The sequence below is a fragment of the Geothrix campi genome (genome assembly GCF_024609265.1).
GTDB classification, from domain to species: Bacteria; Acidobacteriota; Holophagae; order Holophagales; family Holophagaceae; genus Geothrix; species Geothrix campi.
This window is the reverse complement of the sequence record NZ_JANHMP010000003.1, coordinates 1-54,809: the sequence shown is the minus strand read 5'-3', so window position 1 is coordinate 54,809 and position 54,809 is coordinate 1. Positions and strand designations below refer to the sequence as shown.

Sequence of the window (54,809 nt, the reverse complement as noted above, 5' to 3'; positions counted from 1 at the left end):
ATGTCGCCGAAGCCCGCGGTGACGTGAACGAAGAGGCCCAGGCGCCCCACACTGCTGCGCCCCTCCAGCATGGGCACCATGCCGTGGGTCTCCGTGTACTCCAGCGTGCGTCCCAGGTAGAGGGTCCCAGGCTTCAGCAGCAGGCCCTCGGCAGGGATCTTCAGAAACTCGATGCCGTTGGGCTTGGCCATGTCGAGCTCATGGTCGGTGTAGACGGCCAGATCGTCGCCCAGGCGCAGGTTGTAGCTGTTGGGGTTCAGCTGGACCTCATTCCAGGGATCGATGCGGATCTTCCCCTGGTCCCGGGCTTCGAGGATCTGCTTGCCGGTGAGGATCACCGCTAGCGGTCCACTTTGAGCACTTCAGACTTGGCCAGCATGTCGCTGAGGCTGATGCGCTCATCACCCTTCACGGCGAGGACGATGAGGTTCAGGAAGAGAAAGTTGCCGATCTGGCGGAGGATCGCGGGTCCGAGATCGATGCGGCCCTGGGGGTTTCCTTCGGGCACCACCCGCAGCTTCATGACCTTCTTGCCGATGCTGGCACCGTACTTCGATACGCACCATGGCACGAAGAACCAGTAGTAGCCGAGCTGGGCGGCGATATTGAGCGGCAGCAGGATGCAACCGACGTAGGGCACCGCAGACAGGATCATGAAGACGATCGAGATGAGGATCGCGGGAACGACATCGATGAGAACGGCCACCAGGCGAGTTACCAGATCGCCGCGCTCCCCTGTGGTCAGGGCGTCGTCGGGGATCGGGGGCAGGAGGGAGCCGAGGAAGGACAGTTCCGCGGGCCGGGCCGGGGCGGTTGGCCTAGGTGCCATGAGTGGCGCCACCGGGGGAACCGGGGGGACGACCTTGACCGGGGTGGGGACGGGCCCGGTGGAAGGCTGGTCCGGGGCGGTGGCTTTGGCGTCTCCCGTGAGAGGTTTCCCGGTGTGGATGGCGGCCAGCTGGTCGGCGGACATGCGCACGGTGCCAAGGGGGGGCTGGGGTGCATCTTCGCGGCTCACCGCCACCGTGGCGCCGACCTCGGAGAGCGGATCCTGGAAGGTGAGCTGGATCTGGCCCAGCGTGATGCGGTCACCGTTCCTGAGCGGGGAGGACTGCACCCGGTTGCCATTCACCAGCACCCCGTTGCTGCTCTGGAGATCCTGGATCTCGTAACCGCCACCCACCTTGCGGAGCACGCAGTGATGGCGGCTGATGCTGGGGTCCGGGAGGCGCAGGGTGTTGTCCAGCTCTCGTCCCATGTGGACTTCGTTGTCCACGATCTCGAACTCGCGGATACCCGCGCTTTCGTGCACCAGCAGCTTGGCCATGGAAACCCTCAGGGATGGTGGGATGGCCGGAAGTGTAGCGCATCAGGGGCGGCCTGGGGGATAGTACGCCTATCCCGGTTCTTTCTTGACGGCCTGCCGTAGACCCGCCAATCTTCCCGGGACATCGCGAAGGTGCAGGCATGGTGCTTTTCAATGCGGCCACTAAGGAGCTGACGGCCAAGATCGTCTACTACGGCCCGGGCCTTTGTGGGAAAACGACGAATCTCCAGCACGTCTACGACACGCTGCCCGGCGAAGGGCGGGGCAAGATGCTGTCCCTCGCGACCCAGACGGACCGCACGCTCTTCTTCGATTTCCTGCCCATCGACCTCGGCACCATCCGGGGCATGAAGACCCGCGTCCAGCTCTATACCGTGCCTGGCCAGGTCTTCTATGACGCCACCCGCAAGCTGGTGCTGCGCGGCGCCGACGCGGTGGTGTTCGTGGCGGATTCGCAGGCTCCGGCCCTGGAAAGCAACAAGGAGAGCTTCCAGAACCTCATCGCCAACCTCAAGGAGCAGGGCACGGATCTGTCGAAGATCCCCCACGTGATCCAGTGGAACAAGCGGGACACGCCGAACGCCCTGCCGGTGGGCACCCTCGACAAGGAGATCAACATCTTCCATGTCCCCACCTTCGAGGCCTGCGCCATGCGAGGCGAGGGCGTCAAGGAGACGCTCACGGGTGTGGCCCGGCTGGTGCTGAAGAGCCTTGCCGAGAAGTACGGGGGCGGCGTGGTCGAGGAGCCGCAAACTGTCCTGACGGGAGGGGCGCCCCCCCCGCCTCCGCCCCCGCCCCCCGCCATGACGGAGTCCACCAAGCCCCTGGAGGTCGAAGAACTGTCCGCCGGCGAGTTGCTGGAAGAGATCGACGAGTTCCCCGTGGATTCCGCCTTCTCGGCGACCCACACCTTCTCGCCCACCCACATGCCCCATCGCAGCGTGGTCGAGGTGCCCATCGTCCTGGATCGCAGCCTCTTCAGCGGCGAGGGCCCGATCGAGATCAAGCTCAAGCTTTATATCAAGTAGGACGCACTACGCTGCGCGTTTTGCAGATGCGCGCAGACGGAGTCAGCGCGCTTGGGGCACACTGGGGGTTTGATCAGAGGCCATTCCATGTCCCGCCAGGTCGTCACCCGCTTCGCACCGTCCCCCACCGGCATGCTCCACATTGGCGGGGTGCGCACGGCGCTGTTCTGCTGGCTCTTTGCCCGCAAGCACGGCGGACGCTTCATCCTGCGCGTCGAGGACACGGATCTTTCCCGGAGCACGGACGACAACATCCGCATCATTGAGGAGGGCATGGCCTGGTGCGGCCTGGACTGGGACGAGGGCCCGGTCATGGGCGATCCCACCCGATGGAAGGGACCGCACGGTCCCTACCGCCAGATGCAGCGCATGGACCTCTATCGGACCAAGATCCAGGAGCTGCTGGACAAGGGCCTCGCCTACCGCTGCCGCTGTTCAAGGGAGATCCTGGACGAACGGCGCAAGGCCGTGGAAGCCGCGGGCAAGGTCTTCCAGTACAACCGGGGGCTGGATGCGGGGAAGGGCTGCGCCAGCGCGAACCATGACGCCAGCCAGCCCGCCGCCATCCGTTTCCGCATGCCGGTGGACGGGGACATCGTGGTGCCCGACCTGATCAAGGGCGAAACCCGCTTCCCGGCGGACAGCCTGGACGACTGGATCATCGCCCGCACCGGCGAGGGCCCTGGCGACATCGGCGTACCCACGTACAACTTCTGCGTGGTGGTGGACGACACCCACATGGAGGTGACCCATGTGATCCGGGGGGACGACCACCTGAACAACACCCCCAAGCAGATCCCGCTGTTCGCCGCCTTTGGCTACGACCTGCCCGCCTTCGCCCACGTGCCCATGATCCTGGGGGCCGACGGCGCCAAGCTCAGCAAGCGCCACGGCGCCACCAGCATCACCGAGTACCAGGCCATGGGCCTGCTGCCATCCGCTGTTCGCCTGGCCCTGGCACGCCTCTCCTGGACCCCCAAGATTGATGGCAAGGCCGTGGAGACCGCCGAAGAGGAACTGCTCACGGACGAGCAGATGATCCAGCTCTTCGACCTGGCCGATTGCCAGAAGAGCGCCGCCCGCTTCGACATGGACAAGCTCCAGTGGCTGAACCAGAAGCTCATCCAGCGGGCCTCCTGGCAGGAACTGGAGCCGCACCTGCGGCCCTTCATGCCGGCCGGCTGGACCGGGAAGCCTGAGGGCTGGAAGGCCCAGGCCATCCAGGCCACGCAGAAGGGCAAGTCGCTCACGGACATGGCCGAGGCCCTGCGGTTCGCGTTCGAGCGGCCCGCCGCCTTCGACGACAAGGCGGTGGAGAAGTTCATGACGCCGGCTGTGAAGCCCGCCCTCCAGGAGGTGAGCCAGCTTGCGGACTACACCCACGAAGGGCTGGAGGCCGCGTTCGCCGGCATCCTCGAGCGCCACGACCTCAAGACCAAGGACCTGGCCCAGGCCCTGCGGGTGGCCCTCTGCGGCAAGCCGGTCAGTCCGGGCATCTTCGACACTCTGATGCTCGTGGGACGCGCGGAGGTGGTGGCGCGTCTGGAGCGATGGCTCTGATGGACCTCCAGGAGTTCACCCACATCACCCTCGCGGTGCTGGAGGACCAGGGTGCCGCAGCCTACGCGCCCACGATCATTGCGGGCGAAACCGTGCAGGTGATCCAGGGCATTCCCGAGGGCATGGATCACCGCGAAGCCCTCCAGGAGACCGCGCTACGCCTGGGCCTCGAACAGTCCGAGTTCTTCTTCGGGGTGCGCTCGGGTCCGGGCGAGATCACCACGGGCTTCCACAGCCCCGTGGGCGATACCTTCCAGCTCATCTCCGAGATGCGCCAAGGTTTCGTCGTCTCCGATCTGGAAGACTGCGTCTGGTGGACCCTGGGGCAGGGGCGGGACCAGTAGCTGTTTTCTCCCGCCGGGGGTCTGATCCCGCTATATTGGTCCGCATGATCCTCATTCTGGTCGTCCACCCGCGCCCTAGCACCTTGAGTGCGGGGGGGAGTCGCACGACGAGTTGACCTGGTTCCAGGTCCCGCCATCCACCCCCGCCCTCATCGGCGGGGGTTTTTCGTTCCAGGGAGTCGCCATGAGCCGCCATCCCCAACTCGCCATCCTCGGTTTCGGCACCATGGGCCAGGCCATCAGCGCCGGCCTGGTGGAGGCTTCGGGCTATCCCGCCGACCGCATCCATGCCGCCACGCGGCACCCCGGAGCGGCACGCACCCGGGCCGAGGCCCTGGGCATCGCGCTCTCGAACGATGCCAGCGAGGTGGTACGGCGCGCGAAAGTGGTGCTGCTCTGCGTGAAACCCAAGGAGCTGAAGGGCCTGCTGGCGGGCTTGGCCGCCTCGGGGGCCCTGGACCACCACCCCCTGGTGGTCTCCATCGCCGCGGGCACGACTCTGGAATTCCTGGCGGCCCACACGCCAGAGGGCACGCCCCTGGTGCGGGCCATGCCCAACACGCCCTGCTCCATCCGCCGGGGCATGACGGTGCTGGCCGCGGGGCAGGGGGTTACCGAGGCCCAGCTGGCCCAGGCCCGGGCCCTCTTCGAGCCCCTCGGCCGCGTCATGGACCTGGATGAGCGGCACATGGACGCGGTCACGGGCCTCAGCGCCAGCGGTCCGGCCTTCATGTTCGTCATTCTCGAAGCCCTGGCCGAGGGCGGGGTCCAGTGCGGTCTGCCCCGGGCCGTGGCACTGGAATTGGCAGCCCAGATGACCCTGGGGGCGGCATCCATGGTGCTGGAGACGGGGAGGCACCCCGCCGCCCTCAAGGACGAGGTCACCACTCCCGCCGGTTGCACCATCGCCGGCCTGCTGGCCCTGGAGGACGGCCGCATCCGCTCCGTCGTCGCCCGCGGCATCGAGCGGGCCACCCAGGTGGCGGCGGGCCTGGGGTGATCCAGAAACTGAAACCGCGAAATCCGCGAAAGGGCGCGAAAAGAGGTGTGCAGGGTTTTCAGAACGTCCTTCTTCCTTCGCGTGCCCGAAGGGCTTTCGCGCCTTTCGCGGTTCCCAACGCCTTTTCAACAAGGGCTTGGTATCTTTGAGGTTTGTATCCTGTGAGCCCCGATGTCCGCTGACCTGCCCAATTCAGAATCCAGGCCCGAACCCAGGAGCCTCCACTTCATTGAGGAGATCGTGGAGGCGGACCGCGCCTCGGGGAAGCATGGGGGGCGGGTGCTCACCCGCTTTCCGCCGGAACCCAACGGCTACCTGCACATCGGCCACGCCAAGAGCATCTGCCTGAACTTCGGTCTGGCGAAGGTCTATGGCGGCGCCACGAACCTGCGCTTCGACGACACCAACCCCGTGAAGGAGGATGTCGAATACGTGGATTCCATCCGCGAGGATGTGCGCTGGCTCGGCTTCGACTGGAAGGGCGAGCACTACGCGTCGGACTACTTCCCCTTCCTCTACGACTATGCGGAGTACCTGATCCGGCAGGGCAGGGCCTACGTCTGCGACCTCACCGAGGCGGAAATCCGCGAGTACCGGGGGAACTTCCACAATCCCGGCCGACCCAGCCCTTTCCGCGACCGGAATCCCGAGGAGAACCTGGACCTGTTCCGCCGCATGAAGGCCGGCGAGTTCCCGGACGGGTCGAAGGTCCTGCGCGCGAAGATCGACATGGCGAGCGGCAACATGAACCTGCGGGATCCGCTCATGTACCGCATCCGCCGAGCCCACCACCATCGCACCGGCGACACCTGGTGCATCTACCCCATGTACGACTATGCCCACGGCGTGTCGGACGCCATCGAGACCATCACCCATTCCATCTGCACCCTGGAGTTCGAGGACCACCGGCCCCTCTACGAGTGGTTCCTGGAGCAGGATGTCGACGGGAAGTTCTTCCAGCGTCCGCTGCCGCGCCAGATCGAGTTCGCCCGGCTCAACCTCACCTACACCGTGATGAGCAAGCGTCGCCTTCTCCAGCTGGTGCAGGATGGCGTCGTCTGCGGCTGGGACGATCCCCGCATGCCCACCATCTGCGGTCTGCGGCGCCGCGGCTATACCCCCGAGGCCGTGCGGGCCTTCGCCGAGCGGGTGGGCGTGGCCAAGCGCGACATGGTGGCCGACGTGGGCCTGCTGGAGTTCTGCATCCGCGAGGACCTGGAGAAGCGGGCCCCCCGCCGCATGGGCGTGCTGCGCCCCCTGAAGGTGGTCATCACCAACATGACGGAGGCCGAGGCCTTCGAGGTGGAGGTGGCGAACCACCCGGACGACCCCTCCATGGGCACCCGCAAGCTGCCCTTCACCCGGGAGCTGTTCATCGACCAGGAGGACTTCCGCGAGGAGGCCCCCAAGAAGTGGTTCCGCCTGGCCCCCGGCGCCGAGGTGCGCCTCCGGGGCGCCTGCCTCGTCACCTGTCGTGAGGTGGTCAAGGATGCCGCCGGCCAGGTGGTGGAGTTGCGCTGCGAATGGGACCCCGCCAGCCGGGGCGGCAACGCGCCGGACGGCCGCAAGGTGAAGGGCACCCTCCACTGGGTGAGCGCCGTCCATGCGGTGAAGGCCGAGGTGCGCCTCTACGAACCCCTCTTCACCCAGGAAGACCCCATGGACGTGGCCGACGGCCAGGACTGGAAAACCCTCCTGAACGCTGGCAGCCTCGAGGTTCTGGCCGAGGCCCGCCTGGAGCCCAGCCTGGCGCGGGCGACTCCCGGCGAGCGCTTCCAGTTCGAGCGGACCGGCTACTTCGCGGTGGATCCGGACAGCGTTCCCGGGAAGCCCGTGTTCAACCGGACCGTGGGGTTGAAGGATAGCTGGTCGAAGATCGAGGCCAAGGGCTGAGACATCGCAGTCTGCGGATGCGTTTTCCCCTGGGCGGCACCGCCGATGAAAACAGACCCCGTTTTCCTTTTACCGGGCCAAAGTGCCAGCTTTGGCCCTCGGGTGTGACCCAGGTCGCATCGCCGCCCGGAGAGTTCTTTCCCTCCATGTCGGGAACGCCGCGGCTCTGATAGGCTCGATGGGTTGGGCCTCCCCGCGGGTGGCCCTGCCGGGAAGCCGCCCATGGACAAGCTCGCAAGCCTGCTGCATACCTCGCCTGCCATCGCTTGGATGGTGGCGAAACTCATCATCGTCTTCGGTGGTGTCTTCTCGCTGGCGGCCCTCTGGACCTGGGTGGAGCGTCGGGGCTCGGCCATGATCCAGGACCGCATCGGGCCCAACCGCGCGGCCCTCTTCGGCAAGATCAAGATCCTCGGACTCGTCCAGCCGCTGGCGGACGGCATCAAGTTCTTCTTCAAGGAGGACCTGGTCCCGCACGACGCCAACAAGGCGCTCTTCTGGCTGGCGCCCTTCCTGGCCCTCGTGCCGGCCCTCATGGGCTTCGCCGTGATCCCCTTCGGCCGCAGCTTCGTGAGCGGCGGCCAGGAGTACCACCTGGCGCTGCTGGATCCCGGCAACGGCATGGGGCTGCTCTATCCCCTGGCCATCGGCGGCATGGCCGTCTACGGCGTGCTGGTGGCGGCCTGGTCCAGCAACAACAAGTGGTCGATCCTCGGTGGCATGCGGGCCTCGGCGGCCATGGTGAGCTACGAGATCGGCATGAGCCTGGCCGTGGTCACGATCTTCATGACCACCGGCGGTTACGATCCCTCGGAGGTCATCAGCGCCCAGGGCCACCTCCCCTGGGCCTGGAACATCGTTCGGCAGCCCCTCGGGTTCATTGTGTTCTTCACCTGCATGTTCGCCGAGACGAACCGCCTGCCCTTCGACTTCGCCGAGGGTGAGAGCGAGATCGTGGCCGGCTTCAACACCGAATACGGCAGCATGAAGTTCAGCCTCCTGGCGCTGTCCGAGTACTGCCACTTGATGACCGCTTCGGCCCTCATGGCCACCCTCTACTTCGGGGGCTGGCAGGTGCCCTTCGTGAAAGACCCCACGGTGATGTTGTCCGTGGCCAGCTTCCTGGTGAAGATGCTCTTCTTCGCCTGGGTCTTCGTCTGGATCCGCTGGACCCTGCCGCGGTTCCGCTACGACCAGCTCATGCGCCTCGGATGGAAGGCGATGCTGCCGCTGTCCATGGTCAACCTGATCTTCCACGCCTGGCGAATGAGCCAGGGTCACTGAGGAGTAGGACGATGGGTGTCGTCGTCAAGAAGGTCGAGCTGAGTTGGCTGGACCGCACCTATGTCTGGCCTGTGATGGTGGGCATGGGCATCACGATCCAGCACTTCCTCAAGCAGCTCTTCACGCCCACCGCGAAGCGCTTCACGATCCAGTACCCGGACATGAAGAAGGAGATGCCAGAGGGTTACCGCGGGCTTCACGAGCTGAAGCGGTTCGAGGATGGCGCCATCAAGTGCGTCGCCTGCTTCATGTGCCAGGAGGCCTGCCCGGCCCGCTGCATCAGCATCGAGGCGGAGGAGTTCAGCGACCTCAACATCACGCAGGGCTTCGAGGAGAAGCGGCCGGCCAAGTTCAGCATCGACATGCTGCGCTGCATCTACTGCGGCATGTGCGAGGAGGCCTGCCCCAAGGATGCCATCTGGCTCCGGAAGGACTATGAAGTGGCGGCCTATGACCGACTGTCCATGCAGTTCGGCAAGTGGGACCTGATGAACACCTACACCGAGGTTGATGGCAAGGAAAGCATCTCCCAGGATCCCACCCCCTCCGTGCCGCGCCGCACGATCGCGTTGTAAGGGAGCGGCCATGTTCATCACCTTTGCCCTCATCACCCTCCTGGGCGCCCTGGGGATGCTGCTGCAGAAGAACGTCGTCGTGGCGGGCCTCTGCATGGTGGCCGCCTTCTTCGGCGTGGCGGGCCTCTTCGTGCTGCTGGCCAATCCCGTGGCCGCGGCGCTTCAGATCATCGTCTACACCGGCGCCATCCTGGTGCTCGTCCTCTTCGTGATCATGATGCTGAACAGCCACCAGGAGGAGGAGGCCCAGGCCGCCCGCCCGGTGCAGCGCTGGCTCTCGGTGGCCCTGGTCGCGGGCCTGGCCTTCGGCGCCATGAAGCTGGTGCTGGGCTCTGCAGGCGTGAAGGCCCTGGCGGTCAAGGGGGCGGAGATGCCCCAGGCCATGACGCTGCAGAAGGTGGGCACCACGCTCTTCGCGGATCACCTGCTGGGCTTCGAGGTGGCGGGCCTGGTGCTGCTGGCCGCGATGATCGGCGCCGTGGCGCTGACGAAACGGAACCTGTGAGGAGCCCACGATGACCGGCATGGACGCGATCCTCCACGGCGGGCTCCAGGGGTACCTGGTGGTGGCCCTCCTGCTCTTCTTCCTGGGGCTGGCCACGGTGCTTCTGCGCCGGACCCTCCTGCTGCAGTTCATGGGCGTGGAGCTGATGCTCAACGCCGCCAACGTGGCCCTGTTGGCCTTCGCCCGTTTCCATGGGGGCGATGCCCAGGCCATGGTGTTCTACCTCTTCATCATCGCCGTGGCCGCCTGCGAGGCGGCCATCGGCCTGGCGCTGGTCATCGGCCTCTACCGTCACCGGGACACCACGGACTCGGACCGGGCCACCAGCCTGAAGCAGTGAGGATGTGATGAACAAGTGCTACTGGCTCATTCCGATCCTCCCCCTGCTGGGCGCGGCCTTCAACGGCCTGCTGGGCAAGCGCGCGGGCAAGTCCGTCGTCACGGTCGTGGGCGTGGGCCTGGTGTTCGCCTCGCTGCTCCTGGCCTTCTCAGCCTTCTTCGCCATGAAGGCCCTGCCGGACCATCGCCTGGTGCTGAACTATGGCGAATGGATGGTGACCGGGTCCATGGCCGTCCCCTTCGGCATGGTGATCGATCCCCTCAGCGGCACCATGATGCTGGTGGTCACAGGCATCGGCTTCCTCATCCACCTCTACTCCGTGGGCTACATGCACGCGGAAGAGGGCTACGCACGGTTCTTCAGCTACATGAACCTCTTCGTGTTCTTCATGCTGACGCTGGTGCTGGGGTCGAGCCTGCCGCTGATGTTCGTGGGCTGGGAGGGCGTGGGACTCTGCTCCTACCTGCTCATCGGCTACTACTTCGAGACGGATTTCGCCCCCCAGGCGGGGCTCAAGGCCTTCCTCTTCAACCGCGTGGGCGATCTGGGCGTGTCCATCGGCATGCTGGTGCTCTTCGCCGCCTTCGGCACGCTGACCATCTCCGACATCCTCATCCAGGCCGGCCACCTGGCCCCCGAGGCGAGTTTCGGCGTCCTCACCTTCGCCACGCTGATGCTCTTCGTGGGCGCCACGGGCAAGAGCGCTCAGCTGCCCCTCTACCTGTGGCTGCCGGACGCCATGGCGGGCCCGACTCCCGTCAGCGCCCTCATCCACGCGGCCACCATGGTGACCAGCGGCATCTACATGATCTGCCGCCTGGCGCCGGTCTACACCATGACCCCCATCACCATGACCGTGGTGGCCTGGGTGGGTGCAGGCACGGCCCTCTTCGCCGCGACCATCGGCCTCTTCCAGCGCGACATCAAGAAGGTGCTCGCCTATTCCACCGTCTCCCAGCTGGGCTACATGTTCCTGGGTCTCGGCGCGGCGGGTTTCTCGGCGGGCTTCTTCCATGTCTTCACCCACGCCTGGTTCAAGGCCCTCCTCTTCCTCGGTGCCGGCAGCGCGATCCACGCCATGCACCACGAGCAGGACCTCTTCAAGATGGGTGGCCTGAAGAACAAGACCCGGATCACCTTCCTCACCATGGTGGCCGGCACCATCGCCATCATGGGATTCCCCGGCACCTCCGGCTTCTTCAGCAAGGACGAGATTCTCTACCTGGCCTATCTGAAGTCCCCGGCGTTGTGGGTGGTCGGCGTGGTTGCCGCCTGCTGCACGAGCTTCTACATGTGGCGCCTCATGGCCCTGGCCTTCTGGGGCGAGCCCCGCGACAAGCATGCCTACGAGCACGCGCACGAAAGCCCGCTGTCCATGACGGTGCCGCTGATGGTGCTGGCCGTGGGCTCGCTGCTCTGGGGCTTCTGGGGCGTGCCTGAGGCCTTCGGAGGACACTTCAGCATTGGCGAGTGGCTGAAGCCCGCCCTGACCTTCGGGCAGACCCACGCCGCCCACGGCCACCACGAAGGCCCGGCGATCCTGCTGGCGGTCATCTCCACGACCCTGGGCCTGGTGTTCGGCTTCCTGGGCTGGTCGAAGTACAAGACCGGCCCCGCGTGGGAATTGGCCTTCGCGGAGAAGCATGCCTTCCTCCACCGGGTGCTGGTGAACAAGTACTACGTGGACGAGGGCGTGGAACTCTACCTGCTCCGGCCCATCCGCTGGTTCGGCAACCTCATGTGGAAGCTGTTCGACGTGATCATCATCGATGGCGTGGGCGTGAACCTGCCGGGTGCGCTGGCCCGCGTGTTCGGGGACTTCACCGCCCTCTTCCAGACCGGCCGAGTCCGCAACTATGCGCTCAGCATGGCGCTGGGGGCCGCGATCCTCCTCTATGTCTTCCTGAAGTAGGTGGGGCGATGACCTGGCTGAACCTCCATCCCCTCACTTTCCTGGTCTTCGCGCCGACCCTGCTGGGTTTCGTGCTGATGGCCCTGCCGCATTCGCTCGGCAAGCTGTCGCGGCTGCTCGGTTTCCTGGGTGCCCTGGCCATCTTCATCCTGAGTCTGGCCTGGCTGCTGGGCCATGCTCCCGCCGCGGGCGGCGCGATCCTGGCGGAACGGGCGCCCTGGTTCACCCTCGTGGGTCTGCCGGTGGACTACGCCTTGGCCGTGGACGGCCTGAACCTCTGGCTGGTGCTCCTCACCACCTTCCTCGTGCCGCTCACCATGCTGGGCACCTGGAACAGCCTCAAGGACCGTCTCGGCACCTTCGCGGCCCTGTTCCTCCTGCTGGAGACCGGCATGCTGGGCGCCCTGGTGGCCCAGGACCTGTTCGTGTTCTACCTGTTCTGGGAAGCCATGCTGATCCCGATGTACTTCATGATCGGGATCTGGGGCGGCGATGAGCGTCGCTACGCGGCCAACAAGTTCTTCCTCTACACCCTGAGCGGCTCGCTGCTCTGGCTGGTGGCGCTGCTCTACCTGGCCAACAAGGCCGGCGGCTTCAATCCCGCCGTGATGGCCCAGGCGGCCTCCGCGCTGCCCTTCGGCGTGCAGGGCTGGCTGTTCATCGCCTTCGCCGTGGCCTTCGCCATCAAGGTGCCGCTGTTCCCGCTGCACACCTGGCTGCCGGACGCCCACGTGCAGGCCCCCACGGCGGGCTCCGTCATCCTCGCCGGCGTGCTGCTGAAGCTGGGCGGATACGGATTCATCCGCTTCGCCATCCCCATGTTCCCCCAGGCGGCGATGCACTACGCCAAGCCCATCGCCCTGCTGAGCGTCATCGCCATCGTCTATGGGGCCCTGGTCGCCATGGTCCAGCGCGACATCAAGAAGCTGGTGGCCTACTCCTCCGTGAGCCACATGGGCTTCGTGATGCTGGGCCTCGCCTCCATGACCGTTATCGGCACCCAGGGCGCCATGCTCCAGATGCTCAACCACGGCATCAGCACGGGCGCGCTCTTCCTCCTGGTGGGCATGCTCTACGACCGGGCCCACACCCGGATGATCGCCGACTTCGGCGGCGTCGCCGTGAAGATGCCCATCTTCACCACCTTCTTCATGATCGTCACCCTCAGTTCCATCGGCCTGCCGCTCACCAACGGATTCGTGGGCGAGTTCTGGATCCTCAACGGCACCTTCCTCTCCGGCTTCCCGTGGGGCCGCCTCTACGCCATCCTGGCCACCTCCGGCGTGGTCCTGGGCGCGGTCTACATGCTGTGGATGTTCATGCGCGTGTTCTGGGGCCCCGAGAACAAGGATGAGGACAGCGGCACCCACCACCTGCACAGTGACCTGAATGCCCGCGAGATCGCAGTGATGCTGCCCATCGTGATTCTCATCGTCTGGATGGGCGTCCATCCGAAGACATTCGTGGCGGCCAGCGAGGCCCCCGTGACCGCTCTGCTGCAGGAGATCAAGGCCCCGGCGCCCCAGGTGTTCGTCCTGAAGCCGGCCGTCCACGAGGCTCCTGAAATTCCAGTCTCCGGAAGCCCGGCCCCTGAAGGCCCCGCCGCCCACGAGGTGCACTGATGAGCCTCACCCCCAGCCAGTGGGCGGCCCTGCTGCCGCTGCTCATCCCGGTCTTCGGCGCCTGCGTGGTCATCTTCATGTCCCTCGACAGGGACCAGACCACCACCAAATGGATCCGGGGCGCCATGTACGGCACGGCTCTCCTCGCCGTGGCAGCGAGCTTCTGGTACCTCACGGACCTCTGGAAAGCCGGCAGCCAGCCAGCCTTCTTCCAACTGCACATGGACCGCCTGGCCCAGTTCACGGGCATCTTCGTGATGGTGGCCGCAGCCCTCACCATCCTCCAGAGCTGGGACCACTTCCATCAGGAAGGCTGGGTGAAGGGCGAGACCCTCGCGCTGCTCCTGTTCTCGGCAGTGGGCATGATGCTCTTCGCCTCCACCACCCACTTCGTAGTCCTCTTCCTGGGTCTGGAGCTGTTCAGCATCCCCCTCTATGCCCTGGTGGGAACCGTGCGCGCGCGGCCCGAAAGCGCCGAGGGGGGCATGAAGTACTTCCTCACGGGCGCTGTGGCCTCCAGCAGCTTCCTCATGGGGGGTGTGCTGATCTACGGCATGAGCGGTACCTTCGACCTGGCCGCCGCCGCCGCCACCCTCAAAACCCAGGGCCTGGTCCTGGATCCCCTGGTGCTGGTGGGTGCCGCCCTGATGTTGCTGGGCTTCCTCTTCAAGGTCTCCGCGGTGCCCTTCCACCAGTGGACGCCGGACGCCTATGAGGCGTCGCCCCATCCCATCGCCGGCTTCATGTCGGTGGCCACCAAGGGTGTCGCCTTCATCGCCCTGCTGCGCGTGTTTCCAGGCAGCTTCGCCCCCATGGGCGCCGTGGGTGTGAAGATGCAGGCGGTGGTGGCCGTGCTGGCCGTCGCCACACTGGTGCTCGGCAACCTCACGGCCCTGGTCCAGTCCAACGTGAAGCGCATGCTGGCCTACTCCAGCATCAGCCACGCAGGCTACCTCCTGCTGGGCTTCGTGGCCGGCACGCCGGCGGCCTACACGGGCGTGCTGTTCTACCTGGTCATCTACCTGGCCATGAACATGGGCGCCTTCGGCCTGCTGACCGCCTTCGGGCTGGTGGGCGAGCATACGACTTTCGAGGATCTGCGGGGCCTGGGCTGGAAGCGCCCGGCAATGGGCTTCGCCGCCGCCGTCTTCATGCTGAGCCTGGCGGGCATCCCGCCCCTGGGCGGCTTCTACGGCAAGTACATGATCTTCCGCGAGCTGGTCGGCACCGGCCACGTGGGGCTGGCCATCCTCGGCGTCATCGCGAGCCTGGTGTCCGCCTACTACTACCTGCGCCTCCTGGTGGCCCTCTTCCTCCAGGCCCCCAGCGCCGAGGCTGAGCGCCTGGCCTCCGACCGCCCGGCGGTCCACGCCCCCCTGGCGGGTGCTGCTGTCCTGGTCTGCGCCGCCATCGTTCTGGCCGGCGGTTTCCTCCAGTACGCCCTGGTGGATGGGTTCGCCAAGCGCGCTCTGATCGAAGGGCTGGGCCTGATCCGCTAGATTTTGCTTTTTCCGCCTCAACCGGGAACCTACCCTGGTGGTCCATACATCGTTATGCGAAGGTACAAGGCTGGGCCCTGCCCGGCCCCTTTGAGAAGCGGAGCGCGGCGTCATGAAGCGGAACACCTGGATTGGCCTGGGCCTCGGCGTCGCGGTGGTGGCAGGAGGGACCACCTACCTGCTCAACCGGCCCAAGGACGAGGTGAAGTGGCGCCTGGCCAAGCTGGACAAGGGCAACATCACCCAGCGCATCAATGCCACGGGTTCGGTGAGCCCGGTGGTGCAGGTGGCCGTGGGCACCCAGGTGTCCGGCGTGATCTCGGCCCTCTACGTGGACTACAACAGCATCGTGAAGAAGGGCCAGCTCATCGCCCAGATCGATCCCACCGTGTCGGATACCCAACTCCAGGACGCCCAGGCGAGCCTGCTCCGGGCCCAGGCCGCCTACGATTTCGCCAAGGCCGACTATGAGCGCAGCAAGCGGCTGGCGGAAGACAAGCTCCTGGCTCTCCAGGATCTCGACACCAAGGACACGGCCCTCAAGAATGCCAAGGGCAACCTGGAATCCGCCAAGGCCAGCCTGGATCGCGCCAGGGCGAACCGCAGCTACTGCGACATCACGGCTCCCGTGGATGGCGTGGTGATCTCCCGCCTGGCCGATGTGGGCCAGACCGTGGCCGCCAGCTTCAGCACGCCCAACCTGTTCCAGATCGCCCAGGACCTCTCGCAGATGAAGGTGCAGGTGTCCATCGGCGAATCGGATATCGATGAAGTGCAGGTGGGTCAGCGCGCGCTATTCACAGTGGACAGCCTGCCGGACAAGCAGTTCGCCGCCACCGTGAGCCTGGTCCGGCAGGAGCCGATCACGACGCAAAACGTCGTGAACTACGTGGTGGAGATGATCGTGCCCAACGAGCCCCTGGCCGGCCCCGACGACGGCGGCAAGGGACGGACCGGCTCCTCGCGGTCCGCGGACGCGGGCAACCCGGGGCGTGACGCGGCGCCGGATCCGGAGAAGGCATGGGAGCGCATGAAGGACCGCATGGAGGCCCAGGGCGTCACCAAGGAGCAGTTCCTGAAGCGGTTCAAGGAGCGGACGGCCGGCCAGTCCCAGGGGCGCCCCGGCGCGGCCGGAGGCATGGCTGCGAAGGCTTCGGCCCCCGTCGGCGACCCGAAGCTGCTGGCGCGGATTCCCGGCGGCGCCAGCCAGCTCGGGGGCCCCAAGTTCACGGGCACCCTGGCCTTGCGTTCCGGCATGACCGCCAACGTCACCATCATCACCAACCAGCGCAAGGATGTACTCCGCGTGCCCAATTCAGCGCTGCGCTTCAATCCCGCCGCCTTCATCAAGGAAGAGAAGAAGGCCGAAGGTCCCCGGCTGGGCCAGCCCATGATGATGGGAGGTCCCCGGCCCGGCGCTCAGAGCACCACCGGCAGCAAGGGTGGCATGGTGGGTCGGCGGGAAGACCGCATCTGGGTGCTGGAGAACGGCAAGCCCAAGGCCCTGGTGGTCAAGGCCGGCATCACCGATGGCCAATACACCGAGGTCACGGGTGAGGGGCTCCAGGAGGGCCTGCAGATCCTGATCGGCGTGGAAAACACCAAGCAGGCCAATGGCGCGGCGAGCCCGGGCGCGACCGGGGGACGGCGCTAGCCGGGGGGTCCATGCGATTCCTGGAATTCCTCAAGCTCGCCTTTCTCTCGGTATCGCCTGACGGCGATACGCGAGACGCCGTTGTAATCTCTTGGGCCCGGTAGGGGGTGAATCGTGGCTCTGCTGGAGTTCCTGAAGCTTGCCCTTTTCGCCATCACGCGGAACAAGATGCGGGCGTTCCTCACCATGCTCGGCATCATCGTCGGCGTGGGGGCGGTCATCGCCATGATCGGCATCGGCGAAGGCTCGAAGCGCGCCTCCATCGCGCTCATCCAGAACATGGGCTCCAACATGCTCACCATCTTCCCGGGCAGCGCGGGGAACCGCTTCGGCCCCTCCGCCATGGGCAGCGCGGACATCCTGCTGGAAAGCGACCCGCCCCTGATCCAGCAGGAGCTCTCGCAGAGCAGCGTGGTGGCCGCCTCCGCCCAGGTCCAGACCACGCGGCCCATCATCTACCAGAACAGCAACTACGTGACCCAGGTTCAGGGCACCGGCCCCGAGTTCCTCCAGATCCGCGGCTGGGAGGTCGAGAACGGACGCTTCTTCACCGATACCGAGGTGCGCGGCATGGCCAAGGTCTGCGTCATCGGCCAGACCGTGAAGGACAACCTCTTCCCCAACGGGGAGGACCCCGTGGGCCTGACCGTGCGCGTGGGGCCGCTGCCCTTCCAGGTGGTGGGCGTGCTGGAGAAGAAGGGTGCCGGCATGTGGGGTGACCAGGATGATCTCATCGTGGCGCCCTACACCACGGTGATGCGCAAGATCATGGGCCGCGACAAGATCCAGCGGATCATGGTCAGCGCCCAGGAGGGTAAGGCCGAATTGGCCGAAGCCGAGGTCACGGCCCTGCTGCGCCAGCGCATGAAGGTGGCGCCCAAGGACGACAATCCCTTCCAGATCCGCAAGCAGGACGACATCGTGCAGATGCAGACCCAGCAGGCGGGCATCCTCACGGCCCTGCTCGCCGTGGCCGCCAGCATCTCCCTGGTGGTGGGCGGCATCGGCATCTCCAACATCATGCTGGTGAGCGTCACCGAGCGCACCCGGGAGATCGGCATCCGTCGCGCCCTGGGCGCCACCCAGCACAGCATCCTCTGGCAATTCCTCGTCGAGGCGATCGTGCTGTCCTTGCTAGGCGGCATCATCGGCGTCGGGTTCGCGTACTCGGCGGTGTTCATCCTCCAGAAGTTCCAGGTGCCCGCCGTGACCGAGTCCTGGGCCGTGGCTCTGGGCCTGGGCTTCTCCGGGCTGGTGGGCGTGGCCGCGGGCTTCCTGCCAGCCGTGAAGGCGGCGAAGCTGGATGTCATCGACGCCCTGAGGTACGAGTAGCCTGCCGTGGCTGAACCGGCGGTACCGCACGATCCTTACGCGGCCCTGAGGGACGGGAACTACCGCTGGTTCGTCGCGTCCATGGGGCTCGTCACGCTGGGGCTGCAGATGCAGGGTGTGGTGGTGGGCTGGCAGGTCTACGACCGCACCGGCGACCCCCTGGCCCTCGGCCTGGTGGGCCTCTCCGAGGCGCTGCCCTTCATCACCCTGGCGCTCTTCGGCGGCCATGCGGCGGACCGCGTGAATCGCCTGCGCCTCTGCATGGCCGCGACCCTGGGCCTCGCCTTCTGCTCGGCCCTGCTCGGCGCCTTCAGCTGGTGCTACCAGGCCGGGCCCATGGCTCAGGCGGTGTGGCCCATCTACGGGGTGATCTTCCTCACGGGCATCATGCGGGCCTACTACCGCCCGGCCAACCTCGCCCTGGGCACGGACCTGCTGCCCAAGGCGCTCTATGCGAACGGGTCCACCTGGCGGGTCTCCGTGTTCCACTCGGGCATGGTGCTCGGGCCGGCCCTGGGAGGCCTGGTCTATGCCTGGCGGGGGCCGGTGGCGGCCCACTTCCTGGTGATGACCCTCCTCGCCAGCGGCTTGCTGGGGCTCTTTTTCATCCGCTACACGCCCCGGCCGGTGGCGCCGCGCGGCGGCTCGATCCTCGAGAGCCTGGGCGAAGGCCTGCGTTTCGTCTTCTCGCAACGGCTGCTGCTGGGGGCGATCAGCCTTGATCTGTTCGCCGTGCTCTTTGGCGGGGCGGTGGCCGTGCTGCCCATGTTCGCGAAAGAGATCCTGAAGGTGGGACCCCAGGGCCTCGGGGCTCTGCGGGCGGCCCCGGCCCTGGGGTCGGTGCTCATGGGGATCACGCAGGCCCACCTGCCGCCCTTGCGGCGGGCGGGGCGAACCCTCCTGATCTGTGTCGGCGCCTTCGGCGGAGCCATGATCGCCTTCGCCCTGAGCCGCAGCTTCCTGCTCAGTCTGCTGCTGCTGGCGGCCAGTGGGGCCGTGGACAACGTCAGCGTGGTCCTGCGGGCCACCCTGCTCCAGACCCTCACGCCCCAGCACATGCTGGGCCGCGTGTCCTCCGTGAACCAGGTCTTCATCGGCTCCAGCAACGAGATCGGCGCCTTTGAAAGCGGCCTGGCGGCCCGGCTCCTGGGTTTGGTGCCTTCGGTCATCTTCGGTGGCTGCATGACCCTGCTGGTCGTGGCCACCACCGCCTGGAAGGTCCCCGGACTGCGGAAGATGGATCGCATCGGGTGAAGGGACCGGCGGCCGGGGGCTGGGCGGGTGATTTCGATCAAATGTGACCATCAGGTCTATTGATTGTGTCCTGGACATTCCACACTGGTGGCATCTGTTGACTCTGCCTGGGTGACCCATGTTCTTCGACCTCCTCCACGTCCGAATCCGCACCAAGCTCCTGGGGCTGGTGCTCCTCCCCGTGGTGGGCGGCGGGCTGCTTTCCGGCCTGGTGGTGGCCCAGCAGACCCGCCTTCTGGAGCGGATGCAGCGCCTGAGGGCGGCCTCCAGCCTGTCGGTTTCGGTGGGGAATGTGGTCCATGCCCTCCAATCCGAATCCGCCGGGACGGCCCTCTTCCTCGGCAGCGAGGGCACCCTCCAGGCCTCCATGGCCACGGGCCGGGAGGCCGTGGACCGCGAACGGGTGGCTCTGAACGCAGCCTTGTCCGACACGGGGCCCGAGTTCAAAGCGCTGTTCCCGGCGCAGGTCAAGGATGGCAGCCGCCTCAAGGACATCCGCCGCCGGGTGGACCGCAAAGCCGGCGACATGGACCTGATCGACGACTATGCGCGGGAGGTGGATGTCCTGCTTCGGGTGCAGAACCAGCTCATGCTGCCGGCCGCCGGAACCCCCCTGGAGGGACGGTCCCAGGCCTTCGCGACCTTGATCCGGGCCAAGGAATCCGCGGGTCTCGAGGCCGCGGTGCTGGCCCACGTCTTCTCGCATGGCACGCTGGATGTGGCCACCCAGGAACGGTTCCTGTCGCTGCTGGATGCCCAGAAGGCGCAGGGCGAAGCCTTCCTGTCCTCGGCCCCCGAGGCCGTTCGCGAGGACTACCGGAAGGCGCTGGCAGGGCCCTTCAGCGCCGAGTTGCAGCGCATGCGTGACCTCGTCCAGGCGGGACGGGTGATCCAGGATCCGGAGGTCTGGGCGCGGGTGGCCGCGGAGGAGCTCCAAGCCCTCAAGGGGGTTCAGGACCGCATGAGCCAGGATCTGCTGGCGGACGCCCAGGGACTGGAGCGGGGTGCCCGCACTAAAGGCTGGTTCCTGGCGGCGGGCTTCAGTGTCTTCGGCCTGGTCGTGCTGCTCTGGACGTGGCGGGCCACCGTGCTGATCACCGAACCCATCCACGCTCTGGCGGACGGCATGGCCCGCATGCAGCAGGGCGACCTGAGCATCCAGCTTCCCGTCCACAGCTTCGACGAGACCGGCCGCATGACCGAGACCTTCAATGCCATGAGCGCCCACCTCAACGAGCTGGCGCGCACCCTCCAGAACCAGGCCGCGCGCGTCGCCAGCGGGGCGGGGCGGTGGTCCACCAGCGTCGAGCAGATCTCAGGCGCGACCCAGCAGCTCGCGAAGAGCAGCCGGGTGCAGCGGGAGGCCTCGGAGGACGTCGCCGCCGCCGTGACCCAACTCCAGGCCACGGTGGTCCAGGTCCGCGCCAGTGTGGACACCATGATCGAGGAGGGCCGCGAAGCCGCCGGCATGGTGCGCGACACGGGCCGCCGGGCGCAGCTGCTCCATCACGTGCTGGAGGACGTGGCGAAAAGTGGCGATGCCGCGCTCCTCGCGTCCCTTCGCGAAGGCGCGGCCCAGGCCGCGGCCATCATCCAGGCCATGGCGCATGTGAACGAGGCGCTGGGGGCCATCGAGTCCGTGGGCGGCGAGATCCACAAGGCGACCGAGGCCCAGTCTGCCGTCAGCAGCGACGTGAGCCGGCGCATGCAGGCGAGCCAGGCGGCTACCGGCGAAGTGCAGCTGACCGCCGCCCAGCTGGCGAACACCGCTCCGGAACTGGCCATCACCACCCGGGACCTGGTGAGCGTCGCCCAGTCCCTCAAGACCTCCGCCGCCGCCTTCCGCGTGGAATGAAAAGCGGCCCCGAAGGGCCGCTCACCGAGGATTGAAGGCAGAGAACCCGCTACAGCACCGCCAGCGCGGCGTTGTAGTCGGGTTCCTGGGCGATCTCAGGCACCAGCTCCGTGTGGACCACCTTGCCGGCTCCATCCACCACCACCACGGCGCGGGCCAGCAGGCCCTTCATGGGGCCGTCCACCAGGGTCACGCCGTAGGCCTTGCCGAAGTCGGGGGCGCGGAAGACGGAGGCGGGCACCACGTTGTCCAGGCCCTCGGCGCCGCAGAACCGCTTCTGCGCGAAGGGCAGGTCCGCGCTCACGCAGAGGATGGTCGTGTTCGACTTCTCATTGGCACGGGCGTTGAACTTGCGCACGCTGGCCGCGCAGGTGGGCGTGTCCAGGCTGGGGAAGATGTTCAGCACCACTCGCTGGCCGGCGAGATCCTTGGCGGAGACTTCAGAGAGGTCCGTGCGCACCAGGGTGAAGGCGGGAGCCGCCGAACCCACCTTCGGCAGATCGCCGGCGGTGTTGAGGGGATTGCCTTTAAGGGTGACCTTGGCCATGAGAACTCCTCCTAGAGGACTTCCAGTTTACGCCCGCGGGAGGTTTTCGAGCGCTTCGAGGGCGGTTTTGTCCCAGGAGGAGCCCCGTCTGGCGATAGCCGCCAGAGTCGTCGTCTGAAGTAACGCCCATGACCCAGCTGGCATCATACGGAAAAATCCGGGCCAATCCCATCAAGGAGGAACGACATGGCGATCCAGTTCACCGGAATGGATGGCGGGAAGGTGGACCTTCCGCCCGAGGCGGTCCAGGCGTTTCGCGCCGCGTTCAGCGGGACCCTGCTGGCCTCCGGGGACGAGGGCTACGAGGACACGCGGCGGATCTGGAACGGGATGATCGACCGCCGGCCGGGCCTCATCGCCCGGTGCACGGGCACGGCGGACGTCGCCCAGGCGGTCCGGTTCGCCCGCCGCCACGGGCTCCTGCTCTCGGTGCGCGGCGGCGGCCACAACATCGCCGGGCTGTCGGTCTGCGAAGGCGGGCTCATGATCGACCTCTCGCCGCTGCGGGGCGTATGGGTGGACCCCGAGGCGCGGGTGGCCCGGGCCCAGGCTGGCTGCACGCTGGGTGATCTGGACCGGGAGACCCAGGCGCACGGCTTGGCCACGGTCCTCGGGTTCGTGTCGGCCACGGGCATCGCCGGGCTCACCGTGGGCGGGGGCTTCGGCTACCTCACGCGTCGCTACGGGTGGACCTGCGACAACGTGGTCTCGATGGAGGTGGTGACCGCCTCCGCGGAGATCCTGCAGGTCTCTGCCGAAGCGCATGCGGACCTCTTCTGGGCCCTGCGGGGTGGCGGCGGGAATTTCGGGATCGTCACGTCCTTCGCCTACCGCCTGTTCCCGGTGGGCCCCGAGATCCTGGGCGGGGCCCTCGCCTGGCGGGGCGAGGACGCCCGCGAGGCGCTCGAGGCCTATCGGGCCTTCAGCGCGACCGCGCCGCGCGAGCTGACCTGCGTGGCCGCGCTCCGGGTCGCCCCTCCGGCGCCATGGCTGCCCAAGGAACAGCACGGGAGGCTGGTGGCGCTCATGTTCATCTGCTACACGGGCCGGATCGAGGAGGGCGAGGCGCTGCTGGCCCCCCTGCGCCGGGTGGGAAACCCCATCGCCGACACTGTGACCCGCAGGCCCTACACGCAGATGCAGAGCCTCCTGGACGCCACCCAGCCCAAGGGCCGCCGGTACTACTGGAAGTCCCACTATCTGTCCGGCATCAGCCCGGAACTCATCGACCTCGCGGTGGATCACGCCGGGCGCCTGGTGTCGCCCCACTCCGCGTTCTTCCTGTTCCACCTCGAGGGGGCACTGAACGAGCTGCCCGCCGGCCACTCGCCCGCCGGGAACCGGGATGCTGCCTACGTGCTGAACATCGCCAGCGCCTGGGAGCGGCCGGAGGATGACGCGGCCAACATCCAGTGGGCCCGGGATTGTTTCGAAGCCGCGCGGGGCTGCTCGACGGGGGGCGCCTACGTCAACTTCCTCACGGAGGAGGAGGGGGCGGACCGCATCGAAGCCGCCTACGGCCGGTCCACCCTGGACCAGCTGGCGGCCATCAAGCGGGCCTATGACCCGGATGACCTCTTCCGCCATACGAAGCGGATCTCGGGCTGATCGACCGGTCCTAGCGCGGCGGGAACTTGGCCAGGATGTCGCGCACGGCCCGGGGCACCACCTCGTCGGCATCTTCGGGATTGTTCAGGCCCGTGAGCGCACCGGCGGCGGCGCCCTGCCAGATCATCTGGTTGGACTTGAAGTCCACGATCTCGATGACGATGGTGCCTTCCTGGTAGGTGTGGACCTGGCTCATGCTCGTGCCGACGCCCCCGTAGAAGGGCCGGTAGCCCCAGCCCCATCCCCAGCCCATGTGGGTGGTGGTGCGGAACCTGCGCTCATGGACGACGGGGTAGTAGGTCACGAGGAAGTCCGGGTCGGCTTTGGTCTCCATGATGAAACCCTTGGCCTGGAGTTCTCTCTCGACGGCAGCCCGCACCCGCTTGTCCATGAGGTTGGTGGTGCCGCCGGTGCCCTTCTTGGAGGTGTAGTAGTCGAAGGTCTTGTAGAGACTGAACGGGATGGTCACGTCGTAGTCGTAGTTCACGCTGTAGCCGGTACAAGCGGCGAGGAGAAGCACGGGCAGCAGGGCGGCGGACAGGGCAAGGCGGCGCATGGAACCTCCGGTTCACCATTATGGATGCCCCGAAAAGGCGATGGTTGAGCCCTCGTGGTGGTCTAGGGTGGTCTGGGAGATGGGGCGATCCCTCGTGACCCGGGGTAATGGTCTGTTCCGGGCTGTGAATTTCGTCGTTTTTCGATGGGGAATGACCGATCCTGGTGGAGATGGTTCTCGATCCCACCCTCGATCCGGGCGCATCCAGCCCCTTGTATCTGCAGCTGCAGCGGCGGCTGCGGGTACTCATCCAGGAAGGCGAGTGGCGGCCGGGTTCCCGGTTGCCGGCGGTGCCGGAACTGGCCCAGCGCTGGGGCGTCCATCGCCTGACCGTCCTGAAGGCGCTGGCGGGCCTGAAGCGGACAGGCTGGATCCAGACCGTGCAGGGTCGGGGCAGCTTCGTGGCGCCACGGCTACCGGAAGCCCCGGGCCTGCGGGCCAGCAGCGAATTCCCCTTCGAAGGCTCCCCCCTGCTGGTCCACGACGGCGAGCTGGGCTCGTGGCTGGGCGAAACCCTGGAGCGGGTCCAGGATCGCCACCTGGTGAGCTTCTCCGCGGGCTTCATCCCCTCCGATCTGCTGCCCGGCGAGCAGTTGCGCCGCATCACCACCCAGGTGCTCAAGGAGCTGGGCTCCGAAGTCTGGGTCTACTCCGCCCCGGCGGGCCATCCCCCCTATCTGGAGGCGGTCAGCCGTTGGCTGGCTTCCGAAGGCGAACCCATCGACGAGGGCTGGGGCATCCGCTCGCTGCCCGGCGCCCAGTCCGGCCTGGCGCTGGCCCTCGAATCCTTCACGGTGCCCGGCGACCGCGTGCTGGTGGAAAGCCCCTGCTACGTGGGCATCCTGGCCCTCATCCGCGCCCTGGGCCGCGAGGCCGTGCCGGTGCCCGTGGATCGCCAGGGGCTGGATCCAGAGCGCCTGGCCTCGGCCCTCCAGCGCAGCGAGGCCAAGCTGCTCTTCACGGTGCCCAGCTTCCACAATCCCACGGGCATGACCCAGTCCAAGTCCCGCCGGGAACGGGTGCTGGCCGTCGCCCGGACCCACGGCGTGATCGTGGTGACCGATTCCGCCTACGGTGATCTGCGCTTCTCCGGCAGCTCCCTGCCGCCCTTCCGCCGCCTGGAGGGGGCCGATAACGTGATCCACCTGGGCAGCTTCTCTAAGTCGCTGGCCGCGGGTCTGCGCCTGGGCTACCTCATCGCCAAGGACGACCTGCTCCGGCGCATGGCCCTCATCCAGGAAGTGCAGACCATCGGCCAGCCGCCCCTCATGCAGGCGGTGGTGGCCCGGTTCCTCGATACCGGCGGCTTCCGGCGCCACCTGGCCCGGCTCCGCCGCGCCCTGAAGGAGCGCCGCGACGCCATGGTCGAGGCCCTGGCGGAGCACTTTCCCCCCGGCACCCAGGTCTCCGAGCCCAAGGGCGGCATGCACCTGTGGGTGGTGATGCCCGAAGGCTTCTCTGCCCTGGATCTGCATCGCGACGCCTTGCAGAACGGCATCGGCTTCGCGCCGGGGCCGCTCTTCTTCGCCGACGGCCGAGGCACCAACTGCCTCCGCCTGAACTTCTCCACACACGACCCAGCGACCACCCGGGAGGCCATCGCGCGGCTCGGGCATCTGGTCCACCGGGCCTGACCTTCCCTTTCCAAGGAGCGCCTGTGAATCCCGTGATGCCCACTTCCACCCTCGAGATCCACCCCTCGGACCACGCCGCCAGCCCCGAGGAGCGTGCGAAGCGCATGACCAATCCCCGCTTCGGCCAGGTGTTCACCGACCACATGGTGGTGATCCCCTACAAGGAAGGCGAAGGCTGGGGCAAGGGCGTGCTGAAGGCCTACGGTCCCATCGAAATGTCGCCGGCCTCCTCCGTGCTGCACTACGGCCAGGCCATCTTCGAGGGGTTCAAGGCCTACAAGCAGAAGGACGGCAGCATCGCGTCCTTCCGGCCCGAGGCCAACGCCCGCCGCTTCAACAAGTCGGCCGCCCGCCTGGCCATGCCCGAGTTGCCCGAGGAGCGTTTCCTTGAGGCCGCCAGGACCCTGATCACGCAGGACCAGGCCTGGGTGCCCGGCGCCGTGGGCGAGAGCCTCTACATGCGCCCCCTCATGATCGGCACCGAGCCCGCGCTGGGCGTCCACGCCAGCAGCGAGTACCTCTTCATCCTCATGGCCAGCCCCAGCGGCGCCTACTTCTCCGGCGGCGTGAAGCCCGTGACCGTGTGGATCTCCGATGACTATGTCCGCGCCGCCCCCGGCGGCACCGGCTTCGCCAAATGCGCGGGCAACTACGCCGCCAGCCTTGTGGCCCAGCGCCAGGCCAAGGGCGAGGGCTGCGACCAGGTGGTGTGGCTGGACGCCATTCACCGGGAGTACATCGAGGAGATGGGCGGCATGAACATCTTCTTCGTCTACCAGGAGAAGGGCGAGACCGTGGTCGTCACGCCCGAGCTCACCGGCACCCTGCTCCCCGGCATCACTCGCGACAGCCTCCTGCAGCTGGCCCGGGAGCTGGGCTACCGGGCCGAGGAGCGGAAGATCAGCGTGGCGGAGTGGAAGGCCGCCGTGGCCGAAGGCCGCATGACCGAGACCTTCGCCTGCGGCACCGCCGCCGTCATCACGCCCGTGGGGCAGGTGAAATCCAAGCGGGGCGAATGGCTCGTGAACAACGGCGAGACCGGCCCGGTGGCCGCCAGGCTACGCGAGGCCCTCCTCAACCTCCAGCACGGCCTCACTCCCGATTCCCACGGCTGGATGAAGAAAATCGTCGGATAATCCCGGGCGAACCGGGGCCTTCCCCCGGAGCACCGGAGGGGGCCATGCCCACCGTCCGCCAGCAGGGATCCGGCTGGGGAGTCCGCCTCCTCGCCGGGTCCCTGGCCGTTCTGGTCTGGGGTTGCGCCACGCCGCACCCCCTGGCCTATACCCCCGCCGTGCCTGAACCGGTCCGCCGTGGAATCAGGGTGGTGGAGGTGGTGCCGGTCGTGCCGGAAGCGGGGACTCAGCCCCACCTGGACGGCGAGATCGGCAAGGGCCACGCCACCGGCAAAGGCGCCGCCACCGGCGCGGCCACCGGGGCCACCGCCGGGTTGCTGGCCTCCCTGCAGACCGGCCCCTTCTTCGTGATCCTCGCGCCCATCCTCGTTCCGGCGGGCACCCTGGTGGGCGGGGCGGGGGGTGCGGCGGTCGGCTATGCCGGGGGCATTCCCGAGCAGGAGGCCCAAGCGGTGCGGGCGCTGCTCACCCGCCATCAGGCGGACCTCTCCGCGGAGCTCGCCGGCCAGGTGCTCAGGCGCTTGCCCCAGGCAGGGAAGGCCCAGGCCTCAGCTGGTTCCGCTCCGGATCTGCGCCTGGAGGTCTCCGCGCTTTCCTGGGGGCTGTACGGCGGGGCTGGGGCCCATCCCGTGGCGGATTTTGAACTGACCGTCTTCTACCGTGTGCTGGATCCGCAGGGAACCTCCCTGCTGGACCGGCGATTCACCGTGGGAGGGCCCCGGCGCCCCTTCCAGGACTGGTGTTCGGAGGATGGGAAATGGTTGCGGGAGGCCCTGACGGCCACGGTGGAATCCGCCGCCGAAGCCGTCGCGGATTCAGCCTTCCTCATCCAGGACTTCTACCTCTCGAAGTCCACCACCCCTGCGACCTGCGGACTGCTGCCCCGTCGGCCGGGGCAGGTCTTCCTGGCCGGGTCTCCGCTCCAGGGCGCCGCGCCGAAGGTGGAGAGCCTCAGCCCCGCCTTGCAGTGGGAGGCGTTTCCCCGGCGGGAGGATCTCGATCACGATGCCGGCCGGTTGTTCGAGCGCATCTCCGAAGTCCGATACGATCTCCGGATCTGGACATCGGTCGGAGGTGGCCCCGGCCAGCTGGTGTATGAGCGGCTGGGGTTCAGGCTGGAACCACGGACCGATCCGGTGGAGATCCCGGCGACCCCCGGAGATGACCCCAGACCTGCCGTAGCGGCCTTCGTGGAACACCGCGTGGACTGCGTCCTGGCGCCGGGCACCGAGTACCTCTGGTCCGTGCGGGCCCGCTTCCGCCTCGATGGGGAAGAGCGCGCCTGCCGCTGGTCCATGAATCAGGCTCCGGATATCCGGGCCCAGCCTGCCTTCCGGCGCTGGCTCCCCTACAGCCTGCCTCCCGCCCGCGGGCTGTGCGTCTACGATGGCATTCCGCCCCTCCGCCACCATCGGTTCTGCACGCCCTGAGCCCCGATTTCATTCTTGACCTCAAGGTTGCGTGAAGATTCCGGCCCAGAGGCGTAGCCTGGGGACCTCATTCAAGGAGGAACTCATGGTGTTGATCCGTTCCTTGGCGCTGGGCCTCCTCGCGAGCGCCGTGGCCCTTTCCGCTGCCCCGACCAAGGTCGGTGCCGCGGCCTGCAAGATGTGCCACAAGGTGCAGTTCGAGTCCTGGAGCGCCTCTGAGCATGCCAAGACCAAGCCGGTCCTGGACTGTGAAGGCTGCCACGGCGCCGGAAGCGAGTACAAGGCCGTCAAGATCATGAAGGATCCTGCCGCCGCGAAGAAGGCGGGGCTCATCATGCCGGACAAGGCCCAGTGCGCCACCTGCCACGGCAAGAAGAAGGTGTCCCCCATGACTGACGCGATGTTCGCGAAGGTCCACGCGCACAAAAAGAAGGCCTGAACCACCTGTGCCCACCTCCGCCGCGTGCCCGCCGGACCGGGGCGCGACGGATGTGGGTGTGCCTGAGCGTGGAGGAGGGGTGTGGATGGGCGGTGGTGGGGCCCCGCTCCTCGGGGAGCCCGGCTGAGGGACGCTAGACTCCCGCAGTCGCCAGCCGGTCTTGAAGCCAGGGTTCAAGCCCGGGGGCGAGGTAGAAGCGGGGGTAGAGCAAGGCCTCTTCGCTCGCGATGACGCCCTCCTGGAGGGCCCGGCGGGCGAGCGCCGTGCCCGGGTAGATGCGGATGCCCGCGGTGACCCTCAGGCCGTCCAGCTGCAGCGAGCGGGCGAAGGCCAGGCTCTCCTCCACGGTCTCCCGGGTCTCGCCAGGGCCGCCCAGGAGCAGGAACCCCATGCGCCGGATGCCGTGGGCCGCGAGCAGGTCCGAGATGCGCCGCACTTCGTCCGGCGTGAAGCGCTTGTTCATCTCCTTGAGGATCGCGGGCGTGCCGCTTTCGAAGCCCAGGCTGGCCTCGACGCAGCCCGAGGCGGCCATGGCGCGGACCAGTTCCTCGCCGACGCCCTGCGGGTAGAGGATGCACCGCCACTGCACGGCGGGAGCGAGGGTCAGGAGGCCCCGGCAGAGCGCCAGAGCCTGGGCCTCGGGAAGGTTGAAGGAGTTGTCCACGAAGTAGAAGCGCCGGTAGCCCCGTCGGGCCAGGCCGGCGATGGTGTCCACCACCTGCCGGGGGGAACGGCAGCGGTACGTCCGTCCCTGGATGCGGGCCGTGGAGCAGTAGGAGCAGTCGTTGGGGCAGCCGCGCCGTGATTGCACCGGCACCCAGAACTCGGGGGATTCCCGGTCCGCCGGGCGGTCCAGCGCCTTGTCCCAAAGCGGGAACCGGTCCAGGTCGGCGACGGCCGCGCACGTCGTGTCCCCGCGGTCGCCGGCGACCTGGACGCCCGGGACGTCCCGGAGATCCCGGCCGGCTCGGAGGCGCTCCAGCAGGGCGGGGAAGGCCGCCTCGCCATCACCCCGGATGCCGTAGTCGGCCGCCAGATAGGCGAGGGTCTCCCGGGGGAAGATGCTGTAGCCAGGGCCGCCCAGCACGATGGGGGCTTGGGAGGCCGCCCGGCAGGCGGCCACGACCTCCCGCGCCTTCTCCAGCAGGAAGTGGGGCTCCTGCCGGCTCTGATCATCGATGTTCCGGATGGAGAGGCCGATGACTTCGGGAGCGCTCCCGTGGATGGTGCGCTGGATGGCGGCGCGGAGGTCGCCAGCATCGAGGAGGTCCAGGAAGGCCACCGTGTGCCCGGCCCGGCGCAAGGCCGCCGCCACGAGGCCCAGGCCGTAGGGCAGGGCCACCATGCTGATCCGCTCGGTATTCGCGGCGATCAGGAGGACTCGCATGGCCCCCCCGGGGAGTAGACCCTTTCCAGGGGGCCCAAGGTCTCGACCTCCCGCTCGAAGGCGCCGGCCGGTGCCTCCGGCCGGGAGGCAGTCTCGTCCAGGGCGTGCATGATGCCCAGCATCCGCGGGAAGGGCACCGAGACCAGGAGCAGGTCCTCATCGAACCCCGCGAGTCTCCTCGCTCCGAAATCCAGCAGGGAGAGCCCGAGGTTCCCGGTCGCCAGGGGGTAGGTGATGCCGGTCCGGCAGGCCGGCCCCGCCAGGTCCGTGGCCAGGGGCCCGCCTTCCCAGTAGTCGGCGAGGCCGATGAGCCGGTGCAGCGAGCCGGGGCGGCCCAGGAAGATCACCAGGTCCGGGCGGAAGGTGGCCGCGGACAGCGGCGCGAAGCAGACATGCGAAGCCAGGCCGAGTAGAGGCGGGATGGTCTACTGGCTCCGATGGAGAGCCACCCTGGAGCCGTACACCTGCTCGCGGCGGATGAGGAAGTCCGCCAGCCGCTCCTGCCCTTCAGGCGACAGGCGGCCGAGCCCCAGGTTCAGCAGCCCTCCGGGGCATCCGCACGTGTCCGCCGTGAGGGTGACGGGCGTGCCTTCGCTGGCGTGCCGGAGGGCTTGGCAGACCGAAAACCTGGCCGAGGGCGGGGCCGCCCCCTCGGGCAGCGCCCCCGCGAACGCCACCGCCACGGGCTCATGCGCCAGTCTGAGGGTTCCGGTCAGTCTGGACGACCATCCGCGCCATTCCATGACGGCCTCCCTTGGTTGATGCCGTTCCCGCCCGCGGTTCAGCCCATCCTTGCGTGCTTGGCGAGCCACGTGGGCAGGGAGCGCAGGTTGTAGTAGGTGCCCAGGTTGTAGAAGCAGGTGGAGGAGCAGTGGGGCAGGCAGGCCTCCTTCGCGGCCCGCAGCGCCTCGGGGTTGAAGTCGGGCTTCCAGATGCGTCCCCAGTCGTAGGGATGCGTGATGAGGTCGAAGCAGGGCGCGATGGAGCCGTCCGGCTTGATCAGCGCGCCGTTGTGCCCGGCGCGGCAATCCCAGGGCTCGATCTTGCCCCGCAGGCGGTCCTTCATGGCCCGGAGGTGCTCGGGCGCATTGACCATGCACCAGCCCAGGCCCTGCTTCTCGATGAGCCAGTCCAGGAGCGCGTCCACCTCCTCGTACTGCTCGGGCCGGATGCTCAGGCCGTTTTCCCGATGGGCGTAGTGGTCGATGTCCACCATGCGCTGAGGCTCTTCGTTGAGGTGATAGTCGGTGCCGATGCCGTTCTGATGGGCGATCTCGGTGAGCATCTTGACGTCTTTGAGGTTCGTCCCGCAGATGTTGATGTTGAAGAACAGGATGTAGCCGTAGGTCTTCTGCTGCTCCACGAGGTAGCGGAACTGGGGCTCGATGGCCAGCAGCGCCTTCGGCAGCCCCTTGCGCGGCGCGACGCAGTCCACGGCCAGGTTGATGGCGGTCACGCCTGCCTGGCCCGCCGCGTCGATGAAGGCCCGGTCCATGAGGTAGCCATTGGTGGGCAGGTAGACGAAGAAGCCGTTCTGGCTGCCGTAGCGGATCACGTCCAGGATGAACTCCTTACGGATCAGCGGTTCGCCGCCCATGATGGCGAGGACCCGGCAACCCACGGTCTTGAGCCAGTCGATGGAGGACTGGGCCGTTTCCAGGGACATCCCCTCCCGGCCGTTGTCGTTCTGGAAGCAGTAGTGGCAGTCGATGTTGCACTTCCAGTCGGTGAAGAGGTAGCAGAGCAGCGGCCGGAATTCGTCGGGCCGCAGCCGCGACCCGACGTAGGGGACGGCCCAGCGCCGGATGGCCCGGGCCCCGTTGAGGCTCCTGTACCGAAGCGTGTCCAGCATCGCCCCCTCCTTTCATTCCCCGATCGTTGGACGATCGGGCCTTGAAAACCGGAAAGCCGCTTTGACCATGATCCGTCCAGCTCGCCCGCCATCCCCTTCAAGGACGCAAAGGCAGATCGGACGCCCCCATGGTACGGCGCTGGCCCGGGGATGGATCCCTTTTTTCTTGACGGGCGCTCGGCCCATCAAGCGATTGGAACCGGCTGAGCCCGGGGAAGGTTGCCGCTGTGGGGGATTTCCGGGTTCGAATCCCCCGCTCTCCGCCACGGCTTCGATGAGCATCTGGGCAGACCGGTCAGGGGGATTCCCTTCGCATCACGCTGCGCATGACACCCCGGTCGCACGAATCGCGCGTCTCTCTGTCTCGGGTCCAACAGCCCCCGGCTGTCTCCCCGGGCCAAGACGAGAGCCGGCGATTCTGTGATTTCGAATCCCCCGCTCTCCGCAAAAGCAAAGCCGCCTTTCGGCGGCTTCAGTGGCGGAGAGAGGGGGATTCGAACCCCCGGTACTGGTTTACCCAATACACTCGCTTAGCAGGCGAGCCCGATCGGCCACTCCGGCATCTCTCCAAGGTCTCCCAGATTACCGTTGGGGGCGGCTTGGCACAAGGCTTCTTGCCCAGAGCCGCGCCCAGCCTTCAAGATGGAGGCACGGAGGGATGGCCGAGCGGTTTAAGGCAACGGTCTTGAAAACCGTCGTGGGTGTGAGCTCACCGCGAGTTCGAATCTCGCTCCCTCCGCCACCTCAGCGCCCCGCGAATGCGGGGCGCCTTCATGAAGGCGCGGGGGGAGCGGGATTCGAAGTCACTGAATCGCTGGCAGGCTGACTCGGACCTCCGGCCCTCACCCCTTCGGGGCGGCACCGGCCTCTTGCGAGGCCGGTCCGTCCTATCCTCCCCGCACTTCGTTGCGGTCGGATGGTGACCGCAGGCTCCAACAGCCATTGGGGCGGAAGTTGTCATTCCGTCAACCTGGGCTGGAATTTCTGTCTGCACACGTATAGTCGGGGATCAGCCGTTTGGAGGTCGTGGTGCGGATGCTGCTTCCCTTGATGATCCCTTCCCTCCTGTGGGCGGCCCAACCGGCCCAGCCGGCGCGGCTGGTCCACGACCACTACGACCGCCGCCTGGCGCCCCGGCTGGTGCCCCTCCTGTCCGAGGTGATCCGCTTCCCCACGGTCGCCGGCAACACGAAGGCCTGGACGGACCAGAAGGCCTGGCTCCAGAAGCTCGCAGGCGATCTCGGTTTTGAGGTGCGGGACGCGGGCAAGGTGATGGAGGTGGACCTGCCGGCCACGGGTGGACGGGCAGGGGCGCCGGTGCTCGGCCTCCTCGTCCATGGCGACGTGCAGCCCGTGGACGACCACTGGAGCATCCCGCCATTCTCGGGGACGGTGAAGGATGGGCGGGTCCTCGGCCGCGGGGCCGCGGATGACAAGGGCCCGATGATCCAGGCCCTCATGGCCATGAAGGCCCTGAAGGAGGCGGGCCCCGCCCGGACCAGCACCATCCGGCTCCTGGTGGGGAGCGACGAGGAGAGCACCAACACCGACATCACGGACTACCTGAAAACGAACCGGCCGCCGGACTTCAGCCTCGTGCTCGACTCCGCCTTCCCCGTGGTCGTGGGCGAGAAGGCCTGGAATGCGCTCACCCTCGCGACCCAGCGGCCGACCGCTCCCACGGCCGACCGCCCCTGGACCGTGGCGGCCCTGGAGGCGGGCCTGGCCACGAGCATCGTTCCCGATCGGGCGGTGATCCGCCTGACCTCCGCGGCCGGGAAGGACCCCCTAGCCGCCCTTCGGAAGCGCCTGGAGACCCGGCCGCTGGATGCCGGATGCCGGGCGGATTTCAGCCTCACACCCGAGGGGGCCGGGGCCTCCCTGACCGTCACCGTCCACGGCAAGGCCGCCCATGGCGGCGTCAACCTGGAGGGGGGCCGCAATGCGCTCGTGGCGCTGGCGCGGCTGCTGGACGGCGAACTGCCGCCGGGCGGGGCGGACGACCTCCTGGCCTTCGCGCGGCAGGCGGGCCGGGACCTGTACGGGACCGGGCTGGGACTCACCGAAACCGACCCGCTCTGGGGTCGGTGCGCGGTGAACGTGGCCACCCTCAAGCCGGAGGCAGACGGCAGCCTGAAGCTCACCCTCAACATTCGCGCGACGCCGAAGCGGTACGGGTCCGCGCTGGAGGCGCACCTCCGGCAGATGGTCGCCGAGTTCGCCACTGCCCGGCACGCGACCTTCAGCTTCGGGGGCTTTTTCGGAGACACGCCCCTGGCCTTCGACCCGCAGTCCCGGTTGGTGATGCGCCTCATGGCTGACTACGCCCGCGCCACCGGGAGGGCGGATGGCCCTGCCATCTCCGGGGGCGGCACCTACGCCAAGCGCATGCCTCATGCCATCGCCTTCGGCATGTGGTTTCCCAACCGGCCCTACCCGGGGCACGACGTGGATGAACAGGTGCCGATCGAGGATCTGCACCGTGGCGTCCACGTGCTCATCGAGACCCTTGCCGACCTCGCCTGCGGGGAGCCGCTGAAGGAGCCGTTCAAGCCCTAGCCTCGCTGGTCCCAGCCTTCGGCCGCGCGGAAGCTGTGATAGCGCTCGTGGCCGAGGATGAGGTGGTCGGCCAGGGGCACGCCGAGGGATTCCCCGGCGGCCTGGAGGCGGCGGGTGAGCTGGATGTCCTCGCGGCTGGGGGCGGGGTCGCCGCTGGGGTGGTTGTGGAAGGCCAGGGCGGTGCTGGCGCCGTAGCGGAGGGCTTCGCGGAAGAACTCGCGGGGACTGATGAGCGTGGCGGTGGAGGTGCCCTGGCTGAGGATGCGCTCGGCCAGCAGGTCGCCCTTGGCGTTGAGGGCCAGGAGGCCGAAGCGCTCCTCCGTCCAGCCCTGGCAGCGGGGCAGCAGGTAGCTGCCGGCGGCGCGCGGGCTGGTGATGCGGGGGCGGTCGGTTCCACGCTGGGCGCGCCGGGAGAGCTCCAGGGCGGCCCAGAGCTGGCCGGCCTTGGCGGGGCCGAGGCCCGGCTGGTCCAGCCAGTCATTCAGGCCGAGGCCCAGGAGACCGGCGATGCCGCCGGTGCGGCCCAGCACCGCCTGGGCCAGTTCCACGGCGCTTTGACCTCGCAGGCCCGTGCCCCAGAGCAGGGCGAGGAGGTCGGCATCGGAGAGGGTTTCGCCGTGGCCCGCCAGCAGGCGCTCGCGGGGGCGCTGGTCGGGGGAGAGATCCAGTATGCGCATCAGACCCTCATCCACTTCTGGCGGTCCCGGTGCCACCACAGCACCTGGAGCCGGCCTTGTCCGGAGAGCCGCATGCACAGGGCCTCCCGGCCATCGTTCAGGAACCAGGTGCTGGCCAGGGCGGTGTGGCGGGGCGTGACGGTGAGGATGGGATGGGCCTCGCCCGTGCGAGTGGCCACCGAGGGTTCATCCATCCCCGGAGGCAGGGGGATGTTGGCGGGCTTGCCCCACTTCACCCGGCGACTGAACTGCACTTGCAGATGTTCCCCGGCGCCGCTGGCTTGGCCGAGTGCCACGCTGACGTTGGTGCCCCGGGCCCGGGCGAGGCTGAAGGCCTGTTCCAGGCTGCCGCGGATCTCATGGTGGGCCACCGAGAGATCGGCTCTGCCCGGATCCCACTGGGCCAGGCACACCATGGTCATGGCGGCGGCCACGGCCATGGAGACGGTGAGGTCCAGCAGGGAGGTTCCCGACTGGGATGCGCGGCAGCTCTGGAACATGGCTGCCCCCTACTTCGTCGCAGCCGCAGCGCGCGGCGCAGCGGTGAGGGCCAGGTAGGGCTTGAGCTTGGCGTAGGACTTCTCGCCGATGCCCTTGACGTTCATGAGCTCTTCCGGGCGCTGGAAACCGCCGTGCTGCTTGCGGAAGGCCACGATGCGCTCGGCGGTCTTCTGGCCGACGCGGGGCAGCTGCATCAGCTCGGTCACCGAGGCCGTGTTGAGGTTCACGGCCCGCTGGGGAGCCCGGGACGGGCGGGCGGTCGCGGCGGAGAGGGGAAGCGCCAAGACAAGGGCCAAGGCGAGGGTGGTGAAGGGGTTGGACATGGTTGCCTCCTTTCAGGCAGCTAGGTCCAATCGAAGGTCGTGCCAGTTGATAACTCTTTTATTTGCAGATTAAATACTTCGAATATGAAAGAATTTTGTCAGTTAAATATGACAAAATAGCTTCAAAAATTGATAATTAACATTATTTCAATATTTATATTCTGTAATAAAGTTCAGAAAATTTTTGAAACAATGACATGAAATAGAATCGGAGGAATCCACCCCCATCCCTGTCGTCACCGCTATCCTTGAGGAGTCCGAGGAGCGCTGCAGGACCCGGCAGATCGGCTGTGCGGGATCTCAGGCTCGGACCCATCCTTTCTGGAACGGCGCTCGCCTCAACCCTGAACCAGGGCGCTGGGGTGGGCCAACCACCTTGCCGACCTGGCCCTCTGTGGAGGTCCTCATGACCGTCGCCACCACCCCCGACTTCATCGTCGCCGATCTCAGCCTGGCCGCCTGGGGCCGCAAGGAGATCGCCATCGCCGAGGGCGAGATGCCCGCCCTCATGGCCATCCGCAAGGAGTACGCGGCCAAGCAGCCCCTGAAGGGCGCGCGCATCGCGGGTTCCCTGCACATGACCATCCAGACCGCCGTGCTCATCGAGACGCTGAAGGCCCTCGGTGCCGATGTGCGCTGGGCCAGCTGCAACATCTTCAGCACCCAGGACCACGCCGCCGCCGCCATTGCCGCGGGCGGCACGCCGGTCTTCGCGATCAAGGGCGAGACCCTGCCGGACTACTGGGACTACACGCATCGCATCTTCGACTTTGACGGCGGCGCCAACATGATCCTCGACGACGGCGGCGATGCCACGCTGCTGCTGCACCTGGGCACGCGGGCCGAGCAGGACCTCCACGTGCTGGACCATCCGGACAGCGAGGAGGCCACCGTGCTCTTCGCCGCCATCCGCAAGCGCCTGGCCGAAAAGCCGGGCTGGTACTCGGCCCAGCTGGCCAAGGTTCAGGGCGTGACGGAGGAGACCACCACCGGTGTCCACCGCCTCTTCGAGATGGCGAAGAAGGGTGAGCTGAAGTTCCCGGCCATCAACGTCAACGACAGCGTCACCAAGAGCAAGTTCGACAACCTGTATGGCTGCCGCGAGTCCCTGGTGGATGCCATCAAGCGCGCCACGGATGTCATGGTCGCCGGCAAGATCGCCGTGGTCTGCGGCTACGGTGACGTGGGCAAGGGCAGCGCCCAAGCGTTACGAGCTTTGTCCGCCCAGGTGTGGGTGACCGAGATCGATCCCATCTGCGCCCTGCAGGCCGCCATGGAGGGCTACCGCGTGGTCACCATGGACGAGGCCGCCGACCAGGCGGACATCTTCGTCACCTGCACGGGCAACCTCCGGGTCATCACCCACGACCACATGAAGCGCATGAAGCACAACGCCATCGTGTGCAACATCGGCCACTTCGATAGCGAGATCGATGTCGCCAGCCTCGAGCAGTACCAGTGGGAGGAGATCAAGCCCCAGGTCGACCACATCATCTTCCCCGATGGCAAGCGCATCATCCTGCTGGCCAAGGGCCGGCTGGTGAACCTGGGCTGCGGCACGGGCCACCCCAGCTACGTGATGTCCTCCTCCTTCGCCAACCAGACGCTGGCCCAGATCGAGCTGTGGACGAAGAAGAGCAAGTACCAGATCGGCGTCTACACCCTGCCGAAACACCTGGACGAGCAGGTGGCGCGGCTCCAGCTGCAGACCCTGAACGCGAAACTCACGGCCCTGCGTCCCGAGCAGGCCAAGTACATCGATGTGCCGGTCGAGGGGCCGTACAAGGCCGATCACTACCGCTACTAGGCTGAAACGCTGCGCGTTTCACCAGACACGGCGCCGAAAGGCGCCGTGTCTATTTGCAGGCTGGATTGAAACCTCTCTGCCATCAGGTCGGCATCTCCGTGGGGAGCGGCGTCACGTTGGGGGGCACCTCCACGGCCTTCATCACGGCGTGGCGGGTGACGGCCTCGCAGTCCAGCTGGGGGGTCTGCGTGAAGTGGGCGGCGCTGAGGTCGGAGCGGATCTTGGCCAGCACCTTGGCCCGGGTGAGGTGGTTGCCGCTGGCCATGGCCTCGCGGCAGAAATGCCAGGTGAAGGCGCCGTGCCAGTCGCCCTGCATGAATGCGTCCGCGGCGGTCTGGCTCTCCTTGCAGGCGGTCCAGAGGATGTGGTGCGACAGGCCCTTCTCCAGGAGCTTGATGTGGCCGGGCCGGGCGCGGCGGTACTCGATGTCGCGGAAGGCCTCGACCGAGGGCGGCGGCAGGTAGCGGGGCTTGCGGTCCATGAGCAGATCCGCGGCGCGCAGACCAGCGCCGCTGTGGGAAGTGTCGAGGAGGATTTCCAGGATCACGGTCTGGGGCAGCTGCACGAACAGGTCGTGGAGCTCGTCGTCCACGATGAGGTGGTCGCGGTCCCACTGGGGGCCGCTCTTGGCCAGATCGTGGGGGCAGAAGGCCTCGTCGGCCCGATCGAACTCGTCGAGGTTCAGGTCAGGCACCTGGGTGCCGTGGCCCGCGTAGGTGAAGACCAGGTGGTTGTACCGGCTGGCCAAGGCGCCTTCCACCATGCGTCGCAGCTCACGCATGATGTTGGCTTTGGTGGCGGCCTGATCCGTCAACTGGATGATGTCGGAATCCTCGAAGCCCAGCAGATCCTTCAGCAGGGCGGCCATGTCGTGGGCGTCGTTGACGCACCCATTCAGGTTGGCCGAAGGGAAGTTCTGGTACTGGTTGATCCCGACGCAAAGCGCAGTGCGATGCAACATGGGAGCCTCCTAGGCTTTGCGCTCTGATTCGGCGACATGGGGACGGACGCCCCGCGTCCGCCCCCGGAAAGGGCAGCAGATCCCGGCAGGATCGGAGGAGGACTGCGGCATTCGGCGCACATCCCGGAGGACTCCACTTCCCACGATAGGCCTGGGTCAGGCGGGTTCAAGCAAGCGGCCATTTTTCCGTAAGATGGAGGAAGCTAATTGCGGCGGAGTCCCATGAGCGACGAGAAGAAGGAACCTTGGCTGAACCTGCTGGCCCTGACCACGGTGATCCTGGCGGTGTGCGCCACCCTGGCCACCTTCAAAGGGGGCGGCTATTCGACTCGCGCCGTCCTGAGCCAGAGCCAGGCCTCGGATGAGTGGGCCCACTACCAGGCCAAGGGCATCAAGGGGAATCTCTACGAAGTGGAGGCCATGCGTCTGCGCCGGGAGCTGGAACTGGCCCCGAAGACGGCCACACCCACCCTGGAGAAGAGCCTCGCCGACGTGGAGAAGAAGACCGCCAAGTATGAGGCGGAGAAGGCCGACATCATGCAGGTGGCACGCGGCTTCGAGGACACCAAGGCCGACGCGCAGAAGCACGGCGCCGCCTTTGGTCTGGCGGTGATCTTCCTGCAGATCGGCATCCTGCTCTCCTCCATCGCGGCCCTGCTCAAGCAGAAACCCGTCTACTACCTCGGCCTGCTGGTGGGCGTGGCGGGCATCGTCTACTTCGTCAACGGCTTCTATCTGTTCTTGCGCGTCTGATGTGGGCCCTCACCGTCGCCGCCATCATCGAGCGGGACGGCCGCTTCCTCTTTGTGGAGGAGACGGACGGCGCCTCGCCTGAGCGTGTCTTCAACCAGCCCGCGGGGCACGTGGAACCCGGAGAGGGCCTCCTCGACGCGGTGCGCCGCGAGGTGCGCGAGGAAACCGGCCTGGCCTTCACCCCCGAGGCGCTGGTCGGGATCTATCAGCTGCAGGCCCGCAATGGGAAGGACTACTGCCGCGTCTGCTTCCGGGGCACCGTGCCCGAGGGAACCGAGGCCATCCCCGAGGATCCGGACATCCTGGGCTGCCGCTGGCTCAGCCGAGGGGAATTGGCCTTCGCCCCCCTGCGCTCGGGCCTCGTCCTGCGCTGCGTGGACGATGCCCTCGCCGGCACCGACTATCCGCTGGCGCTCGTGGCGGGCGTTCGGCGGGAGCGGTAGCCGGGAATCGGGTTGGTTCGAACCGCGCGGGGGAAGTTCGTCTCCCTCAGGCTCCAGGAGGGGGGTCCACCGTGGGCGCCACTGGCGTTCCGCGCCGCTTCCGGTACCAGACCGAGGCCACCAGCGACGTGAACAGGCCCGTGATCCAGGTGCCGAGAACCCCGGCGAAGGCGCTGCCCAGCGGCCTTTGCATGGGGGCCTGGGCCTTCACCACGGCCTCGATCTGCTCGGGAGTGAAGCCCTGCTGGGCCATGCGGAGCCGCCCCAGGGCCTCCAACTCAGCGAAATAGCTGGGAAACACCACCGCGGTGAAGAGCAGACTGCCCACGAAGATGATGGCCGAGGCGACGAAGGAGGCCCCCACGCCGTTCTGGACCTGGCGCAGATAGCCCGTGGTGGAGGCAGTCTGGCGGAGCATCAGCACCAGGACGCCGACCTGCAGGGGGATCACCAGCCAGAACAGGAAGAGCAGGCCGGGCTGTCGATACCAGCCGGTGAACCCCATGACGAAGGTCCAGAGCACCACCAGGATGCCGAGGAGGAAACCTGAGCGAAGCGCCACCATGGAGTTCTCCTAGAAAGCGTAGCCGCCGCCGTTGACGGGGAGGGTGGCGCCGGTGACGAAGCCGGCCTGGAGGATGCCGACCACGGCTTCGGCGATATCCTCGGCCCGGCCATTGCGCCGCAACGGCGTGTGTTCCGCCGCGGCCTGCTTGTTCTTTTCCGGAAGGTTCGCCGTGGCATCGGTGAGCGTGAGGCCAGGGGCCACGGCATTCACGCGAATGCCCATGGGGCCCAGCTCGAAGGCCAGGGCCCGCACGAAACCCTCCAGGGCCGCCTTGCCAGCGCTGTGGGCGCAGAAGCCCCAGCCCGGGTTGCGGGCGAGGCCGCTGGTGATGGCGATGATGGCGCCGCCATCAGCGCCGGCCTTCTGGCGTGCCAGCATCTGCGGCACCACGGCCCGGCAGCCGTGGAAGGCCGCCCCCATTTCGCCCAGCACCTTGGCTTCAAAGGCCTCCCACGGGTAATCGAGGAAGCCCTTCATGGGAAAGCTGATGGCGGCGTTGAGCACCAGGATGCCGATGGGTCCCAGCTCCGCCTGCACGGCGGCGGCCATGGCCTCCACCTGGGCGCGGTCGCGGGCGTCCGCCCGCACGGCCAGGGCCCGCCCACCTGCGGCCTGGATCTCGGCCACCACGGTCTTGGCGGCGGCTTCCGAACCGAAATAATTCACCGCCACCGCGGCGCCCTGGGCGGCCAGGGCCTTGGCCACGGCGGCCCCGATGCCGCGGCTGGCGCCGGTGACGAGCGCGACATTCCCCTGCAGGGCCATGGAGCCTCCTTATGAGTGCCTCTGATTCTCCGCCGGCTTCGCAGGCGGCTCAAGGCTCCGCGAGGTACAGGATGGCCATGCCGCCGGCGCTGGCGGCATCGCCCGTGAGGGCCCGGCGCAGGTAGCCCGCCTGACCCAGATGGAAGGCGAGGTGCGCCTCCAGATGCAGGAGGAAGCGTCGGGTGGACATCCGGTGGCCGCCGATGGGCACGGGGAAGGGGGCGGCCAGGGAGGTCTCCGTCAGTGCCGTCAGGCCCGCCTCCACGGCGGCCACGGTGGCTTCCAGGTTGGCGGCGACCGCGGCCCGCGTGCCTGCCCGCTGGGCGAATTCCTGCTCCCGCTGGCGCACATAGCCCGTGGCCCCCAGCACGGCGCCCACGAAGTGCTGAAGGTTGCCCGCCACATGCAGGGCCACGTTGCCGGCACTGTTGGTGATGCCTGGGACCGTCCGCCACAGGGTGACATCATCGGGGAACAGCTCGACCTCGCGGATGAGGCAGAGAAGGTCGCGGCGGAACAGCAAGAGGAGGTCGGCGGCGAGGGGTGTCATGGCGACCATCCTAAACCCATTGCTCCTGTGGGATTCTGGAGGCATGGATCTCCAAGCCCTCCTCGACGACCTGGCCATGGAATCTGCCCCCTGTGCGGCGCAGGGGAAGGTGGCGGACTACATCCCCGCCCTGGCGGCGGTGGATCCCGCGCGCTTCGGCCTCGCCCTGGCGACCATGGATGGGCAGCTCGTGGGCAGCGGCGACTGGCGGACGCCTTTCTCCATCCAGAGCGTGTCCAAGGCCTTCTCCCTGGCCCTGGTGCTGGCGCGGGACGGCGAGGCCCTGTGGCAGCGCGTGGGCCGCGAGCCCTCGGGCAACCCCTTCAATTCCCTGGTGCAGCTGGAGTACGAGAAGGGCATTCCGAGAAATCCCTTCATCAATGCCGGAGCCCTGGTCCTCATCGACCGGCTGCTCACGCTGACCGGGGATTCCCTGGGCACCCTGCAGGATTTCCTGCGCGCCGAGAGTGGCAATCCGGCCCTGGACGTGGATCCGGAAGTGGCGGCGTCGGAGGCGTCCCATGGCCACCGCAACGCGGCCCTGGCTCATTTCATGGCCAGCTGCGGCAACCTGGAGAATCCGGTGGACCGGGTGCTGGACCACTACGTCCGTCAGTGTTCCCTCCGCATGAGCTGCGCGGACCTGGCGAAGGCGGGCCTCTTCCTCGCCAATCACGGCCTGCGGGCCGACGGCACGCGCCTGCTCACCCGCAGCGAATCCAAACGCATCAACTCGATCATGCTCACCTGCGGCACCTACGACGCCGCCGGCGACTTCGCCTACCGCGTGGGCCTGCCGGGCAAGAGCGGCGTGGGCGGCGGCATCCTGGCTGTGCTGCCTGAGCGCGGAGTCCTCTGCGTCTGGAGCCCCGCCCTCGACCCCCACGGCAACAGCATCGCCGGCGTCGAGGCCCTGGATCGCTTCACCACCAGGACGGGGTGGTCGGTCTTCTGAGTTTCAACTCTGTCCTTTCTGTTCCCGCAGCATCCACGCTGCCCAAGCAGTAAACAGGGCCACACCGCCCAGGATGAGCGCCAGGCGCAGCCAGGGTTCGCCGAAGGCCAGCCGCTGGCGGACATCCTCCACCAGGGTCCACAGCCACACCATCGAGCCCAGCGCGAGGGCCCAGCGTGCCACCGCCTGCGCCCAGGGTCGCGGCACGAAGAGCGGTACCAGCAGGGCGAGGCAGAGCAGCACCAGGGCCAGCTGCCCGAAGCGGAGGAAGTGCGCCCCCAGCATCAACAGGGCGAGCAGGGCGGGCAGGCGGCGCAGGACGAACATGGACACTCCCGTAACGGAAGAATCATACTTGTTTGTCCTAAATATCAGATCACAACCCGGACCACCGCTTCCGCCATCGGTTGCGGTCCTCCGGGGAGAGGAAGGTCCAGGCCACGAAGCGGCTCTGCTTCTGGCCCTGGGCCATGGGGATGATGCGGACTTCTCGGGCCCCCGCCTGCCGCAGGGCGCGCTGCACCGCGGGCAGGTTCGCCGACGTCGAGATGAGCGTCGTGAACCAGAGCACCTGGCCTGGCATCCGGGCGCTCTCTTCGACCAGGCGCCGGGTGAAGCCCGCCTCGCCGCCCTCGCACCAGAGTTCCGCGCCCTGGCCGCCGAAGTTCAGGACCGGCTTCGCGTTCTGGCCGCGGCCCAGGTTGCGCCACTTCCGCTGGGTGCCTTCCCGGGCCTCGCGGAGCGATCCGTGGAAGGGCGGGTTGCAGAGGGTCAGGTCGAAGGCCTCATCCGGCCCCACCACGCCCGCGAGGACGGCCTTCGGATGGGTCTGCTTCCGCAGAAGGATGGCCTCCTCCAGGCCCGGATTCGCGGCCAGGATGCGGGCCGCCGAGGTCAGGGCGGCGCCGTCGATGTCCGAGCCCACGAAGGACCAGCCGTACTCCCGGTGCCCCACCAGCGGATAGATGGCGCTGGCGCCCGTGCCGATGTCCAGCACGCGCACGGCAGGACCGCGCGGGATCGTCCCGCCCTCCGCCAGCAGATCCGCCAGGTGGTGCAGGTAGTCCGCCCGGCCGGGGAGGGGCGGGCAGAGGTAGCCCGGAGGGATATCCCAGCCCCGGATGCCGTAGGCTTCCAGCAGCAGGGCGCGGTTCAGGGCCTTCACCGCCGCGGGGTCCGCGAAGTCGATGGAGGGGCCGCCGTGGGGCGCGCGCCGCACGAAGGGTTCCAGCTCCGGGCAGGCTGCGACGAGCTTCGGGAAATCGTAGCCCCCGGCGTGACGGTTGCGCGGATGCAGGCCTGGCTTGGCGGGCCGGGCTTTCTTCAGACCTGGGGCAGGGCGCGGCCGCATGTCAGCGGCCCTGGTCCGGGGCCGGCCCGGGCGTGGGGTCGGGGTTCGCTTCCGTGCCCACGGCCAGCCGGGTGGACAGGAACCAGAAGCTGACGGCGAGCAGAACCGTCAACCAGGCCACCGTGAAGGCCAGCGACCGGCCGTGCCAGAGCCCCTCGAACCAGCGCTGGAACTCCGTACCCACCACGTTCGCCTTGCCGCCGACGACTTCCAGCTGCCGCAGGTACCGTTTGGTGTTCTCGGGCTCGTAGCCCAGGGGGTTGGCCGCCGGCGGGCTGGCGGTGAAGTAGATGAGCGTGGCTGCGCCGAGGCCCGCGGCCAGGAGACCGGCCGTGATGCGGCGGATGCGCGCCAGCCGGGCGACCGGAGAGGCGCCGAGCAGGCTGTCGGGCCCGGGCTCCAGCTCGGCCTGTCGGGCGGCGTCGCGTGCCTGGAGCCGGTGCCGGGCCCGGGCCAGGGCCTCCGCGGGGATCGCGTGTCCGCGCCGATCCAGCTCCGCGAGGGCCGCCTCCACCGCCTCGGTCTTGTAGGCCAGTGGCTGGTCCAGGTAGCGCCACAGGTCGGCATCGGACAGCGTGGGAATGCGGGCGTGGAACGAATCGGCCATGCCATAAGCATAGGGCCGGTCGTCCCGCTCAGAACCAGCGCCGCACTGTGCGGCAGTAGGCCTGGTACTCGGACCCGAACAGGCCCAGCAGATGCCGCTCCTCCCGGGCGATGACATGGAGGCGGATGACGAGGAGGACCGGCAGCAGCATCAGCGCCGGCCACAGGGCATTGGCCAGGAGGGCGAGGCCCGCCTGGAGCAGTGCGAGGCTGAGGTACAGAGGATTCCGGGTGAACCGGAAGGGGCCCTGGGTCATGAGCGTCGAGGCTGCGCGGTCGGGCCGTACGGTGGTGTGGGCGCGATGGAATGTGCGGAACGCCCAGAGAGCCAGCGCCGCGGAACTGAGGGCGAGGAGCCCGCCCAGCCAGCGGGGGAGGGGCTGGCCCTGGGCGGCGAAGGTCAGCGGGGCGGCGTGCTGGAGTAGGAAGCCGAGGCCGAGCCCCGCGAGGAACACCAGGGGCGGTGGCAGGCGGACGCCGGGGCCGGCGGCCAGGTCAGGCTTTGCCGATGCCAATGCAGGCCTCCACGCTCAGGGTCGGCACACCGTCCTTGGACTGGGCCCGGAGGGCCTCGATGTACTCCCGTCCTACGGCGGTCGTGCGCTCGGGCCCCAGCCGGCCGAACAGGTAGGCCAGGGGCGGCGCCGAGCGTGTGAAGCCGGACCAGTAGGTCTCTGGCGTGTCGATTCGCTGGATGGCCGTGGAGGTCACGACCTCCACCCTCCGGAAGCCGGCCGCTTCCATGCGGGTTTTCAACGCCTCGGCACCCGCGAGGCGGGCCCAGGTCGGCGGTGCGGCAGGTGGCTGGAAAGCCGGGGCGACCTTGTGGATCGCCTGCCTCACGAGGGTCATCAGCGACAGGCTGGCGGGATCGCGCCAGCAGACGACCGCGGCGCGGCCGCCCCCGCGCAACACGCGCCGCAGTTCCGTCAGGCCGCGGTCCAAGTCCGGGAAGAAGATCAGGCCCAGCACCGAGGCGCCGGCATCGAAGGAAGCGTCAGGCAGGGCCAGGGCCTGGCCATCCATGACCTCGGCGGAGATGCCGGCGAGCCCTTCCTGGGTGGCGCGCTCCCGGAGCCGGGCCACCATCCCGGGTGCGAAATCCGTGGCGAGGACTTCCGCCCCGACCCGGGCCGCCTGCAGGCTGAAGGCGCCGGTGCCGGCGGCCACGTCGAGGACGCGCTCGCCAGGGCGGAGATCCAGCAACTGGAGTGCGTGGGTGGCGTACTGGGTGCTCAGGCCTTCAAAGGCCTGCTCGTACTCCGGAGCGATGGCACCCCAGTTTTCTGCGATCTGGTCCGGACTCCGTTCGGCCATGGTGGAAGCCACCCCCCGTCCCTCACCGCGGCAGCCAGGTCCCTGCCGGTTCCATGATTTGAGATTGAGACTGTATTTGGTAAAACCGGCGCCGGCAATGGGAATCATGCGAATCCGGGGCGGGGCCAGGCGCCTTTCCGGAGGAGGACACTGCAGGGGCGGTCAGGCCCTCCGTTGTTCCCGGTACAGCAGCACCGCCAGGATCCCGCAGAAAAGGAAGGCCACCAGGCTCATCCAGGAAGGGACGAGGGCCCGGCCGACCTGGACCTCAAGGCCGAGAATCACCCGCAGCAGATGGCTCAGGGAGACGATCCCGAGAAAGGCTGTGGAGAGCAGCGAGGCAGGTTTCATGGGGGCCTCCCGAGGCGCCGGCTGGACCGGCGTCCGATGGAAGAAGGTAGGCCGAGTGGGCGCCCATGACAGGACAAGCTGAGGTCGAACGGAATGGCGTCTTTATTTGGTGAGTTTCGACCCCAGGGACCGTACGACCCAGGCAAGGTACGAAAAAAGGTTATTGCTGCGCCGATCCTGCCCTCTCTGTTCAAGGGGCCGGGGTTGGTGCAGCTGCCTTCGATCGGACCTGCGCCGCTCATCTTTCCGGATCGTATACAGGGCCATGCCGAAAAACAGAACCACCGCGAGCAGGGTGATGACGACGATTCCCATAGGTACCTCAGAAGGTCAGTCAAGGGAAGGCGCGGTGATCCGGGCGGGTGGAGCCATCACCGTGGGGTTGGCATTTCGGAGTGCCTTGAGGGTAGCTGGAGCGTGGGATGGAGGCGATGCCTAACGCACGAAAGCGACCAAGCCTGCCTTTCCCACCCGATTGGACCTGTAGCCCGGCCAAGTCGATCTCGGTTCCGCCTCCTCGCGTTGTTCCGTCCGGCTATGATCTTCGTACTTGTCCGCAATGGGGACGGCTGGTGAGGGTCGCCATGCTGCATACCAAGCTGATCAGGGATCTGGATGAACTGCGCACGCTGGCCTTCCCGCCACCGTACGCCCTGCAGGAGACCCTCGAAACGGCCGAGGGGCGCGGTGAGGCGTGGTGGGTCCTCATGGCGCATGAGCGGTATTCCGAGCAGGCGCGCTGGGTGGTGATGTTCCCGGAGGAGGGGGAATCCTGGTTCTTCACGGACGGTGACCGGTTGAGAGGGCGATGGGATCCGGAGCGCGAGATCTTCCTTCCGGATGAAGGCCCGCCTCTGGACCTCCGCGGCAATCCCGTGTCCCTCGCCTCGATCGAGGAGGACGAAGAAGAAGAGGACGCCGAGGAAGAGGAACGGAGGCGCTAGCTACCTGAGCGGGGCCAGGCGGGTTTTGTGCAGGCCTGGGGGCCCGAGGCAAGCTCGAACACCTGTCCTACGGGGCAACCTGCGAAACCAGCGAATCGAGTGGACCTCAGTGCCTGCCAAGGGCCCATTACGGATCAGCAATCCGAAGGGTGGGATCGGCGACGTTCGCGCAGCCCGGAGCGCCAGACCAGGCCACCCATGCCGCCGGGCCTGGGTTCTGCGGGAAGCTCGGCCGATTCACGTCACGGTCGTCTTGATTTCAAGGAGTTCAGCCACCGCTGGGAGGTCCTCGGGGGAATGAATGGGAAAACGTATCCCTCGACCTTCTGCGTAGGGCCTGGCTTCGAGAAACAGATTCTTGATCACCTCGGGGAGTGAACTGGCCAGGGCGAGCTGAAAGGCACGTTCGCCCAGTACGATGGCGACCCAAATCCTGTCCTTGTCGGGAGTGAGGTAGAGCAGGGTTCTCTTCTTGTGCTGGAGCATGCACATGCGACCGAACCCTGTTCTGGAAGGCTTCCAGGCCGTGCTGAGCGGAGCATGGGCGGCTTCAGCGCAGGCGAGGATGGCCGTCCAAATCGGTAGAGCTGAACCCAGAGCCTCCTCAAGTTCAGCCTGACTTGGGGGCTCTGCATGGGTGGTCATAGGAGACCTCACGAAGGAAGCTAACAGGGTCCTGCCTGCACCGGGCGCTGAGCGGAGTCGGGGAAGCGGGTCGGGGAGAGCGTGCGGATGGCCATGCAGGCAGGTCCGGGTTGAATCATGGGGTGGCACGCAGGCTTTCAGGTGCGCGCTACCAGCAATTCTTCTGCATTGTTTGGCGGACGAAGGCCATCGGTCCTGCCCGAAAAGTAGCGTTGGGTAAGCGTGGCAGCCGATACGTGCTGGACCTCTCTGAAGCCGGCTTCGCGGGCAAGTGCCAGCATCTCCGCCGGCGTGAAGAAGCTGATGAAGGGAGTGCCGTTGGCTCGCGCCCCCGCGATCGCCCGCTCGATCCCGGGACGCACCTCTGGGTCCGCCAGCTCGATCGGAAGGAGGAACGACATGGCGAGCGTGGAGCCCGGAGCGAGCGCTGCAACCTTCCGCAGCGTCGCGGTGATCGCGTCCCTGGTCAGGTACATGCTGACACCAGTGGAGGCCACGACCGCTGACCGCCTGGCGTCGAAGCCCGAGGCTGCCAGCCCCTCCCACCACGTGTCGCCAGCCTCGAAGTCGACGGGCACGAGCCGCAAGAATGGCGGGATACCGAGGCCGAGGTCGACGAGGCGCTGGCGTTTCCATGCCTGCGGGCCGGGTTGGTCAATCTCGAACACGAGCAGACGGGAGGCAACCTCTGGCCGACGCTGGACGAAGGTATCCAGGCCCGCTCCGAGGATGACGTACTGCCCGACGCCATGGGCGGCCTGTTCGGCGACGAGATCTTCGATGAAGCGGGCCCGGGCCACGATGGAGGCACGGAAGGGCCGCGTGAACGGGCTCATGTCTGGGCGATCACGCCATCCGTCATCGGGAGCCACCAGCTTCAAGCCGACGACATCCTCGAACACATGCGGCGGCGAGTCCCTTTCGACGTGCAATGCCCGCCACAAGGCGGTCCGCACCGCCGTGTTGTCTGGCGCCGCCACTGGTCTATCGGGCATGACGTCCTCGCGTCTGGAGTGCGGCTATTGCCGGTCTATCGCTGGAAGCCAACCGACCCCGAGACACGGGGCGGTGCCGAGGCAGCAGGAAGCTGAGAGAGAGCGGAAGGCCAGGTCGTGGAGTTGAGCGGAAGGTCAGATACCGTTGCATAAAGCCTCGATTACCATGCCTTAAGATGCAATAGGCTACGATAGAAATGGGCAAATATACGCTAAATCTAATTATTTTAAACAATAAAAATTGGAATGTTGATTGCTAAGGCTGTTCCAACCTATTCAAAAAGGAGCTTATATGAAACGGATCTCGAGAATCTTACCACTGCTTGCCCTGGCCCTGGGTTTGGCGGCCCAGGCGCCCACCCAGATCAAACTCAAGGTAAAAGAGTTGGGCTCAAATCCAATCCGAGTCGGACAACTCAATCTGACCATTCGCAACTTCCAGCCAGACACACGAATTTCCAAACGGCGAGTCGATCTTCATCTTCAAAACATGACAAATGAGACTGCCAGGTTGGCCTTGGATGAATTGCTCATCGTGGGTAGCAATGGGAGTCAATCAAGCCTTTGTGGTTGGAGTGAAACGTTTGATGGCTGCACGGTGCATCATCTGTTGCCCACCCAGCCTGTTCTGATTGCTCCAGGTGCCTACCGGGACATGAGCTTTTTCCTTGAACACTCGGTGAAGTTGCCAGCCCGAATTTACATGGGACGCGACCTTATCGCCGAGGTCTCAGAGTAGTGGACTTGTCGAGCCAACCTACCAGTGAAGGTACTCCACTCCGCCTGCACCGAGGCGCCGAGCGGAGCCGAGAAAGCAGGGAGATGAGAGAGCGAAAGGCAATGCAGGCTGGGTTCGAGTTGAGCGAGAGGTTAGGCCTTGTTCGACCCGGCTCCATTTGAGGCTGGTTCATGCTGGCGATCCTTCAAAATCGAGAGGAATCGCCCCCAGGGGCCGACAGCGCTGGTGTGCGCCTTCGCAAGGGTTCGAGCAATTTGACCGAGATGGTCAAGATCATGCACTGCCCAAGTTGCCAGTAGTTGACCCAGGGTGACTTCACCTAGTTCTGGATGATGCCCAACGCGGAAGAAGTCCGTATCTGTAAGGTTCATTCCAGCGAGAGTGGCCAAATTTTCTCGCCTGAGCATTTCGAATGTCTTGAGCAATTCTGATAGTTCCTTGCCTTGGCTCTGTGTGAATTGAGCCGTTCGATCAAATGGGTCAAAGGGGCGGGTCTCGCCCGCTAGGATGTGTCGCGCGCGCGGGATCCAATTGACGCGTTCGCCGTAAATGAGGTGACCGATAACGTCATATGGAGACCATGTATTGCCGCCTTCGGTGACTGTTACCAAGGCTTGAGGCAATCCTTCAAGTAAGGCCGATAGGCTGGCGGGGGTGCGCGCCAGAATGGCCACGATGTTATCAAGGGAAGGCTTGTGTGGAGTCATGAGGACATCCTACAGCTGCAGAATTCGAACGAGTATTTCAGAACATGTCGTCTTGGTTGCAGGACCAACGGATGAAGCTGACGAGCCCCGCCTGCACCGAGGCGCTGAGCGGAGCCGAGGAAGCAGGGAGGTGAGAGAGAGCGGAAGGCAATGCAGGCGGAGCCCCAGCTAAGCTAAGGGTTAGGCCGATGGCGGGTATTGGACCCATACGGACTCCCCTTCATGGTGTTCTAGAATGGTCCAAATGTCCTTCGTGATTGCCTGAAGATCCTCAGGATCACGATGCTCAGAGAACACAGTCACCATAATTCCGGCTTCTCTCAGTCGAGCCACTTCTTCCTTGGCGAGAACGCCCTCGTTCAACCAGATAGGTGAAGGCGTTCGACCCAGCTCCGCCACGAGGTCTTGGTATCCCGTTGTGGTTAGTACGTAAAAATCCATGGAGGCCTAACGAATGAAGCTAACCGGCCCCGCCTGCACCGGGGCGCTGAACGGAGCCGAGGAAGCGGGAAGCTGAGAGAGAACGGAAGGCAATGCAGGCGGGGTCCGACTTGAGCGGAGGGTTAAGAGGCCTGAAATACTTATTTTTGAAAATTCTGTTAATTTCGGTAATTTTCAACCTTAACAACAGCCCCACTACCATCGTCTCCTCCTGCAATAAGAACTGTGCCGTCCGACAGGAGTGTTGATGTATGAAAACACCTCCCCGTGATCATTGACCCTGTGGCCGTGAAGGTTTCTGTTGTTGGGTTATAGAGAGAAGTCGCCAGGAGAGCACGATTCTTGAAGTTACCTCCAGCAATGAAGACCTTGCCGTTCGACATCAGCGTTGCTGTGAAGCTATCCCTTGGCGAGTCAAGGGACCCCGTGGCCACGAAGGCACCAGTTGAGGGATCGTACAACTCTGCAGTGGCAAGTTGTTCTATTTGGTTGCTCCCGCCTGCGATTAGCACCTTCCCGTTTGGTAGCAGCATCGCTGAATGGCCTGCTCTTTTAGCTGCCATGGACCCTGTGGCCGTGAAGGATCCAGTCAAGGGATCGTACAGCTCTGCAGTCGCAAGCCAATCACCGTTGCCAGTTCCCCCGGCGATGAGGACCTTGCCATTAGGCAACAGTGTTGCGGTATGACCTGACCTAATGCTGGCCATGGAACCCGTAGCCGTGAAGGTTCCTAAGGCTGGGTCAAAGAGTTCCGCGCTCGCCATTTCGAGATAACGACCCCACCCCCCGGTCACGAGAATCTTGCCCGTCGGAAGAAGCGTCGCCGTGTGGGAACATCTCCCCGTGACCAGGGATCCCGATGCCGTTGTGAAAGCTTGTGTAGAGGGACTATAGATCTCTGCGCTTGATAGAAAACCAAGGACGTAGTCAACTCCCCCGATAAGAAGCACAGTGCCGTTTGGTAGCACAGTGGCCGTGTGCTTTTGCCTTACTGTGGTCATGAACCCTGTATCTGTGAAGGTCCTTGTGGAGGGCGTGTACAGCTCCGCGAGCGAGAGGGAACCGAGGTGGGTATTCCATCCACCCGCGATGAGAACCCTGCCATCTGGCAACAACGTTGCTGTGTGGTTTTCCCTTGGTGTCGCCATAGAGTTCATGGCTGTGAAGTTGGGTATGCTGTTACCGCCACTGTTCTCACCACCACCACCACCACAATTGAGCATCACTACGGCTAGCCAAAGACCAACTAGGCCCGATACGGCACACTTGAGGCGATTCCGATTTTTAGCGACTATTGATGGCATATAACTCCTAACGAAGGAAGCTAAGCGGCCCCGCCTGCACCGAGGCGCTGAGCGGAGCCGAGGAAGCGAGAAGTTGAGAGAGAGCGAAAGGCAATGCAGGCGGGGTCCGAGTTGAGCGGAAGGTTAGGCGGGCGAAGCATGATTGTTTGGTTGAAGGAGAGACTTTTCCACCATTACATCTTAGAAAACCGTTCCAGTGGTTCATTGAACAATGTGGTGAATGTGCTATTGAAATGAGTGGCGAGAATACCAGAGGGATTACCCTCAATCTCTGACACATACTTCCCCAGATAATTCTCAAGACATCCCAGAAGCAACCAAGGATCGACGAGCCACCCCTCAAGAACGGTGTTCTTCGCTAGGGGCCGACCACTAAATTCAACCGCATCGACTAAAAGATCCGAGGCAAGAAGTGATGAATGGAATAAGCCACACCGAGCCCATTTATAAATCTTTTCCGAAGAGAGTCTATCTGTGTCTTCAAGGATTTGAGAATGAGATTTAAGGTATTCACGGAATCTGTCAAAGGCAGTGCAGAATTTGTTTCTTGAGCCCGAAGTCGCAGGATTAAGAAATTGGCCATGTGGCTCAAAAAACATCAATTCAAGCGCAAGGATTGCCATGCCGTGATCGGTATTTCGCGGCAGATGCGCTGCCAACACCTTGGCTGGACCAATGACCCACTCCATTACTTGAGTCTTATAGGCTTGGATCGCGGAGACAGCTCCACTTTGCACTTCATCGAAGCCAAGGTTTCTTGTGATACGGACAATTTTCGCGGACATTGGTTGCGCCTAACGAAGGAAGCTAACCGGACCCCGCCTGCGCCGAAGCGCTGGGCGAAGCCGAGGAAGCGAGAAGCTGAGAGAGAGCGGAAGGCAATGCAGGCGGGGTCTGAGTTGAGCGAGGGGTTAGGTCCCACGGGTGAGGGTCTGGTTCTAAGATCCCGAGGCGCCTTGAATCCATTGATCATTTTCCTTGGGCAAATGGTCCTGTGATGACGCAGATGGGACCAAGACCACCTCCCAATACCAAGGCTGATGGTCCGCAACGGAGGATTCGATTGGGCGAGAAACCATAAGTATTCGGTATGCTAATAAGGGGAACGGTCGTCGTTGAGAAAGAAGAATACTGAGCGAGATCGTATGAGTGAATGGCCAGGCTGGACGTACCATTTGATTGTGGGGGATGAAGATCAAGGAAGAAGCCAAGTCCTAGAATTGGATCTGGAGTCATTCCATCCCAGCCAGAACCGCATGCCCCGATCATATTGTGGGTAGAGGGGTCCAGCACTTGCCCGTTACCGACATAGATTTTCCCCGTGGACGATACGTAGTGGATATCGTGGCTACCCGAGGAAAGAATCCCAGCTGCATCAGACTGCAGGGTCAGCCCACCTGTGTTCACACTCAAGGTCATGTATTCCCCGAGCGAGGGCCAATTTTCTGCAACATAAAGCATGGAAGCATCTTGGCTCCACTGCAGGTATGAGAATGGAAGGCCGTCTACTGAAGCAAGAATCGAAGAGGCTCTCTGCACCGTATCGTCAAAAACCATGACCCCGGCGTTGCGGCCCCCAGGGGCTGCCATCGCAACTGCAAGGGTATGAGGAGCCCCGGGAGCAACAGTCATGGCAGAGACGGAATTGGTGCTGAGAGGAATATTGAACGTGGTATCAAGAGTCAAAGAAGGAAGGGCGTATCGCTGAAGACTGCAAGAAACCCCGGGTTGGTTCACATAAGTGAACGCATAAAGAAAACTGGAGTCATCTGAAATGGCAAGGAGGAAAGGGCCGGTTACTGGAGGATAGATGCCACCACCTGTGGAAACTGTCTTGATCACCTTGCCGCGAATGGGGTCGATCACGGCGATGGTATTCGGGAAGACGGTATTAGGCCCGTACTGGAGAATGTTTGGAATTGCGGCGTAGATAACCTGATTCAACTCATCCCAAACGAAATCCTCTGCCGGGATATTAATAAAGGTTGCCTGGGAATTACCAATGGTGAACGCGATGGGGCTAGATGCCGTCAGGTCTGGCCCACTCACCGTGATCTGAGCGGTCCCGGCAGTGGCGATGGCCGTTGCTGGAATCGTGGCTGTAAGATTGGTGGCCGAAACATAAGTGGTTGGCATGAGGGTGCCATTCCACTGGATCTGGGCATCAGGAGGAAAACCACTGCCTATGATCGTCAACGTGAAAGCAGGGCCTCCGACATATGCCGAAGCGGGACTCGACATGGTGATTTGAGGCGGTGGAAGAAGCACCTTGTAGGTCGAGCTGATGGTCTGGGGGCTGTTTGCGATCTGATTGTTGCCGGCCTGGTCGGTCGAGACGATTACTGAAATGGTGTCACTGTAGGTGCCGACGGCAAGTGTGCTGGCATTCTTGTAATTGATTGTGATCGCCACCGTGTTGTTGCTCGCTGGCAGTGCCGAAATGCTGTCAATCCCGTTATTAGTGAAATTCCCTCCCACATAGAGCCCACCGGAAGGTATGACCCCGGAAATGGTGAGGTTGACCGTAGCAGTGGCCAGATACGGGTCCTGAGCATACGAAGATGCCGTGATAGCGTGGGTGGAAAGCGACACGCTGAGTGGTGGAGGAGTCGCCTGGGTGGATCCACCACCACCGCCACAGTTAAATGAAAGCAGTGCCACAAATGCGATAAGTAGGTAATTAATCGTGAATTTTGCCTTGATTTTCATATGATTAACTCCAGATTGTTCAGAGAGCCTAACGAAAGAAGCTAACCGGCCCCGCCTGCACCGAGGCGCTGAGCGGAGCCGAGGAAGCGAGAAGTTGAGAGAGAGCGAAAGGCAATGCAGGCGGGGTCCGAGTTGAGCGGAGGGTTAGGTGGCCCCTGATTTTAGAACCCTTGCGGCCTTGGAAGGCCGACTTCTTGAAACCATTCGGGGATTTGCCGGCTACGAATGAATACCGCTAGCGTGAACTGCCATTGGCATTCGCCAT

52 protein-coding genes, 2 tRNA genes, 2 pseudogenes and 1 riboswitch (1 of these 57 running past the window's edge) are annotated in these 54,809 nt (G+C 65.9%); of the genes and pseudogenes, 29 read left to right on the top strand and 27 right to left on the bottom strand.

The genetic code is table 11. The features are described from left to right. Together dcd and NOV65_RS12080 are read right to left on the bottom strand one after the other, a co-directional pair. Positions 1-338, bottom strand: the 5' portion of a protein-coding gene (gene dcd / locus NOV65_RS12085) for a dCTP deaminase (protein ID WP_257306723.1). Its footprint begins 190 nt before the window's first position; the window shows 338 of its 528 coding nt (coding positions 1-338); it begins with the start codon at positions 336-338; the stop codon falls past the left edge of the window. A gap of 2 nt (positions 339-340) precedes the next feature. Further along, positions 341-1,327 carry an FHA domain-containing protein gene (locus NOV65_RS12080; RefSeq protein ID WP_257306722.1) on the bottom strand — a complete coding sequence of 329 codons (987 nt, stop codon included), beginning with the start codon at positions 1,325-1,327 and terminating at the stop codon, positions 341-343. Between the two features lie 140 nt (positions 1,328-1,467). Here NOV65_RS12080 and NOV65_RS15630 point away from each other — a divergent pair. The 16 genes and pseudogenes from NOV65_RS15630 to NOV65_RS12000 form a co-directional block, all read left to right on the top strand. Next, a pseudogene (locus tag NOV65_RS15630) lies at positions 1,468-2,040 on the top strand (GTP-binding protein); the annotation flags it as partial. Positions 2,041-2,442: 402 nt separating this feature from the next. After that, the gene (gene gltX / locus NOV65_RS12070) at positions 2,443-3,915 is read left to right on the top strand and encodes a glutamate--tRNA ligase (RefSeq protein ID WP_257306721.1); all 1,473 of its coding nucleotides are present in this window, start codon (positions 2,443-2,445) and stop codon (positions 3,913-3,915) included. After that, positions 3,906-4,259, top strand: a complete 354-nt coding sequence (locus tag NOV65_RS12065; protein WP_257306720.1) for a hypothetical protein — start codon at positions 3,906-3,908, stop codon at positions 4,257-4,259. The genes gltX and NOV65_RS12065 overlap by 10 nt, the downstream gene beginning before the upstream one ends. 184 nt (positions 4,260-4,443) lie before the next feature. Next, a complete protein-coding gene (proC, locus tag NOV65_RS12060; protein WP_257306719.1) occupies positions 4,444-5,259 on the top strand; it encodes a pyrroline-5-carboxylate reductase in 816 nt (271 codons plus the stop codon). Between the two features lie 171 nt (positions 5,260-5,430). Beyond that, positions 5,431-7,152, top strand: a complete 1,722-nt coding sequence (locus tag NOV65_RS12055) for a glutamine--tRNA ligase/YqeY domain fusion protein (RefSeq protein ID WP_257306718.1) — start codon at positions 5,431-5,433, stop codon at positions 7,150-7,152. Positions 7,153-7,374: 222 nt separating this feature from the next. After that, positions 7,375-8,436, top strand: a complete 1,062-nt coding sequence (gene nuoH / locus NOV65_RS12050; RefSeq protein WP_257306717.1) for an NADH-quinone oxidoreductase subunit NuoH — start codon at positions 7,375-7,377, stop codon at positions 8,434-8,436. Between the two features lie 11 nt (positions 8,437-8,447). Next, positions 8,448-9,011, top strand: a complete 564-nt coding sequence (locus NOV65_RS12045; RefSeq protein ID WP_257306716.1) for a NuoI/complex I 23 kDa subunit family protein — start codon at positions 8,448-8,450, stop codon at positions 9,009-9,011. 10 nt (positions 9,012-9,021) lie between these two features. Then, entirely contained in the window at positions 9,022-9,516 is a 495-nt protein-coding gene (locus NOV65_RS12040) for an NADH-quinone oxidoreductase subunit J (RefSeq protein WP_257306715.1), read from the top strand. A 10-nt stretch (positions 9,517-9,526) separates the two neighbouring features. After that, complete coding sequence (gene nuoK / locus NOV65_RS12035) at positions 9,527-9,856, top strand: NADH-quinone oxidoreductase subunit NuoK (protein ID WP_257306714.1); 330 nt, start codon at positions 9,527-9,529, stop codon at positions 9,854-9,856. 7 nt (positions 9,857-9,863) lie between these two features. Beyond that, a complete protein-coding gene (gene nuoL, locus NOV65_RS12030) occupies positions 9,864-11,768 on the top strand; it encodes an NADH-quinone oxidoreductase subunit L (protein ID WP_257306713.1) in 1,905 nt (634 codons plus the stop codon). An 8-nt stretch (positions 11,769-11,776) separates the two neighbouring features. Further along, positions 11,777-13,390 (top strand): complex I subunit 4 family protein, encoded by a 1,614-nt coding sequence (locus tag NOV65_RS12025; protein WP_257306712.1) that lies wholly within the window; start codon positions 11,777-11,779, stop codon positions 13,388-13,390. Next, positions 13,390-14,889 carry an NADH-quinone oxidoreductase subunit N gene (locus NOV65_RS12020; RefSeq protein WP_257306711.1) on the top strand — a complete coding sequence of 500 codons (1,500 nt, stop codon included), beginning with the start codon at positions 13,390-13,392 and terminating at the stop codon, positions 14,887-14,889. The genes NOV65_RS12025 and NOV65_RS12020 overlap by 1 nt, the downstream gene beginning before the upstream one ends. Positions 14,890-15,001: 112 nt before the next feature. Next, positions 15,002-16,543, top strand: a complete 1,542-nt coding sequence (locus NOV65_RS12015) for an efflux RND transporter periplasmic adaptor subunit (RefSeq protein WP_257306710.1) — start codon at positions 15,002-15,004, stop codon at positions 16,541-16,543. Positions 16,544-16,657: 114 nt separating this feature from the next. Next, a complete protein-coding gene (locus NOV65_RS12010) occupies positions 16,658-17,875 on the top strand; it encodes an ABC transporter permease (protein ID WP_257306709.1) in 1,218 nt (405 codons plus the stop codon). Between the two features lie 6 nt (positions 17,876-17,881). Continuing rightward, on the top strand, positions 17,882-19,129 hold the full coding sequence (locus tag NOV65_RS12005; protein ID WP_257306708.1) for an MFS transporter: 1,248 nt from the start codon (positions 17,882-17,884) through the stop codon (positions 19,127-19,129). Positions 19,130-19,247: 118 nt separating this feature from the next. Further along, complete coding sequence (locus NOV65_RS12000) at positions 19,248-20,984, top strand: methyl-accepting chemotaxis protein (protein WP_257306707.1); 1,737 nt, start codon at positions 19,248-19,250, stop codon at positions 20,982-20,984. 49 nt (positions 20,985-21,033) lie between these two features. On the opposite strand, the gene tpx is transcribed toward NOV65_RS12000, so the two are convergent. Beyond that, positions 21,034-21,531, bottom strand: a complete 498-nt coding sequence (gene tpx / locus NOV65_RS11995; RefSeq protein WP_257306706.1) for a thiol peroxidase — start codon at positions 21,529-21,531, stop codon at positions 21,034-21,036. Positions 21,532-21,717: 186 nt separating this feature from the next. On the opposite strand from tpx, the gene NOV65_RS11990 reads away from it, so the two are divergent. Further along, complete coding sequence (locus NOV65_RS11990) at positions 21,718-23,139, top strand: FAD-binding oxidoreductase (protein ID WP_257306705.1); 1,422 nt, start codon at positions 21,718-21,720, stop codon at positions 23,137-23,139. A gap of 10 nt (positions 23,140-23,149) precedes the next feature. Here NOV65_RS11990 and NOV65_RS11985 read toward each other — a convergent pair whose 3' ends face one another. Next, positions 23,150-23,695, bottom strand: coding sequence for a DUF4136 domain-containing protein (locus NOV65_RS11985; protein ID WP_257306704.1), 546 nt, complete (start codon positions 23,693-23,695; stop codon positions 23,150-23,152). Between the two features lie 170 nt (positions 23,696-23,865). Here NOV65_RS11985 and NOV65_RS11980 point away from each other — a divergent pair, with 170 nt between their 5' ends. The 4 genes from NOV65_RS11980 to NOV65_RS11965 all read left to right on the top strand — a co-directional run bounded on the left by NOV65_RS11980 (position 23,866) and on the right by NOV65_RS11965 (position 28,334). After that, on the top strand, positions 23,866-25,329 hold the full coding sequence (locus NOV65_RS11980) for an aminotransferase-like domain-containing protein (RefSeq protein WP_257306703.1): 1,464 nt from the start codon (positions 23,866-23,868) through the stop codon (positions 25,327-25,329). A 35-nt stretch (positions 25,330-25,364) separates the two neighbouring features. Then, complete coding sequence (locus tag NOV65_RS11975; protein WP_257306702.1) at positions 25,365-26,465, top strand: branched-chain amino acid aminotransferase; 1,101 nt, start codon at positions 25,365-25,367, stop codon at positions 26,463-26,465. A gap of 44 nt (positions 26,466-26,509) precedes the next feature. Beyond that, positions 26,510-27,895, top strand: a complete 1,386-nt coding sequence (locus tag NOV65_RS11970; RefSeq protein WP_257306701.1) for a hypothetical protein — start codon at positions 26,510-26,512, stop codon at positions 27,893-27,895. 85 nt (positions 27,896-27,980) lie between these two features. Next, positions 27,981-28,334: a cytochrome c family protein gene (locus NOV65_RS11965; RefSeq protein WP_257306700.1), complete on the top strand. Its 354-nt coding sequence runs from the start codon at positions 27,981-27,983 to the stop codon at positions 28,332-28,334. A gap of 133 nt (positions 28,335-28,467) precedes the next feature. Here the strand turns inward: NOV65_RS11965 and NOV65_RS11960 are convergent, their stop codons facing one another. The 4 genes and pseudogenes from NOV65_RS11960 to NOV65_RS11945 all read right to left on the bottom strand — a co-directional run bounded on the left by NOV65_RS11960 (position 28,468) and on the right by NOV65_RS11945 (position 32,142). Further along, positions 28,468-29,721 carry a B12-binding domain-containing radical SAM protein gene (locus tag NOV65_RS11960; RefSeq protein WP_257306699.1) on the bottom strand — a complete coding sequence of 418 codons (1,254 nt, stop codon included), beginning with the start codon at positions 29,719-29,721 and terminating at the stop codon, positions 28,468-28,470. After that, positions 29,706-30,464, bottom strand: a pseudogene (locus NOV65_RS11955) (DUF169 domain-containing protein). The gene NOV65_RS11960 and the pseudogene NOV65_RS11955 overlap by 16 nt, the downstream one beginning before the upstream one ends. A 38-nt stretch (positions 30,465-30,502) precedes the next feature. Then, complete coding sequence (locus tag NOV65_RS11950; RefSeq protein ID WP_257306698.1) at positions 30,503-31,573, bottom strand: radical SAM protein; 1,071 nt, start codon at positions 31,571-31,573, stop codon at positions 30,503-30,505. A 476-nt stretch (positions 31,574-32,049) separates the two neighbouring features. Beyond that, a tRNA-Ser gene (locus NOV65_RS11945) sits at positions 32,050-32,142 on the bottom strand. Positions 32,143-32,225: 83 nt separating this feature from the next. Between NOV65_RS11945 and NOV65_RS11940 the strand changes: the two genes are divergently transcribed. Both NOV65_RS11940 and NOV65_RS11935 read left to right on the top strand, forming a co-directional pair. Continuing rightward, positions 32,226-32,315 (top strand) — tRNA-Ser (locus NOV65_RS11940). A gap of 293 nt (positions 32,316-32,608) precedes the next feature. Beyond that, positions 32,609-34,132 (top strand): Sapep family Mn(2+)-dependent dipeptidase, encoded by a 1,524-nt coding sequence (locus tag NOV65_RS11935; protein ID WP_257307277.1) that lies wholly within the window; start codon positions 32,609-32,611, stop codon positions 34,130-34,132. On the opposite strand, the gene radC is transcribed toward NOV65_RS11935, so the two are convergent. The 3 genes from radC to NOV65_RS11920 are packed head-to-tail and all read right to left on the bottom strand — an operon-like array spanning position 34,129 to position 35,633. Next, positions 34,129-34,809, bottom strand: a complete 681-nt coding sequence (gene radC, locus NOV65_RS11930) for a RadC family protein (RefSeq protein ID WP_257306697.1) — start codon at positions 34,807-34,809, stop codon at positions 34,129-34,131. The genes NOV65_RS11935 and radC overlap by 4 nt on opposite strands. Then, a complete protein-coding gene (locus NOV65_RS11925) occupies positions 34,809-35,309 on the bottom strand; it encodes a pilus assembly FimT family protein (RefSeq protein WP_257306696.1) in 501 nt (166 codons plus the stop codon). Before NOV65_RS11925 ends, radC begins: the two co-directional genes overlap by 1 nt. 9 nt (positions 35,310-35,318) lie before the next feature. Beyond that, the gene (locus NOV65_RS11920) at positions 35,319-35,633 is read right to left on the bottom strand and encodes a ComEA family DNA-binding protein (RefSeq protein WP_257306695.1); all 315 of its coding nucleotides are present in this window, start codon (positions 35,631-35,633) and stop codon (positions 35,319-35,321) included. A 253-nt stretch (positions 35,634-35,886) separates the two neighbouring features. Continuing rightward, positions 35,887-35,975, top strand: a riboswitch (S-adenosyl-L-homocysteine riboswitch). A 64-nt stretch (positions 35,976-36,039) separates the two neighbouring features. On the opposite strand from NOV65_RS11920, the gene ahcY reads away from it, so the two are divergent. After that, positions 36,040-37,440, top strand: coding sequence for an adenosylhomocysteinase (gene ahcY / locus NOV65_RS11915; RefSeq protein ID WP_257306694.1), 1,401 nt, complete (start codon positions 36,040-36,042; stop codon positions 37,438-37,440). Positions 37,441-37,522: 82 nt separating this feature from the next. Here the strand turns inward: ahcY and NOV65_RS11910 are convergent, their stop codons facing one another. Next, entirely contained in the window at positions 37,523-38,401 is an 879-nt protein-coding gene (locus tag NOV65_RS11910) for a caspase family protein (protein WP_257306693.1), read from the bottom strand. 222 nt (positions 38,402-38,623) lie between these two features. Here NOV65_RS11910 and NOV65_RS11905 point away from each other — a divergent pair, with 222 nt between their 5' ends. Continuing rightward, a complete protein-coding gene (locus NOV65_RS11905) occupies positions 38,624-39,154 on the top strand; it encodes a DUF4337 domain-containing protein (protein ID WP_257306692.1) in 531 nt (176 codons plus the stop codon). Continuing rightward, the gene (locus NOV65_RS11900; RefSeq protein ID WP_257306691.1) at positions 39,154-39,597 is read left to right on the top strand and encodes an NUDIX hydrolase; all 444 of its coding nucleotides are present in this window, start codon (positions 39,154-39,156) and stop codon (positions 39,595-39,597) included. The genes NOV65_RS11905 and NOV65_RS11900 overlap by 1 nt, the downstream gene beginning before the upstream one ends. A 46-nt stretch (positions 39,598-39,643) precedes the next feature. Here the strand turns inward: NOV65_RS11900 and NOV65_RS11895 are convergent, their stop codons facing one another. The 3 genes from NOV65_RS11895 to NOV65_RS11885 are packed head-to-tail and all read right to left on the bottom strand — an operon-like array spanning position 39,644 to position 41,480. Next, entirely contained in the window at positions 39,644-40,162 is a 519-nt protein-coding gene (locus tag NOV65_RS11895; protein WP_257306690.1) for a DUF4199 domain-containing protein, read from the bottom strand. Between the two features lie 9 nt (positions 40,163-40,171). After that, positions 40,172-40,930, bottom strand: a complete 759-nt coding sequence (locus NOV65_RS11890; protein WP_257306689.1) for an SDR family oxidoreductase — start codon at positions 40,928-40,930, stop codon at positions 40,172-40,174. A gap of 49 nt (positions 40,931-40,979) precedes the next feature. Continuing rightward, positions 40,980-41,480, bottom strand: coding sequence for a DinB family protein (locus tag NOV65_RS11885; RefSeq protein WP_257306688.1), 501 nt, complete (start codon positions 41,478-41,480; stop codon positions 40,980-40,982). 43 nt (positions 41,481-41,523) lie between these two features. Here NOV65_RS11885 and NOV65_RS11880 point away from each other — a divergent pair, with 43 nt between their 5' ends. Beyond that, positions 41,524-42,435 carry a glutaminase gene (locus NOV65_RS11880; RefSeq protein WP_257306687.1) on the top strand — a complete coding sequence of 304 codons (912 nt, stop codon included), beginning with the start codon at positions 41,524-41,526 and terminating at the stop codon, positions 42,433-42,435. 3 nt (positions 42,436-42,438) lie between these two features. On the opposite strand, the gene NOV65_RS11875 is transcribed toward NOV65_RS11880, so the two are convergent. The 6 genes from NOV65_RS11875 to NOV65_RS11850 all read right to left on the bottom strand — a co-directional run bounded on the left by NOV65_RS11875 (position 42,439) and on the right by NOV65_RS11850 (position 46,060). After that, the gene (locus tag NOV65_RS11875) at positions 42,439-42,762 is read right to left on the bottom strand and encodes a hypothetical protein (protein WP_257306686.1); all 324 of its coding nucleotides are present in this window, start codon (positions 42,760-42,762) and stop codon (positions 42,439-42,441) included. Between the two features lie 49 nt (positions 42,763-42,811). Beyond that, a complete protein-coding gene (gene rlmF / locus NOV65_RS11870) occupies positions 42,812-43,786 on the bottom strand; it encodes a 23S rRNA (adenine(1618)-N(6))-methyltransferase RlmF (protein ID WP_257306685.1) in 975 nt (324 codons plus the stop codon). A 1-nt stretch (position 43,787) separates the two neighbouring features. Further along, positions 43,788-44,393 (bottom strand): hypothetical protein, encoded by a 606-nt coding sequence (locus NOV65_RS11865; RefSeq protein WP_257306684.1) that lies wholly within the window; start codon positions 44,391-44,393, stop codon positions 43,788-43,790. A 28-nt stretch (positions 44,394-44,421) separates the two neighbouring features. Continuing rightward, positions 44,422-44,907, bottom strand: a complete 486-nt coding sequence (locus NOV65_RS11860; protein WP_257306683.1) for a methyltransferase family protein — start codon at positions 44,905-44,907, stop codon at positions 44,422-44,424. After that, a complete protein-coding gene (locus NOV65_RS11855) occupies positions 44,888-45,721 on the bottom strand; it encodes a class I SAM-dependent methyltransferase (RefSeq protein ID WP_257306682.1) in 834 nt (277 codons plus the stop codon). The genes NOV65_RS11860 and NOV65_RS11855 overlap by 20 nt, the downstream gene beginning before the upstream one ends. Before the next feature lie 150 nt (positions 45,722-45,871). Next, positions 45,872-46,060, bottom strand: a complete 189-nt coding sequence (locus NOV65_RS11850; protein ID WP_257306681.1) for a hypothetical protein — start codon at positions 46,058-46,060, stop codon at positions 45,872-45,874. Positions 46,061-46,644: 584 nt separating this feature from the next. Between NOV65_RS11850 and NOV65_RS11845 the strand changes: the two genes are divergently transcribed. Further along, positions 46,645-47,004 (top strand): hypothetical protein, encoded by a 360-nt coding sequence (locus NOV65_RS11845; protein ID WP_257306680.1) that lies wholly within the window; start codon positions 46,645-46,647, stop codon positions 47,002-47,004. Between the two features lie 237 nt (positions 47,005-47,241). On the opposite strand, the gene NOV65_RS11840 is transcribed toward NOV65_RS11845, so the two are convergent. Both NOV65_RS11840 and NOV65_RS11835 read right to left on the bottom strand, forming a co-directional pair. Further along, positions 47,242-47,649, bottom strand: a complete 408-nt coding sequence (locus tag NOV65_RS11840) for a DUF3788 domain-containing protein (RefSeq protein WP_257306679.1) — start codon at positions 47,647-47,649, stop codon at positions 47,242-47,244. Positions 47,650-47,786: 137 nt separating this feature from the next. Continuing rightward, positions 47,787-48,644 (bottom strand): class I SAM-dependent methyltransferase, encoded by an 858-nt coding sequence (locus tag NOV65_RS11835; protein WP_257306677.1) that lies wholly within the window; start codon positions 48,642-48,644, stop codon positions 47,787-47,789. Positions 48,645-48,936: 292 nt separating this feature from the next. Here NOV65_RS11835 and NOV65_RS11830 point away from each other — a divergent pair, with 292 nt between their 5' ends. Continuing rightward, complete coding sequence (locus NOV65_RS11830) at positions 48,937-49,383, top strand: hypothetical protein (protein WP_257306676.1); 447 nt, start codon at positions 48,937-48,939, stop codon at positions 49,381-49,383. Positions 49,384-49,514: 131 nt separating this feature from the next. Here the strand turns inward: NOV65_RS11830 and NOV65_RS11825 are convergent, their stop codons facing one another. The 4 genes from NOV65_RS11825 to NOV65_RS11810 all read right to left on the bottom strand — a co-directional run bounded on the left by NOV65_RS11825 (position 49,515) and on the right by NOV65_RS11810 (position 54,544). Next, a complete protein-coding gene (locus NOV65_RS11825; RefSeq protein WP_257306675.1) occupies positions 49,515-50,090 on the bottom strand; it encodes a DinB family protein in 576 nt (191 codons plus the stop codon). A 599-nt stretch (positions 50,091-50,689) separates the two neighbouring features. Then, on the bottom strand, positions 50,690-51,835 hold the full coding sequence (locus tag NOV65_RS11820) for a Kelch repeat-containing protein (RefSeq protein ID WP_257306673.1): 1,146 nt from the start codon (positions 51,833-51,835) through the stop codon (positions 50,690-50,692). A gap of 173 nt (positions 51,836-52,008) precedes the next feature. Then, entirely contained in the window at positions 52,009-52,620 is a 612-nt protein-coding gene (locus tag NOV65_RS11815; RefSeq protein ID WP_257306672.1) for a hypothetical protein, read from the bottom strand. A 184-nt stretch (positions 52,621-52,804) separates the two neighbouring features. Then, the gene (locus NOV65_RS11810; protein WP_257306671.1) at positions 52,805-54,544 is read right to left on the bottom strand and encodes a hypothetical protein; all 1,740 of its coding nucleotides are present in this window, start codon (positions 54,542-54,544) and stop codon (positions 52,805-52,807) included. Positions 54,545-54,809: the final 265 nt, after the last annotated feature.

What these genes read in the sequence shown, in the direction of transcription:
- NOV65_RS12080 (WP_257306722.1), bottom strand. Translation starts at nt 1,327, where the DNA reads ATGGCCAAGCTGCTGGTGCACGAAAGCGCGGGTATCCGCGAGTTCGAG.
- gltX (WP_257306721.1), top strand. Translation starts at nt 2,443, where the DNA reads ATGTCCCGCCAGGTCGTCACCCGCTTCGCACCGTCCCCCACCGGCATG.
- NOV65_RS12065 (WP_257306720.1), top strand. Translation starts at nt 3,906, where the DNA reads ATGGCTCTGATGGACCTCCAGGAGTTCACCCACATCACCCTCGCGGTG.
- proC (WP_257306719.1), top strand. Translation starts at nt 4,444, where the DNA reads ATGAGCCGCCATCCCCAACTCGCCATCCTCGGTTTCGGCACCATGGGC.
- NOV65_RS12055 (WP_257306718.1), top strand. Translation starts at nt 5,431, where the DNA reads ATGTCCGCTGACCTGCCCAATTCAGAATCCAGGCCCGAACCCAGGAGC.
- nuoH (WP_257306717.1), top strand. Translation starts at nt 7,375, where the DNA reads ATGGACAAGCTCGCAAGCCTGCTGCATACCTCGCCTGCCATCGCTTGG.
- NOV65_RS12045 (WP_257306716.1), top strand. Translation starts at nt 8,448, where the DNA reads ATGGGTGTCGTCGTCAAGAAGGTCGAGCTGAGTTGGCTGGACCGCACC.
- NOV65_RS12040 (WP_257306715.1), top strand. Translation starts at nt 9,022, where the DNA reads ATGTTCATCACCTTTGCCCTCATCACCCTCCTGGGCGCCCTGGGGATG.
- nuoK (WP_257306714.1), top strand. Translation starts at nt 9,527, where the DNA reads ATGACCGGCATGGACGCGATCCTCCACGGCGGGCTCCAGGGGTACCTG.
- nuoL (WP_257306713.1), top strand. Translation starts at nt 9,864, where the DNA reads ATGAACAAGTGCTACTGGCTCATTCCGATCCTCCCCCTGCTGGGCGCG.
- NOV65_RS12025 (WP_257306712.1), top strand. Translation starts at nt 11,777, where the DNA reads ATGACCTGGCTGAACCTCCATCCCCTCACTTTCCTGGTCTTCGCGCCG.
- NOV65_RS12020 (WP_257306711.1), top strand. Translation starts at nt 13,390, where the DNA reads ATGAGCCTCACCCCCAGCCAGTGGGCGGCCCTGCTGCCGCTGCTCATC.
- NOV65_RS12015 (WP_257306710.1), top strand. Translation starts at nt 15,002, where the DNA reads ATGAAGCGGAACACCTGGATTGGCCTGGGCCTCGGCGTCGCGGTGGTG.
- NOV65_RS12000 (WP_257306707.1), top strand. Translation starts at nt 19,248, where the DNA reads ATGTTCTTCGACCTCCTCCACGTCCGAATCCGCACCAAGCTCCTGGGG.
- tpx (WP_257306706.1), bottom strand. Translation starts at nt 21,531, where the DNA reads ATGGCCAAGGTCACCCTTAAAGGCAATCCCCTCAACACCGCCGGCGAT.
- NOV65_RS11990 (WP_257306705.1), top strand. Translation starts at nt 21,718, where the DNA reads ATGGCGATCCAGTTCACCGGAATGGATGGCGGGAAGGTGGACCTTCCG.
- NOV65_RS11985 (WP_257306704.1), bottom strand. Translation starts at nt 23,695, where the DNA reads ATGCGCCGCCTTGCCCTGTCCGCCGCCCTGCTGCCCGTGCTTCTCCTC.
- NOV65_RS11980 (WP_257306703.1), top strand. Translation starts at nt 23,866, where the DNA reads ATGGTTCTCGATCCCACCCTCGATCCGGGCGCATCCAGCCCCTTGTAT.
- NOV65_RS11975 (WP_257306702.1), top strand. Translation starts at nt 25,365, where the DNA reads ATGCCCACTTCCACCCTCGAGATCCACCCCTCGGACCACGCCGCCAGC.
- NOV65_RS11970 (WP_257306701.1), top strand. Translation starts at nt 26,510, where the DNA reads ATGCCCACCGTCCGCCAGCAGGGATCCGGCTGGGGAGTCCGCCTCCTC.
- NOV65_RS11965 (WP_257306700.1), top strand. Translation starts at nt 27,981, where the DNA reads ATGGTGTTGATCCGTTCCTTGGCGCTGGGCCTCCTCGCGAGCGCCGTG.
- NOV65_RS11960 (WP_257306699.1), bottom strand. Translation starts at nt 29,721, where the DNA reads ATGCGAGTCCTCCTGATCGCCGCGAATACCGAGCGGATCAGCATGGTG.
- NOV65_RS11950 (WP_257306698.1), bottom strand. Translation starts at nt 31,573, where the DNA reads ATGCTGGACACGCTTCGGTACAGGAGCCTCAACGGGGCCCGGGCCATC.
- NOV65_RS11935 (WP_257307277.1), top strand. Translation starts at nt 32,609, where the DNA reads ATGCTGCTTCCCTTGATGATCCCTTCCCTCCTGTGGGCGGCCCAACCG.
- radC (WP_257306697.1), bottom strand. Translation starts at nt 34,809, where the DNA reads ATGCGCATACTGGATCTCTCCCCCGACCAGCGCCCCCGCGAGCGCCTG.
- NOV65_RS11925 (WP_257306696.1), bottom strand. Translation starts at nt 35,309, where the DNA reads ATGTTCCAGAGCTGCCGCGCATCCCAGTCGGGAACCTCCCTGCTGGAC.
- NOV65_RS11920 (WP_257306695.1), bottom strand. Translation starts at nt 35,633, where the DNA reads ATGTCCAACCCCTTCACCACCCTCGCCTTGGCCCTTGTCTTGGCGCTT.
- ahcY (WP_257306694.1), top strand. Translation starts at nt 36,040, where the DNA reads ATGACCGTCGCCACCACCCCCGACTTCATCGTCGCCGATCTCAGCCTG.
- NOV65_RS11910 (WP_257306693.1), bottom strand. Translation starts at nt 38,401, where the DNA reads ATGTTGCATCGCACTGCGCTTTGCGTCGGGATCAACCAGTACCAGAAC.
- NOV65_RS11905 (WP_257306692.1), top strand. Translation starts at nt 38,624, where the DNA reads ATGAGCGACGAGAAGAAGGAACCTTGGCTGAACCTGCTGGCCCTGACC.
- NOV65_RS11900 (WP_257306691.1), top strand. Translation starts at nt 39,154, where the DNA reads ATGTGGGCCCTCACCGTCGCCGCCATCATCGAGCGGGACGGCCGCTTC.
- NOV65_RS11895 (WP_257306690.1), bottom strand. Translation starts at nt 40,162, where the DNA reads ATGGTGGCGCTTCGCTCAGGTTTCCTCCTCGGCATCCTGGTGGTGCTC.
- NOV65_RS11890 (WP_257306689.1), bottom strand. Translation starts at nt 40,930, where the DNA reads ATGGCCCTGCAGGGGAATGTCGCGCTCGTCACCGGCGCCAGCCGCGGC.
- NOV65_RS11885 (WP_257306688.1), bottom strand. Translation starts at nt 41,480, where the DNA reads ATGACACCCCTCGCCGCCGACCTCCTCTTGCTGTTCCGCCGCGACCTT.
- NOV65_RS11880 (WP_257306687.1), top strand. Translation starts at nt 41,524, where the DNA reads ATGGATCTCCAAGCCCTCCTCGACGACCTGGCCATGGAATCTGCCCCC.
- NOV65_RS11875 (WP_257306686.1), bottom strand. Translation starts at nt 42,762, where the DNA reads ATGTTCGTCCTGCGCCGCCTGCCCGCCCTGCTCGCCCTGTTGATGCTG.
- rlmF (WP_257306685.1), bottom strand. Translation starts at nt 43,786, where the DNA reads ATGCGGCCGCGCCCTGCCCCAGGTCTGAAGAAAGCCCGGCCCGCCAAG.
- NOV65_RS11865 (WP_257306684.1), bottom strand. Translation starts at nt 44,393, where the DNA reads ATGGCCGATTCGTTCCACGCCCGCATTCCCACGCTGTCCGATGCCGAC.
- NOV65_RS11850 (WP_257306681.1), bottom strand. Translation starts at nt 46,060, where the DNA reads ATGAAACCTGCCTCGCTGCTCTCCACAGCCTTTCTCGGGATCGTCTCC.
- NOV65_RS11845 (WP_257306680.1), top strand. Translation starts at nt 46,645, where the DNA reads ATGCTGCATACCAAGCTGATCAGGGATCTGGATGAACTGCGCACGCTG.
- NOV65_RS11840 (WP_257306679.1), bottom strand. Translation starts at nt 47,649, where the DNA reads ATGACCACCCATGCAGAGCCCCCAAGTCAGGCTGAACTTGAGGAGGCT.
- NOV65_RS11835 (WP_257306677.1), bottom strand. Translation starts at nt 48,644, where the DNA reads ATGCCCGATAGACCAGTGGCGGCGCCAGACAACACGGCGGTGCGGACC.
- NOV65_RS11830 (WP_257306676.1), top strand. Translation starts at nt 48,937, where the DNA reads ATGAAACGGATCTCGAGAATCTTACCACTGCTTGCCCTGGCCCTGGGT.
- NOV65_RS11825 (WP_257306675.1), bottom strand. Translation starts at nt 50,090, where the DNA reads ATGACTCCACACAAGCCTTCCCTTGATAACATCGTGGCCATTCTGGCG.
- NOV65_RS11820 (WP_257306673.1), bottom strand. Translation starts at nt 51,835, where the DNA reads ATGCCATCAATAGTCGCTAAAAATCGGAATCGCCTCAAGTGTGCCGTA.
- NOV65_RS11815 (WP_257306672.1), bottom strand. Translation starts at nt 52,620, where the DNA reads ATGTCCGCGAAAATTGTCCGTATCACAAGAAACCTTGGCTTCGATGAA.
- NOV65_RS11810 (WP_257306671.1), bottom strand. Translation starts at nt 54,544, where the DNA reads ATGAAAATCAAGGCAAAATTCACGATTAATTACCTACTTATCGCATTT.